At 63.4% G+C, this 55,898-nt stretch carries 54 protein-coding genes, 2 tRNA genes and 4 pseudogenes (1 of these 60 running past the window's edge); 21 read left to right on the top strand and 39 right to left on the bottom strand.

The window, feature by feature from the left end:
* Positions 1 to 845: the 3' portion of a GlxA family transcriptional regulator gene (locus DIE16_RS28905; RefSeq protein WP_185735530.1), read on the top strand. 136 nt of this gene lie to the left of the window's left edge; the window shows 845 of its 981 coding nt (coding positions 137-981); its start codon lies beyond the left edge, outside the window; the stop codon is at positions 843 to 845.
* A gap of 582 nt (positions 846 to 1,427) precedes the next feature.
* Here DIE16_RS28905 and DIE16_RS28895 read toward each other — a convergent pair.
* From DIE16_RS28895 to DIE16_RS28875, 5 genes are all read right to left on the bottom strand, one after another.
* On the bottom strand, positions 1,428 to 1,967 hold the full coding sequence (locus DIE16_RS28895; RefSeq protein ID WP_124893892.1) for a carboxymuconolactone decarboxylase family protein: 540 nt from the start codon (positions 1,965 to 1,967) through the stop codon (positions 1,428 to 1,430).
* 119 nt (positions 1,968 to 2,086) lie between these two features.
* Positions 2,087 to 3,286, bottom strand: a complete 1,200-nt coding sequence (locus DIE16_RS28890; RefSeq protein WP_011694847.1) for an MFS transporter — start codon at positions 3,284 to 3,286, stop codon at positions 2,087 to 2,089.
* Positions 3,287 to 3,347: 61 nt separating this feature from the next.
* Positions 3,348 to 4,106 carry an SDR family oxidoreductase gene (locus DIE16_RS28885; protein ID WP_124893891.1) on the bottom strand — a complete coding sequence of 253 codons (759 nt, stop codon included), beginning with the start codon at positions 4,104 to 4,106 and terminating at the stop codon, positions 3,348 to 3,350.
* Between the two features lie 189 nt (positions 4,107 to 4,295).
* The gene (locus DIE16_RS28880; protein WP_124893890.1) at positions 4,296 to 5,111 is read right to left on the bottom strand and encodes an alpha/beta fold hydrolase; all 816 of its coding nucleotides are present in this window, start codon (positions 5,109 to 5,111) and stop codon (positions 4,296 to 4,298) included.
* Between the two features lie 81 nt (positions 5,112 to 5,192).
* On the bottom strand, positions 5,193 to 6,143 hold the full coding sequence (locus DIE16_RS28875; protein WP_124893889.1) for a GlxA family transcriptional regulator: 951 nt from the start codon (positions 6,141 to 6,143) through the stop codon (positions 5,193 to 5,195).
* 368 nt (positions 6,144 to 6,511) lie between these two features.
* Here DIE16_RS28875 and DIE16_RS37310 point away from each other — a divergent pair, with 368 nt between their 5' ends.
* The 5 genes from DIE16_RS37310 (at position 6,512) to DIE16_RS28855 (ending at position 9,863) form a co-directional block, all read left to right on the top strand.
* Positions 6,512 to 6,919 carry a hypothetical protein gene (locus DIE16_RS37310; RefSeq protein WP_260434465.1) on the top strand — a complete coding sequence of 136 codons (408 nt, stop codon included), beginning with the start codon at positions 6,512 to 6,514 and terminating at the stop codon, positions 6,917 to 6,919.
* A gap of 109 nt (positions 6,920 to 7,028) precedes the next feature.
* On the top strand, positions 7,029 to 7,205 hold the full coding sequence (locus DIE16_RS37305; protein ID WP_260434464.1) for a hypothetical protein: 177 nt from the start codon (positions 7,029 to 7,031) through the stop codon (positions 7,203 to 7,205).
* A gap of 171 nt (positions 7,206 to 7,376) precedes the next feature.
* Complete coding sequence (locus DIE16_RS28865; RefSeq protein ID WP_124893888.1) at positions 7,377 to 8,579, top strand: MFS transporter; 1,203 nt, start codon at positions 7,377 to 7,379, stop codon at positions 8,577 to 8,579.
* 271 nt (positions 8,580 to 8,850) lie between these two features.
* A complete protein-coding gene (locus tag DIE16_RS28860; RefSeq protein ID WP_260434463.1) occupies positions 8,851 to 9,207 on the top strand; it encodes a CidA/LrgA family protein in 357 nt (118 codons plus the stop codon).
* 47 nt (positions 9,208 to 9,254) lie between these two features.
* On the top strand, positions 9,255 to 9,863 hold the full coding sequence (locus tag DIE16_RS28855) for an LrgB family protein (protein WP_260434462.1): 609 nt from the start codon (positions 9,255 to 9,257) through the stop codon (positions 9,861 to 9,863).
* Positions 9,864 to 10,015: 152 nt separating this feature from the next.
* Here DIE16_RS28855 and DIE16_RS28850 read toward each other — a convergent pair whose 3' ends face one another.
* The 4 genes and pseudogenes from DIE16_RS28850 to DIE16_RS28835 form a co-directional block, all read right to left on the bottom strand.
* Positions 10,016 to 10,306 carry a putative quinol monooxygenase gene (locus DIE16_RS28850; RefSeq protein ID WP_124893887.1) on the bottom strand — a complete coding sequence of 97 codons (291 nt, stop codon included), beginning with the start codon at positions 10,304 to 10,306 and terminating at the stop codon, positions 10,016 to 10,018.
* A gap of 196 nt (positions 10,307 to 10,502) precedes the next feature.
* Positions 10,503 to 11,039, bottom strand: a complete 537-nt coding sequence (locus DIE16_RS28845) for a carboxymuconolactone decarboxylase family protein (protein WP_124893886.1) — start codon at positions 11,037 to 11,039, stop codon at positions 10,503 to 10,505.
* Positions 11,040 to 11,388: 349 nt separating this feature from the next.
* The gene (locus tag DIE16_RS28840) at positions 11,389 to 11,757 is read right to left on the bottom strand and encodes a BON domain-containing protein (RefSeq protein ID WP_124893885.1); all 369 of its coding nucleotides are present in this window, start codon (positions 11,755 to 11,757) and stop codon (positions 11,389 to 11,391) included.
* Positions 11,758 to 12,240: 483 nt separating this feature from the next.
* Positions 12,241 to 12,885 (bottom strand): annotated as a pseudogene (locus DIE16_RS28835) (substrate binding domain-containing protein); the annotation flags it as partial.
* Here DIE16_RS28835 and DIE16_RS28830 point away from each other — a divergent pair.
* From DIE16_RS28830 to DIE16_RS28805, 6 genes are all read left to right on the top strand, one after another.
* Positions 12,869 to 13,384 (top strand): EamA family transporter, encoded by a 516-nt coding sequence (locus tag DIE16_RS28830; RefSeq protein ID WP_311769728.1) that lies wholly within the window; start codon positions 12,869 to 12,871, stop codon positions 13,382 to 13,384. The pseudogene DIE16_RS28835 and the gene DIE16_RS28830 overlap by 17 nt on opposite strands.
* Positions 13,385 to 13,411: 27 nt before the next feature.
* The gene (locus DIE16_RS28825) at positions 13,412 to 14,173 is read left to right on the top strand and encodes a glycine betaine ABC transporter substrate-binding protein (protein WP_124893884.1); all 762 of its coding nucleotides are present in this window, start codon (positions 13,412 to 13,414) and stop codon (positions 14,171 to 14,173) included.
* Positions 14,174 to 14,408: 235 nt separating this feature from the next.
* Positions 14,409 to 15,209: an SDR family oxidoreductase gene (locus DIE16_RS28820; protein ID WP_124893883.1), complete on the top strand. Its 801-nt coding sequence runs from the start codon at positions 14,409 to 14,411 to the stop codon at positions 15,207 to 15,209.
* Between the two features lie 56 nt (positions 15,210 to 15,265).
* Positions 15,266 to 16,027 carry an SDR family oxidoreductase gene (locus DIE16_RS28815; protein ID WP_124893882.1) on the top strand — a complete coding sequence of 254 codons (762 nt, stop codon included), beginning with the start codon at positions 15,266 to 15,268 and terminating at the stop codon, positions 16,025 to 16,027.
* A 44-nt stretch (positions 16,028 to 16,071) separates the two neighbouring features.
* Positions 16,072 to 17,436, top strand: a complete 1,365-nt coding sequence (locus tag DIE16_RS28810) for an FAD-dependent oxidoreductase (RefSeq protein ID WP_124893881.1) — start codon at positions 16,072 to 16,074, stop codon at positions 17,434 to 17,436.
* Positions 17,437 to 17,914: 478 nt separating this feature from the next.
* Positions 17,915 to 19,243, top strand: a complete 1,329-nt coding sequence (locus DIE16_RS28805; protein ID WP_124893880.1) for an MFS transporter — start codon at positions 17,915 to 17,917, stop codon at positions 19,241 to 19,243.
* A 55-nt stretch (positions 19,244 to 19,298) separates the two neighbouring features.
* Here the strand turns inward: DIE16_RS28805 and DIE16_RS28800 are convergent, their stop codons facing one another.
* The 8 genes and pseudogenes from DIE16_RS28800 to DIE16_RS36780 all read right to left on the bottom strand — a co-directional run bounded on the left by DIE16_RS28800 (position 19,299) and on the right by DIE16_RS36780 (position 26,351).
* Positions 19,299 to 19,943, bottom strand: a complete 645-nt coding sequence (locus DIE16_RS28800) for a response regulator transcription factor (protein ID WP_124893879.1) — start codon at positions 19,941 to 19,943, stop codon at positions 19,299 to 19,301.
* Positions 19,940 to 21,838 carry an ATP-binding protein gene (locus DIE16_RS28795; protein ID WP_124893878.1) on the bottom strand — a complete coding sequence of 633 codons (1,899 nt, stop codon included), beginning with the start codon at positions 21,836 to 21,838 and terminating at the stop codon, positions 19,940 to 19,942. The genes DIE16_RS28800 and DIE16_RS28795 overlap by 4 nt, the downstream gene beginning before the upstream one ends.
* Positions 21,839 to 21,870: 32 nt before the next feature.
* A complete protein-coding gene (locus DIE16_RS28790) occupies positions 21,871 to 22,251 on the bottom strand; it encodes a response regulator transcription factor (RefSeq protein ID WP_124893877.1) in 381 nt (126 codons plus the stop codon).
* A 158-nt stretch (positions 22,252 to 22,409) separates the two neighbouring features.
* A complete protein-coding gene (locus DIE16_RS28785; protein ID WP_124893876.1) occupies positions 22,410 to 23,426 on the bottom strand; it encodes a LysR family transcriptional regulator in 1,017 nt (338 codons plus the stop codon).
* A 245-nt stretch (positions 23,427 to 23,671) separates the two neighbouring features.
* Positions 23,672 to 24,526 (bottom strand): annotated as a pseudogene (locus DIE16_RS28780) (IS3 family transposase); the annotation flags it as partial.
* A gap of 283 nt (positions 24,527 to 24,809) precedes the next feature.
* Positions 24,810 to 25,583: pseudogene (locus DIE16_RS28775) on the bottom strand (IS110 family transposase); the annotation flags it as partial.
* Between the two features lie 118 nt (positions 25,584 to 25,701).
* Positions 25,702 to 26,130: pseudogene (locus tag DIE16_RS28770) on the bottom strand (transposase); the annotation flags it as partial.
* 74 nt (positions 26,131 to 26,204) lie between these two features.
* Positions 26,205 to 26,351, bottom strand: a complete 147-nt coding sequence (locus DIE16_RS36780; RefSeq protein ID WP_185735528.1) for a hypothetical protein — start codon at positions 26,349 to 26,351, stop codon at positions 26,205 to 26,207.
* 573 nt (positions 26,352 to 26,924) lie between these two features.
* On the opposite strand from DIE16_RS36780, the gene DIE16_RS28765 reads away from it, so the two are divergent.
* Positions 26,925 to 27,758, top strand: a complete 834-nt coding sequence (locus tag DIE16_RS28765; protein WP_091926168.1) for a DUF932 domain-containing protein — start codon at positions 26,925 to 26,927, stop codon at positions 27,756 to 27,758.
* 212 nt (positions 27,759 to 27,970) lie between these two features.
* Here the strand turns inward: DIE16_RS28765 and DIE16_RS28760 are convergent, their stop codons facing one another.
* From DIE16_RS28760 to DIE16_RS28750, 3 genes are all read right to left on the bottom strand, one after another.
* Positions 27,971 to 28,675, bottom strand: coding sequence for a protein mobD (locus tag DIE16_RS28760; protein WP_124893875.1), 705 nt, complete (start codon positions 28,673 to 28,675; stop codon positions 27,971 to 27,973).
* Between the two features lie 9 nt (positions 28,676 to 28,684).
* Positions 28,685 to 29,146: a hypothetical protein gene (locus DIE16_RS28755; RefSeq protein ID WP_081052430.1), complete on the bottom strand. Its 462-nt coding sequence runs from the start codon at positions 29,144 to 29,146 to the stop codon at positions 28,685 to 28,687.
* 958 nt (positions 29,147 to 30,104) lie between these two features.
* Entirely contained in the window at positions 30,105 to 30,446 is a 342-nt protein-coding gene (locus DIE16_RS28750) for a helix-turn-helix domain-containing protein (RefSeq protein WP_124893874.1), read from the bottom strand.
* Positions 30,447 to 30,587: 141 nt separating this feature from the next.
* Between DIE16_RS28750 and DIE16_RS28745 the strand changes: the two genes are divergently transcribed.
* Together DIE16_RS28745 and DIE16_RS28740 are read left to right on the top strand one after the other, a co-directional pair.
* On the top strand, positions 30,588 to 30,962 hold the full coding sequence (locus tag DIE16_RS28745) for a hypothetical protein (protein WP_124893873.1): 375 nt from the start codon (positions 30,588 to 30,590) through the stop codon (positions 30,960 to 30,962).
* Positions 30,963 to 31,085: 123 nt separating this feature from the next.
* Positions 31,086 to 31,571 carry a hypothetical protein gene (locus tag DIE16_RS28740; RefSeq protein WP_124893872.1) on the top strand — a complete coding sequence of 162 codons (486 nt, stop codon included), beginning with the start codon at positions 31,086 to 31,088 and terminating at the stop codon, positions 31,569 to 31,571.
* A gap of 231 nt (positions 31,572 to 31,802) precedes the next feature.
* Here the strand turns inward: DIE16_RS28740 and DIE16_RS28735 are convergent.
* Positions 31,803 to 31,879, bottom strand: a tRNA-Pro gene (locus DIE16_RS28735).
* Between the two features lie 172 nt (positions 31,880 to 32,051).
* The gene (locus DIE16_RS28730; protein ID WP_124488894.1) at positions 32,052 to 32,765 is read right to left on the bottom strand and encodes a methyltransferase domain-containing protein; all 714 of its coding nucleotides are present in this window, start codon (positions 32,763 to 32,765) and stop codon (positions 32,052 to 32,054) included.
* Positions 32,766 to 33,112: 347 nt separating this feature from the next.
* Here DIE16_RS28730 and DIE16_RS28725 point away from each other — a divergent pair, with 347 nt between their 5' ends.
* Both DIE16_RS28725 and DIE16_RS28720 read left to right on the top strand, forming a co-directional pair.
* On the top strand, positions 33,113 to 33,973 hold the full coding sequence (locus DIE16_RS28725; protein ID WP_311769729.1) for a tyrosine-protein phosphatase: 861 nt from the start codon (positions 33,113 to 33,115) through the stop codon (positions 33,971 to 33,973).
* 351 nt (positions 33,974 to 34,324) lie between these two features.
* Entirely contained in the window at positions 34,325 to 36,535 is a 2,211-nt protein-coding gene (locus tag DIE16_RS28720) for a hypothetical protein (RefSeq protein ID WP_124893870.1), read from the top strand.
* An 82-nt stretch (positions 36,536 to 36,617) separates the two neighbouring features.
* Here the strand turns inward: DIE16_RS28720 and DIE16_RS28715 are convergent, their stop codons facing one another.
* From DIE16_RS28715 to DIE16_RS28650, 13 genes are all read right to left on the bottom strand, one after another.
* Positions 36,618 to 37,031 carry a MerR family transcriptional regulator gene (locus tag DIE16_RS28715; RefSeq protein WP_124488891.1) on the bottom strand — a complete coding sequence of 138 codons (414 nt, stop codon included), beginning with the start codon at positions 37,029 to 37,031 and terminating at the stop codon, positions 36,618 to 36,620.
* 61 nt (positions 37,032 to 37,092) lie between these two features.
* Positions 37,093 to 37,479, bottom strand: a complete 387-nt coding sequence (locus DIE16_RS28710) for an integration host factor subunit alpha (protein ID WP_006486093.1) — start codon at positions 37,477 to 37,479, stop codon at positions 37,093 to 37,095.
* Positions 37,480 to 37,551: 72 nt separating this feature from the next.
* Entirely contained in the window at positions 37,552 to 39,981 is a 2,430-nt protein-coding gene (gene pheT, locus DIE16_RS28705; protein WP_124893869.1) for a phenylalanine--tRNA ligase subunit beta, read from the bottom strand.
* 96 nt (positions 39,982 to 40,077) lie between these two features.
* Positions 40,078 to 41,091 carry a phenylalanine--tRNA ligase subunit alpha gene (gene pheS / locus DIE16_RS28700; RefSeq protein WP_006753318.1) on the bottom strand — a complete coding sequence of 338 codons (1,014 nt, stop codon included), beginning with the start codon at positions 41,089 to 41,091 and terminating at the stop codon, positions 40,078 to 40,080.
* Between the two features lie 149 nt (positions 41,092 to 41,240).
* Positions 41,241 to 41,600 (bottom strand): 50S ribosomal protein L20, encoded by a 360-nt coding sequence (gene rplT / locus DIE16_RS28695; protein WP_004192938.1) that lies wholly within the window; start codon positions 41,598 to 41,600, stop codon positions 41,241 to 41,243.
* A 30-nt stretch (positions 41,601 to 41,630) separates the two neighbouring features.
* Positions 41,631 to 41,828, bottom strand: coding sequence for a 50S ribosomal protein L35 (rpmI, locus tag DIE16_RS28690; protein WP_004191477.1), 198 nt, complete (start codon positions 41,826 to 41,828; stop codon positions 41,631 to 41,633).
* Positions 41,829 to 42,018: 190 nt separating this feature from the next.
* The gene (infC, locus tag DIE16_RS28685) at positions 42,019 to 42,543 is read right to left on the bottom strand and encodes a translation initiation factor IF-3 (RefSeq protein ID WP_071734130.1); all 525 of its coding nucleotides are present in this window, start codon (positions 42,541 to 42,543) and stop codon (positions 42,019 to 42,021) included.
* Between the two features lie 49 nt (positions 42,544 to 42,592).
* Positions 42,593 to 44,500: a threonine--tRNA ligase gene (gene thrS / locus DIE16_RS28680; RefSeq protein ID WP_124522527.1), complete on the bottom strand. Its 1,908-nt coding sequence runs from the start codon at positions 44,498 to 44,500 to the stop codon at positions 42,593 to 42,595.
* 272 nt (positions 44,501 to 44,772) lie between these two features.
* Positions 44,773 to 44,849 (bottom strand) — tRNA-Val (locus DIE16_RS28670).
* A 95-nt stretch (positions 44,850 to 44,944) separates the two neighbouring features.
* On the bottom strand, positions 44,945 to 47,179 hold the full coding sequence (locus DIE16_RS28665; protein ID WP_044846048.1) for a bifunctional (p)ppGpp synthetase/guanosine-3',5'-bis(diphosphate) 3'-pyrophosphohydrolase: 2,235 nt from the start codon (positions 47,177 to 47,179) through the stop codon (positions 44,945 to 44,947).
* Positions 47,180 to 47,218: 39 nt separating this feature from the next.
* Entirely contained in the window at positions 47,219 to 47,572 is a 354-nt protein-coding gene (locus tag DIE16_RS28660; protein WP_006758848.1) for a RidA family protein, read from the bottom strand.
* An 81-nt stretch (positions 47,573 to 47,653) separates the two neighbouring features.
* Positions 47,654 to 48,550, bottom strand: coding sequence for an alpha/beta fold hydrolase (locus DIE16_RS28655; protein ID WP_124893868.1), 897 nt, complete (start codon positions 48,548 to 48,550; stop codon positions 47,654 to 47,656).
* 132 nt (positions 48,551 to 48,682) lie between these two features.
* Complete coding sequence (locus DIE16_RS28650; protein ID WP_124488887.1) at positions 48,683 to 49,588, bottom strand: LysR family transcriptional regulator; 906 nt, start codon at positions 49,586 to 49,588, stop codon at positions 48,683 to 48,685.
* 138 nt (positions 49,589 to 49,726) lie between these two features.
* Here DIE16_RS28650 and DIE16_RS28645 point away from each other — a divergent pair, with 138 nt between their 5' ends.
* The 3 genes from DIE16_RS28645 to DIE16_RS28635 are packed head-to-tail and all read left to right on the top strand — an operon-like array spanning position 49,727 to position 52,066.
* A complete protein-coding gene (locus tag DIE16_RS28645) occupies positions 49,727 to 50,281 on the top strand; it encodes an ester cyclase (RefSeq protein ID WP_124893867.1) in 555 nt (184 codons plus the stop codon).
* 11 nt (positions 50,282 to 50,292) lie between these two features.
* Positions 50,293 to 51,306: a polysaccharide deacetylase family protein gene (locus DIE16_RS28640; protein WP_124893866.1), complete on the top strand. Its 1,014-nt coding sequence runs from the start codon at positions 50,293 to 50,295 to the stop codon at positions 51,304 to 51,306.
* Between the two features lie 46 nt (positions 51,307 to 51,352).
* On the top strand, positions 51,353 to 52,066 hold the full coding sequence (locus DIE16_RS28635; RefSeq protein ID WP_124522521.1) for an SDR family oxidoreductase: 714 nt from the start codon (positions 51,353 to 51,355) through the stop codon (positions 52,064 to 52,066).
* 96 nt (positions 52,067 to 52,162) lie between these two features.
* On the opposite strand, the gene DIE16_RS28630 is transcribed toward DIE16_RS28635, so the two are convergent.
* Entirely contained in the window at positions 52,163 to 52,804 is a 642-nt protein-coding gene (locus tag DIE16_RS28630) for a CoA transferase subunit B (protein WP_124488883.1), read from the bottom strand.
* Position 52,805: 1 nt separating this feature from the next.
* The gene (locus DIE16_RS28625; RefSeq protein ID WP_044846055.1) at positions 52,806 to 53,510 is read right to left on the bottom strand and encodes a CoA transferase subunit A; all 705 of its coding nucleotides are present in this window, start codon (positions 53,508 to 53,510) and stop codon (positions 52,806 to 52,808) included.
* Positions 53,511 to 53,733: 223 nt separating this feature from the next.
* On the opposite strand from DIE16_RS28625, the gene DIE16_RS28620 reads away from it, so the two are divergent.
* Entirely contained in the window at positions 53,734 to 54,279 is a 546-nt protein-coding gene (locus DIE16_RS28620; RefSeq protein ID WP_044846056.1) for a LuxR C-terminal-related transcriptional regulator, read from the top strand.
* Positions 54,280 to 54,378: 99 nt separating this feature from the next.
* Here DIE16_RS28620 and DIE16_RS28615 read toward each other — a convergent pair whose 3' ends face one another.
* A complete protein-coding gene (locus DIE16_RS28615; RefSeq protein ID WP_044846057.1) occupies positions 54,379 to 54,810 on the bottom strand; it encodes a thioesterase family protein in 432 nt (143 codons plus the stop codon).
* Positions 54,811 to 54,842: 32 nt separating this feature from the next.
* The gene (locus DIE16_RS28610; RefSeq protein ID WP_044846058.1) at positions 54,843 to 55,619 is read right to left on the bottom strand and encodes an SDR family oxidoreductase; all 777 of its coding nucleotides are present in this window, start codon (positions 55,617 to 55,619) and stop codon (positions 54,843 to 54,845) included.
* Positions 55,620 to 55,898: the final 279 nt, after the last annotated feature.

Raw genomic sequence — 55,898 nt, 5'->3', positions numbered from 1 at the left:
CGGTTCGTTCGTCGCTCGGTCTTTCGGTTCTGACTGAACCCGCAAACACGGCCGCTGCAGCCGATACATGGATGATCGGAGGTGTGATTAATCCGGGCACCCGGACCTCATCGGCCGCCGAACTTCAATTCATCAAAGAGATTAGCAGCAGTGCCCGGCGCGTGGCCGGGCTATGTACAGGTGCATTCATCCTCGGCGAGGCGGGCCTGCTCAATGGAAGACGTGCCACAACCCACTGGGCCTATGCAGACGAACTGCAACGGCGCTTGCCGCTTGCCCAAGTCGTGCGCGACTGGATCTTTATTACCGATGGCCCGATTTGGACGTCCGCCGGGCTGACTGCAGCCATGGATCTCGCGCTCGGTATGGTGGAAGAAGATATCGGCCCCGAGTTTGCGAACTCGGTTGCGCGTGCACTCGTGATGAATCAACGACGTTCGGGCCGGCAATCGCAACAATCCGAGTTGCTGGCACTAGCTCCCAAGTCCGACCGGATACAACTCGCGCTCGAATACGCTCGCGCCAATCTGGCAGGGCCCTTGCGCGTCAGCGATCTCGCACGAGCCGCACATATCAGCACTCGGCAATTCGCGCGCATCTTCCTCGCGGAGACTGGCGAGTCTCCTGCCAACGCGATCAAGCGGCTGCGACTCGAAGCGGCAAGGGTCCTGATCGAGCGCGGCCGGCATACGCTCGATACCATTGCACGCGAAACGGGATTTCGCGACCGCAATCACCTCCGCGAAGCGTTCGTTCGCAGTTACGGCCTGACTCCTCAGGCGGTGAGAAGATCCGTTCGCAATTCGATCGAAGATCAGCCCGAGGAACTAAGCGAAGCTGCCTGACGAACTGGCACGCGCGGGACGAGTAATTGATCTCGCGTTCTCGGCCGATCAACCACCATGAGCGGCGTTGATCCTGTCCTCACCACGCCCAATCGAGTCGCCAATCTGGCAACGTCAAGCCGCCCTCGACGAACGACACGCAATAGCCCGGTGCCACGCTTGTGTCGCGCGGAGATATGACGACATTGCCGATCACGATTTCCGTCGCGGACATCGGTCTTCGACCGACAAATGACCGCGAACGCCGAGCGTCAAGGTGGACACACCCACTGATCGGAAAAGTCGACGCCACCTGAACCTGCATCGCGATGCCAATCATTAGCATCACCTGATAGTTCAAGGGCGCCGCCTCAGACATCAAACGAAAGAAGCTGTCGATATCATCATTCGATTCGATCGTCAGCGATTCGGCTTCGGCATGTGCTCGCCAATTGCACAGTCCAGCAGCTCAAACATCAGCCGCACATGCCGCAGGCACCGGAACGTCGATTGCGTGGTCGCGCCCGGCACACTGTCGACAGTCCGATCGACGACGAATGACATTCCTGCGGAGCATCGAGTTCCTGTCCAGTAGCGGATGCCCTACTTCAACGCGGGGAAATCCACGACCGTGTCATTCACTCGATTGAATACGTTCGTGAACGTGATGAGCGCGATGGCCAGAGCAACATCAACGACGGACTCGTCCGAGTATCCTGCTGACCGGAAAGCCTCCAATTCCTCTGAAGCAATTGTTCCGCGGCTTTCCTGAAGAACCCGAATGAACCGAATCAGCGCATCGCGACGTGCGTCACCAGTGGGCTCCAGGGCCCTAATCGCGCGCACGGAATCGACCGCGATACCGGATGCCTTGCTGGCCAGGCTATGTGCTGCCACGCAGTAGTCGCAACCGGAAATGGCGCTGACCACGAGTTTGATCGTTTCGCAATCCTGTGCGGACAGCGAGCCCTTCGAGAGCACCGCGTCGGCGGAAAGAATCGCCTGCAGCGCAGGCGTATTCAGAGCACCGATGGCCGCATAAGCGTTCGGAACCATGCCCACCGCCTTGCGGATGGTGGCAAAAACGTCGGCGGTCGCGCCAGTGGCCGCAGCAGCGGCAGGCGTATTGATCCGGGCAGTCATTTGGTCAGCTCCATTTGAGGTTGTCTTCGCGGGCGAGCCATTCGCCATCGAAATTTGATAGAAGTCTTGTTGATTGAATCGGTCAGGCACCGAGGGCACCGTACAAGCATCGTCCAGTTTCAGGCACGGGCGTTTCTGCTAAGGACCGCGTTGAGAGCCAAGGCGATCAGTTCGGCCAGCGCCGCCACGGCTCCGATGCCCCAGACAGCGCCTGAGCTCAACACTGCGGCGCCCAAGGTACTGCCGACAGAAAAACCGAAGTACATGGTGGACGTATTGAGCGCGAGGGCAACCGGCGCTTGCGCCGGCGCGCCGGCCGCGATGAGCCGCGACATCTGGGCCGGGAAGTACGACCAGACAGTAAAGCCCCAGACAGCGACTGCAACAAGCACCGGAACCAGGGCAACCTGCGGCGGCAGACGCGAGGCGATAGCCAGCGCCAGGAACGACAGGCCCAGCAGCATCAGCGATCCGTGCACCACCCGATTGGCCCCGAAGCGGTCATTGAACACACCTCCAGTCATCACCCCTGCTGCCGCAGAAAGCCCCCATAGAGAAACCGTCGCCGTGATTGCATTCGGGCCGAAAGCAAGGACGGCATCCAGGTATTCCGCGATGTACGGATAGGCAGCAAAGGCGCCGATCGACCAGAACAGGCTGACTCCAAGCAAGCGCTGAATCGGAGCCTGGCGGATCACGGACACACGTTCGCGCAGGCTCGCCACGGCAACTCCCTCTCCGGCGTCGCGGGCAATACCCGCGAAGATGCCCGCAATGGCGATGACGCTCATTGCGCCGACCAGCAGAAAGGTCGCACGCCAACCGAAAGCGTGACCGATCATCCCGCCTAGCGGCAGTCCGAGTGCGATGGCCAATGTCTGGCCCGCGCTGACGATGGCGAGTGCGCGGCCTCGCATGCTCGGCGGCACGATGACACCGGCGAGCCCATTGGCCGCTGGTACATACAGGCCTGCAGCGATAGCCATCAATACCCGTGCTCCGATCAGCAAGGCGAACGATGCGGACACCGCCGCCGTCACGTTGCCGATGGCGAACAGCGACATGGCTGCGAGCAAGACCCACTTGCGCGCCATCCGGCCGGTGGCAACCGTGGAGATCGGTGATGACAGCGCCAACACAAGGGTGAAGACGATGACGAGCACCGCAACGGTCGGGACCGGCAAACCGAAGTCCTTGGCCATGACCGGCAGCAGCGGCGCAATCATAAAGCCCTCGGTGCCGATGGCGAACGTTCCGAGGGCAAGGAACCCGGCCGGCATGAGCGCGGCTCGGGAGTTCACGGCGAGCGACACGTTCATGACGCGAGTCTCGTTGATGTGGGTCCGCACCCGTGCGGACTCAATGGTATGGCCGGATGCGTCAGACCGGGATAGGGTTCGCGGCGATCTCGGCGTTGAAGCCATCGATCAGCGCGTGTTCGCCCAGGCCGGGATTGTCGCGCAGCGCGCGAATCGCCTCGACAAAGACTTCGGGCTCTTCGGTCGCCAGGCCCTTCATCGTTTCTGCGATGAATGCATCGAGCGGCATGGCGCGCGGGTCGCCACTCTTCTTGATGAGGTCGGTGTCGACCCACGGAGGCGCGATTTCCTGCACGGACACGCTCGTGCCCTTGAGCATGAAGCGTTGCGACAATGCATACGAATGCAGCGCCGCCTTCGAGGCTGAATAGACCGCGTTGGTCGCGATCGGCACATAGGCCAACACCGAGGTGTTGTAGATGATCGTCGCGCGAGGCTGCGCCTTGAGGTGCTCGATCAACGCCGAGGTCAGACGAATCGGACCCAGCAGATTCGTGTCGAGGATTTGGCGGGAGACGGTATCATCGATCCGGCCGGAAGGATCATCAAACGGCATGATCCCGGCATTGTTGATCAACACGTTCAGCGACGGATAGTCGCGAATCACCTGCGCTGCGACGCGGTCGATGTCGGCCGCATCCGAAATGTCCAGCGCCACACCTTCCATGCCCGGATTGGCTGTCGTGACCTCATCGAGCAGAGCCTTGCGGCGCCCGGCGATGATGACCTTGTTGCCTAGTGCGTGAAACTGCTCGGCCAGCGCGCGACCAATGCCGGAAGTGCCGCCCGTGATGAAAATGGTATTGCCCGTCATCTGCATGATTCTTCATTTCCCTTGCGCCACCATGGCGCTTTCGATGTATGAACTATGCGCGAGTTGGGTTGCACCTCAAATGACATATAAACGGCGATAACAGTCATGCAAGACTCGTGACGGGAACGAATACCCGGTCGTCAGCTGGTTCCCATGAGAATCCTGCGCTCTCCCCAGGCAGCGGCCGAAGGACCATTACTCCAGAAACAGATCGATCTGCGCCGCGAAGTCGTCGATTTCCTGGAACAGGAAAGCATGGCCCGCGTCTGGGTAGAGAATCAGCTTGGCGTCCGGCGCTTGCTGCGACAGGACATAGGACCGATAGGCCGGCAACATGACGTCATGCGCGCCGTTGGCGACCAGGACCGGCATGCGCAATTCTTTTGCGCGGTGCAAGACGCCCGGCCAAGTCGAAATGGCCTTGATCTGCGCCATGAAAGCCTCGGCCGTGACCGCTGGCCCCACATGCGACTGCTCGGCAATGCGATTCAGCGAAGCTTTGCCCGCAGCGACACTTGTTTCGGATTCGGGGTAGAACAGGAACAGGAAATCGGCGGCGTCGTTTACGCTGTGCGACATGACTTGCGGCACACGGGGGTGAGGCTGAGGGCCTTCCGTGATGCCGCCCGGACTGGACCCCGCGACAATCAGGCGACGGATGAGATGTGGAGCGTCCAGCGCAAGCTGTTGAGCGACAACGCCGCCGAGAGACCAACCGAGGACGTCGACCTGCCCTAGCCCCAGTTCCTCGACGACCTCGGCAACGACTACCGCCATTTCGGCAATCGTTTCCGGCACCCGACCTTCGGATCGACCGATGCCGGCACTGTCGAACCGAATCACCCGCCTGTCGGCCGACAAGACCTTGATGAACGCCGGATCCCAGTCGTCCATGGTGCCACGGAAACGCTGAAGCAAAACCAGAGGTACGCCACCGTCCGGTCCGTCCTGCATGGTGGCGAGTTTGCCACGGCGAGTGTTCAGCCAGCCGATGCGCGAGGTGTCGCCCATGTCATTCCCCCATCCCGTTGTGATGCCGGCAGGTTATCTCGAGACAGGGAAGCTTGAATGACGTAAAGGCGTCTAATCAGGTCATGTGACTGTGCCGTCTTCCATTGGCTTCGGGTCGCGCTTCAGGCTTGTGGGCGCTTGCCCATAGTTGCGCAGGAAGGCGCGCCGCATCCGGTCGCGGTCAACAAAGCCGGTGTCGCGTGCAACGATGTCTAGCGGATGGCGCCCATCCTCCAGCATCACACGCGCGGCCTCCAGGCGCAGCCGCTCGACCGCTTTGGCTGGAGACTGCCCCGTCTCTTCGCGAAACACGCGACTGAACTGGCGCGGCGACAGGCTGGCTGCTTCGGCCAGTTCCTCGATCGACAGCGGATTGCGCAGGTTTTCGCGCGCATAGGTCAGGGCGCGCTTAATTCGGTCGGAGCGCGGTTCCAGCTCCAACATCGCCGAGAACTGAGACTGCCCGCCCGGGCGGCGATGATAGACGACCAGTTTGCGGGCGATGGACCGGGACAGAGCTGAGCCGTGATCATCTTCAAGCAATGCCAACGTCAGGTCGATCGCCGAGGACATGCCCGCCGAGGTCCAGATATTGCCGTCACGGATGAAGATACGGTCGTCATCCACCCGCACCTTCGGAAAGCGCAATTGCAGATCGCGCGCATGCGCCCAATGGGTCGTTGCCGTGCGCCCATCCAAAAGACCCGCCTGTGCCAGCACAAAGGCACCTGTGCAAACCCCTGCCACCCGTCTGGCTTCGCTACCGGCGCGGGCAACATAGGTGCACAGTCCGGCCGAAACGCTCTTGGGAACCAGTTCGCCAGCCACCATAAGCGTATCGGGCACGATGTCCACCGGCACGGTTTCAATGCCTGCGTTCATCGAGGAGTGAACCGTGCCGCCATGTTCGGACAGTAAAGTCAGCCGGTAGCCATCGTCGCCAAGCTCAGCATTGGCGAGCTCAAAGGCCGCCAGCGCAGCCAGCCCCATCAGTTGGAACCCGTCTTCAAGAATCAAGCCGACCTGTCGCATCAAGTCTTCGTCCCAAAAAAATGCAGGATCATAATAATTTTGCCGCGATCTTGCAGGGAACACCAGAATTCGTGGTGCTTGACACCCATCCGATCACGATGGCGTAAACGAGAATATAGTTATCGCAATTTGACAAGTAAAAGTATCACTTCGCCGGTCATTGTCAGCCCGGAAATGCGAAATGCTCGTGAATTCATGAAGTCGTACGTAGCGCACCAATGTCGTCACCGGAGGCGAGCCACGAAGGTCGAGTGGTGTTCAGGTGCAACTGCAACAGGCTCGCAGCCCTTTCCGTCGCCACCGCGGTCCGATGAGTGCGCCGTCGTGCTCTGAAGAATCGCAACTGCCATGCCAGATTCCTGGCGGCCTTGCTCGATCACATTGCAATCATGGGTGCTCAAGTTGCACTCGTGGGGGTCTTTGCGCCGATGTCTGGTTCGACACGGGAAAGGGCTGGCGGCAACACGCAGGGTATCCGCCACATCGTGCGCACGCATGCGCATATCGATCACGTCGGCATGACCGACCGGTTTCCGATGACGGCCACCGTCGCGATCTCGCGCCGCGAGCTCGAATTCACCGCCTCGGGGATCATGGGCCCGCTGATGTACACCGCCGCCGATACGAAACATCTGATCGACCGCCTGCACACGCGCGGCGCGATCCGTCTGCTCGACGTCGACGGTACCTTCGAGGAAGAGATCGTTCCGGGCGTCGCGGTCCGCCTGTCCGGCGGTCGCACGCCGGGTTCGCTTTCGGTTCGTCGAAACCGATGAAGGCATCGCGAACATCTACGACGATATCGCATACAACCTGCAGGACCAACTGATCGACCCGATCCTCGATCAGGCCGCGCACGAACCCACGATCACCGCGAACCGCGCAATGTCGACGCTCGACGAAAAGCGCGCGCTCGCAACGAGCCGGTTTCTGCTGCCGAGCCACGATGCGCCTGCGCTGATCAGCGGCGGAAAGGTCGTCGGCGTGATGCAAAACGCGATCTCCAATCCGCAGGCCGATGTCACGAAGGCGGCCAGTTACACGTCGTTGACCGCCGGTTGATGCCGATGTCCTACCCGCTACGTCGAGCGCTCGGGCTGCTGATCTGCGCGGTGGGCGCATGGCACGTCGCGGCCGAGCTGGTTGTCCACGCACTCGGCGGTTGGCCGGCCGCCCCCGCGCGCGTCCACCCGGCTTTCCGGAGCGCGCTTCCCAGGCTCGAAAGGACCCACCATGACTACGCCCATTTCAGCGCGCACGACCCGCGCGCTTCGCGTCTTGAGTCTCGCATACTTCGTCCAGGCGACGGGCGCGCTCTCCGTCGTCGGCAGCCTCGATTCGATCTCGCATCAGTGGGGGCTCGCGGATTCGCCAAGCGTGTACCTCGTGACCGTGTTCGGCGTCAGGTTTGCGCTTGCAGCGCCGCTGCTGCAGGTCGGCTTCGGCCATCTGCGCCGCCGCCAGGTATTGCTCGGCCTGACGCTGTTCAGCGCGGCCGCCCTGCTGCTCGCAGCCGCGCCGAATTGTCCGGTGCCGCTGCTGTCGCGCGTGCTGATGGGCCTCGGCGCAGAATTCATCGGCCCGGTGCTCGGCGCGTTGGGCTCGAGCCTCGTCGAACGCGATCAACAGGGCAACGCGATCGCCGTCGTGCTGCTCGGCCTGAGCGTCGCCGGTTTGGTAGGAATGCCGCTGTCCGCGTGGATCGCACGCGCATGGGGCGCTCGCGTGCTCTTTCTCGTCATTGGACTCGCAGGCGCGGTGACCGCCGCGGTGATCGTTCGCGCCGTTCCGGACACGAGCCGAGGGGAAACCCTCAAATTCGCGACGATTGCGTCGCTGCTGACGCCCACCGATACGCTCAGCGCGTTTCTGGTGGTCTTCTTCATCGCGGCCGGCGTCTATTCGACCTATGCGTTCATCGCGCCGATCATTCGCGACGTGTTCCACGCCAGCGCCGATACGGTGTCGACCGCGCTGATCGTGTTGGACGTCGCGGGCATCGTGGGCAACCTGTTCGTGATGCCCGCCGCGCGCCGCTACCGCGCCGAAGCGATGCTGTTTGCCGGCCTCGCATTGCTCGCGCTCGACCTCGTGTTTCTCCGCTTCACGCCGCCGAGCCTGCGTCTGCCGTTCGTCGCGCTCCCCGCGTGGGCGTTCGCGAGCGACCTGCTGTGGCCGTCGCAGCAACGGCGCATCGTCGAACTGATGCCCCAATGGCGAGGTATTGCGCTGGCGTTGACCGCGTCGTACGTGTTTTGCGGCATCGGCGTCGGCTCGGCCATCGCCGGCTGGGTCTATCCCGCCTTCGGCCTGACAGGCTCGGTCGGCAATTCGCTCGCGTTTCTCGCGCAGGCGACCGGCAGCCTGCTCGTGTCGCGCGCCGCGGTCAACGGGAGACTCAGTGCCGCCACGTGCAGTGCATCGCTTCAATCCTGAACCCGGCGACGCACTCCATGCAGCCGCGTCGCGTGCGGGCCGTGCGCATCCGCGTGCGCGTCGCGGTGACCGAATGTCAGGCCCGCCGCACCGCGTGGCGCCCGTTCCGTTGCGCTCGTCAACCGCTTTTTCCGTCTATTGCCGAAACTGTTTCTCGCCATTTCGCGCTACTCGAGAGCCGAGCGAAGGTCGACAATCCCGACGACTGCTCAGTCCGCGCGAACGCGCGTTCACGTGTCCTTCTCGAGGCATAGCCATCATGTTGAGTGCGTTGTCGACCCTTCTCGCCAACCAGTTCGTCGGCGAGCTGCTCGCGCAGCTAACGGGCGCACCGATCCCCGGCCCGCTGATCGGGATGCTGCTCCTGCTCGGCATCCTGATCTGGAAGAGCGGGCCATCGCCGGACCTCGAGAAATTCGGCGACGACCTGCTGTCGTGGCTCGCGATGCTGTTCGCGCCACCCGCCACCGGCCTGATGACCGCATTCGACCAGTTGACGGCGGACTGGTGGCGCATCGCGGCCGCCATCTTGCTCTCGACGTTGCTTGGTCTCGCGACCACCGGATGGATCATGGAGCGACTCAGCAAAACGCCCGCTGCCGAAACGGAGACCGAACATAACACCTGATCTCGCGTCCGCATGGGCCATATTGCAACACCAACCGCTTTTGGGGGTTGCTCGCAACGCTGGTCGCCTATCAGATCGGACTGTTCGCGAACCGAACCGCGCACGGACACGTGCTCGCGCGTCCCGTTCTCGTCGCGGTGCTGCTGCTCGTCGGATTGCTGTCGATCAGGCACGTGCAATACCGCGACTACCTGGCGGCTACGCAGTATGTGCACTTTCTGCTCGCGCCGGCGACCGTCGCGCTCGCAATCCCGATGTTCCGCAGTTTTCACCACATCCCCAGAACCGCTCGTGCGCTCGTCCCGGCGCTTGCGATCGGCTCGATCGTGTCGGCCGGCAGCGCCGCATTCGTCAGCAAAGGGCTCGGCGCCGCGCGGGTGGTCACGGCATCGCTGATCGTGCATTCGGCGACCACGCCCATCGCGATGAGCATCTCGCGTCGCATCGGCGGCGACCCCTCGCTGACCGCGACCTTCACGCTGCTTGCCGGCATCGCGGCCGTGATGCAGATCGGCGTGGCGATTAAGGTGATGCGCGTCGTCGATTCCCGCGCACACGGCTTGGCTGCCGGAACTACGGGCCACGGGCTGGCCACCGCGCGAATGCTGAGTATCAGCGAACAGCCAGCGCGTTCGGTGGGCTGGCGATCGGAATGAGCGGCGTGCTAACCACACTTGTCGCGCCGGTGCTCGCCGCGCTGGTCCGATGAACGACGCTGCGAGGCGATCGCCATCGCGACCGGGGAACGAAACAGCGGCGGCCGGGAATGCCGCGCGCCGCCGCTGCTTGACAGCCACAGTCGGCAGACTCAGATCAGCTTCTCGAGCAGCACGACGTCGAGCGTCGCCTTGCCTTCGAGCGCAGCTAGCGACAGCGTCTGGAACGCGGGCGTCATGCCGTGCACATTCAGCGCGTGCTCGTCACGCCATCGTTCGACCATCGTGAAGCGATGAAACGCGGCGCGGTGCCGATGCAGTTCGTACTTCTCGCATCCATCCTCGGCGCGGACAGCCGGAACCGCGGCCACCAGCGCCGCTTCCACCGTCGCGGCGTGCTGCGGATCTGCCGTAATCGTGGCAACCACATACTGCGTGGACATTGATACCTCCATTTTTGACTGAACCGATCGGACGCGAGCGGGCGCGTTGCCCGAATCGCGACCGCCCTTGGTTGCGCGACTTCAAACGGTATCCGCCGCCTGCCGTCCGCCCGACATGCACGTACGACCACCCGCGCGACCGCACCGGCTCACGCGCGGCGTCACGCAATGAAACGTGCGCCGGATATGGCCATCCTCAGTCGACAGCCGGAAAGTCGAGCGTCGTGTCGTTCACGCGATTCACAAGATTGGTGAACGCAATCGACGTGACGACGAGGATCGTCTCGATCACCTGGCGCTCCGTCAGCCCGGCTTCAAGCACCGCGTCGAGAACGGCGGCAGGCACCGTATCGCGGCTGGTCACGATCGCGCGCACGAACGCGAGCAACGCATCGCGGCGCGCATCGCCGGACGGCAGGCCGGCGCGGATGTGCTTCATCGCGTCAGGCGCGAGGCCGGCCATCCTGCCGATCATCGTGTGCGCCGCGACGCAGTAATCGCAGCCCGACAGCGCGCTGACCGCGAGGCGCACCGCTTCGACGTCGGCCTGCTCAAGCGAGCTCGCGGCGATAGCGGCGTCGACGTTCAGCATGGCCGCCAGACCGGCAGGACTATGCGTACCGATGGTCGCATAAGCATTCGGAACTTTGCCGATCGCGGCCCTGATCTGGTTGAAGACGACAGCGGTTTCCCCGGTCGCTTCCGACGGTTTCAAAGTGGTCAGGCGTGTCATATATATATCTCACTGAGCTGGATAATCGGGCGCCGGCCGACAATGGCCGACGTGATTAAGGAGCGCGGATCGATGTCCGCATTCCGGGGCTTGGCTAATGGTCAAACGCGGCAAGGAGCAAATGCGCGCAGTCGCGCAACGAATGCGATCAGCGGCGACATTTTTCTCCATTCTTTATCGACGAAATGAATTTCGATTTCGGCACCATGGGCGCACCGAAAACGGCATTCGAATTCCGACGCTTTGAGGAAAATGCTCTACACGGCTCTCACGGCTCGCCGCGGAGCCGTCAATGGTTCCAGTGCGCTTCGCACAGCAGCGCCCGCATGGCATCGACGCGCGCGCGAAATCACCGGCCCTGCTCGCCTGGCACCAGATTGTTGACGACCGACGTTACGCCCGCGACGCGCGCTGAGCTGTCGCCGGCGAGCTGGACCTGCTCGCTGTCGGGCACGTAGCCGGTCAGCGTCACCACGCCATGGCGCACGAGTACCCGCGCATTGACCGCGTTCAGCCCTTTCGTTTTCGACAGCGCCCAGACGATTTTGCGCGACAGTGCCCGATCGGCGGTGCGTTCGGCCCGCCTGTCGGCCTTGTTCACTTCTTTCTGGCTGACGACCGCGTCAGAAGGTGCAGCGGCATCCTGTTCTGCCGCATGGGCGGAAACGCCAAAAGCCAAATACGTTACGTACAGTACAGACGCAATAATCTTTTTCATCACAAGCTCCTCAAAATACATCGATGGAAATTCGACAAGGGCTGAAACCCGATCGAATGGTAGACAACCGCCTCCCCGCGCTCAATGGCGCATTTCCGAAAACAGCTTTAAAGCCGCGCAGATGATCATGTCCCGCGGCGGCGCCCGCGGTACCCGCTATACCTGCGTACAGGTGAATTGAATATTTCCGACTAGTCGAATACCCGGCGAGACGATTTTCCGGAGGACGCCGCAGCGGCACAGTACCGGCACGTGTTGCACGGTGTCCGGCCGACGCTCATCCGCGTACGAGACGCATGCAACACGGTGCATTGCGCGAGCGGGCAATTCGGTGAAGTGACGAAGACGCTTCCGCAAGCGGAACTCGACGACACTCGCGGGCACACGTGGTCCCGCACTGGTGCCAGAACGATGCGTGCCACGATGCACGAGCTTCGGCGTTCGCCGTCAAGCGCGAACGCCTGCACGACGGAGCGCCGCGCGTTACTCGGCCGCGTCGCCGACGTAGTCGCGCACCGCCGCGATCATTGGCGCGATCCGCTCGCGCAGATGCGCATGGAGATATCGGACGGCGGGCGAGAACTGACGACGATGCGGGCACACGAGGCTAAGCGGAGCTGCCTCACCGCGCTGTTCGGGCAGCAACACGACCAGCCGGCCGGCCAGCACATCGTCGTGGACATCGAGCCACGACTTGTACGCGATCTCTCGACCCTCGACGGCCCAGCGTCTCGCAATCTCGGCATCGTCGCAAAGCAGTACGCCCTTCACCGTAACTTGACGCCGCACGCCGCTGGCGGGGAACACCCAGCGATCGTATACACGTCCACCCAGCACGAACGGCAGGCACTCGTGCAACACCAGCTCGTCGAGCGACGCAGGCGCGCCGTGCCGCTTCACGTAGTCGGGCGACGCGACGAGCACGCGTCGATTGCTTTCCGCGAGCGGCAGCGCGACGTAACTCGCGGCTTCAGGTGCGCCGTAACGAATCGCCACATCGACGGGGTCGCGAAACACGTCGGTTACGTAGTCCGACAACGACAACCGCAGCACGAGCTTCGGATGCGCGTCGCGGAACACGCCGAGCCAAGACAGCAAAGCGTTGCGTCCGATGTCCGACGGCGCCGCCTTCGGCACGGCGCTCGGTGCGGCCGGCGTGCTGCTGTTCAATCCACTCGACGTCGACTGGCACGACCATCGCGCCGTGCTCGCGAACCTCATGCTGCTCGCGGCCTCGCTGTGCTGGGCCGTGTGCATCCTGCACCTGCGGCACTTCCGCAGCGCATCGATCGCCTACACGCTCGCACCGTGGCAGATGCTCGTCGCCGCCGCGCCGCTGGTCGCGCTCGCCACGATCTTCGAAGGGCCGTACACCGGCGACGGCAGCGTCGTGCTGACGTCGGTGCTGGTCTACATCGGCCCGATCGCGACGGCGTTCTGCTTCTGCGCGGTGAATGCGGCGAACACGCGAATGTCGAGCATGAGCATGGCGACGGCGATGCTCGGCGTTCCGGTCGTCGGGCCCGTCACGTCGGTGCTCTGGCTTCACGAGCATCTCACCACGGGTCTCGCGACCAGCGTCGTCCTCATCGTCGCCGGCATCGCGCTTTCCATTACATCGCGCTGAACGCGTTCGTCTACCCAGGAGCATCCCATGATCGATCCCATCCCGACGCCATCCAGACTCACGCTGATTACCATCGACCTGTCGTTTCATCGTGCGGCGTCCGCCGTCGTGCGGCGCATCCTGAACGCGCACGGCATCGCGGTCGACGAGCGCTTTGCGCCGCATGAACAGGCGCTCCAGATGCTGCGCGAAGGCCAGGCCGACATGCTCACCAGCGCGTGGCTGCCGAGCAGCCACAGCGTCTATCTCGCACCGTTCGAGCACGACGTCGAGAAGATCACCGTCCTGTATCGGCCCTACGCGCTGTGGGGCGTGCCGGACTACGTGCCGGCCAGCGCGGTGCGCGCGATTCCCGATCTGAGGCGGCCCGATGTCGCCGCCCGGATGGTCAAGCGGATTCAGGGCATCAATCCCGGCGCGGGCATCAGTCGCTTCTCGCGCGAAATCATCACGCAGTACGGTCTGGCGCACGCGGGCTATCACTTCGAGAACGGCCCGCTCGACGATTGCGTTCGCACATTCGAAGAGGCGGTCGCCGAGCGTCGCTGGTTCGTCGTTCCGCTGTGGACGCCGCAGTATCTGCACGAGCAATACAGAATTCGCGAACTCGACGATCCGAAGGGGCTGCTGGGCGGCACGGACGACGCCACGTTGATCGTCAGAAAGACGTCGCTGTACGCGATTGCGCCCGCCGCGCTGGTCGAACTGCGCGCGCTGAACCTCGGCAACCGCGAGACGAGTCGGCTCGATTACGTGCCGTCACGCATCGGTGCGACGCAGCCGAACTGACGCGCGACGCTCGCCGCCGCCGGTACCGGTTCGCCGATCCAGTATTCATGCTGGATGAATTGAGTTTATGGGCGGGGCTCGTTGATCGACCCGTCGTGCGACTCATACACTGCATCGCACTACCTCGACACGAACGAGGAAGCGCATGCAGCACCGAGCCACCGGCATCACGCAGCGGCTCATGCGCTTCGCCGGCCCGTGTCGAGCACTTCGACACCCTCACCGGAGCAACAGCATGACGCAAGCACATCAAGGCACCGCACTCATCACCGGCGCATCGTCGGGCATCGGCGCGATCTATGCGCAACGGCTCGCACGCCGCGGCTTCGATCTCGTCCTCGTCGCCCGCAATCGCGACCGGCTCAACGACTTCGCCAAGCGCATCACCGACGACACGCAGCGCAACGTCGAAGTGATCGCCGCCGACCTCGGCGATCCTCGAGCGCTCGCCGAGATCGAAGCGAAGCTGCGCACCGACGCGAGCCTCACGATGCTGGTGAACAACGCCGGTGTCGGCACGCACAAGCCGCTGCTCGAAAGCGACGTCGACGCCATGACGCGCATGATCGATCTCAACGTCACCGCGCTGACGCGTCTGACCTATGCCGCGGCACCGGGCTTCGTCGAGCGCGGTCACGGCGCGATCATCAACATCTCGTCGATCGTCGCGATCGGCCCCGAGCTGCTGAACGGCGTGTACGGCGGCAGCAAGGCGTTCACGCTCGCGTTCACGCAGTCGCTGCATCACGAGCTCGCCGACAAAGGCGTGCAGGTGCAGGCCGTTCTGCCCGGCGCGACGGCCACCGAGTTCTGGGACAACGGCGGCCTGCCTCTCGACAACCTGCCGAAGGAGATCGTGATGTCGGCGTCCGACCTCGTCGACGCCGCGCTGACCGGCTTCGATCGTCACGAGCTCGTCACGATTCCGTCGCTGCACGCAGCGGAAGAATGGGATGCCTACGACGCCGCCCGTCGCGTCATGACGCCCCATCTGTCGAACAGCACCGTCGCCGCACGTTACGCCGTCACGCACTGACCCGGTTCATCCAACTTCGCAACCGCTCAACTCATTCATTCAAAGGAACCACGATCATGAAACTCACCGGAAACACCATCTTCATTACCGGCGGTACCTCGGGCATCGGCCGCGCACTCGCTGAAAACCTTCATCGGCGCGGCAACAAGGTGATCGTCGCCGGGCGTCGCCGCACACTGCTCGACGAGATCGCCGACGCGAATCCGGGCATCGACACGGTGGAGCTGGACGTCGGCGACGCGCAGCAGATCGAGCGCGTCGCGCGCCAGCTAATCGCCGACTATCCGACCTTGAACGTCCTCGTCAACAACGCGGGCATCATGCCGTTCGACGATGCCGCCGGTGCGCTCGACGATACCCAGGCTGTGCGGCTCGTGAACACCAACCTGCTCGGCCCGGTGCGCCTGAGCGCCGCGCTCGTCGAGCATCTGAAGGCGCAACCGGAGTCGTACATCATCAACAACAGCTCCGTTCTCGCCTACGTTCCGCTTGCGTCCACCGCGCTCTACTCGGCCACCAAGGCGGCGATTCACTCGTACACGCTGTCGCAGCGCTTCGCATTGCGCGACACGAGCGTGCGGGTGCTCGAAATCGCGCCGCCGTGGGTCGATACGGACCTCGTCCACAAGAGCGGCGATCCGCGCGCGATGCCGCTCGACGCGTTCATCGCGGAGACGATACAGCGTCTCGGAACCGCGACGACGGAAGTCGTGGTCGAGATCGCACAGCCGCTGCGCAACAACGTCGGCCCGAACGAACATGCATTCGTCGATCAGTTCAATCAGGCGCTCGCGGAAAACCCCATTCCGGTCGCGTGAGTCCTCGCCGATTCGATCTTTTGGATAACCTGAGGAGTTGCGTCATGGAAAGCCCCAAACAATACGAGTATCTGTTCCTCGGCGGCGGCAAGGGCGGCAAGTCGCTGGCGATGGATCTTGCGCGTAGCGGCAAGCGCGTGGCCGTCATCGAGCGCGGGATGATTGGCGGTTCGTGCATCAACGTCGCCTGCATTCCGAGCAAGACGCTGATCCAGAATGCCCGCAACATGCATGCGTGGCGCTCGGCCGACGCGACGGCTCATCCGGTGGCCGACATGGCGCGAGTCCACGCGAACGTACGCGCCGTGGTCGACGGGATGGTCGACGTCAACCGCCGCGCGTTCGAGCAGTCCGGCCTCGATCTGGTGATCGGCTCCGGCCGCTTCGTCGAGCCGCGGCGCATCGCCGTGCTCGCCGCCGACGGCAGCGAGCAGCTGTTGGAAGGCGAGAACGTCTACATCAACACCGGCACGGTGGCGACGATCCCCGACGTGCCGGGGCTGCGCGACGCCGCTCCGCTTACCCACGTCGAGGCGCTCGGCCTCGACGTGCTTCCGGAACGGCTGATCGTCATCGGCGGCGGCTACATCGGCCTCGAGATGGCGCAGGCGTTCCGGCGTCTCGGCAGCGAAGTCGTCGTGATTCACGACGCGCCGCGCGTCGCGGTTCGCGAGGACGAGGACGTCAGCATCGAGATCCAGAACGCGTTCGAAGCCGACGGGATCGCGTTGCAGCTGTCTGCACGCATTGCCCGCGTGGAGGGCCGATCGGGCACCGGCGTCACGGTCGCGCTCGCCGACGGCACGACCGTCAAAGGCAGCCATCTGCTGGTGGCGACGGGCCGGCGCCCGGTCACCGACGACCTTGGCCTCGATCTGGCCGGCGTCGAGCGCGACGCGCGCGGCTTCATCAAGGTCGACGACACGCTGGCGACCACCGCGGAACGCACCTGGGCGATCGGCGAAGTGGCCGGCACGCCGATGTTCACGCATGCATCGTTCGACGACTATCGCGTGCTGAAAGCCGGCATCGACGGGCGCGCCGGCAGCACGGCGTCGCGTGTGATTCCGTACGCGTTGTTCACCGATCCGGAGCTGGCGCGCATCGGTCTGAACGAAACGGACGCCAAAGCGCACAACACGCCGGTCATCGTCGCGAAACTGCCGATGGCAGCCGTGCCGCGCGCGCGCACCAACGGCACCACGCGCGGCTTCATGAAGGCGCTCGTCGCGCCGGACACCGGCCAGATCCTGGGCTTCACGATGGTCGGCGCGGGTGCAGGCGAAGTGATGTCGGCCGTGCAGATCGCGATGATCGGCAAGTTACCCTACACATCGGTGCGCGACGCGATCCTTGCCCACCCGCTTCTCGCCGAAGGCCTCAACCTGCTTTTCGCAACGATCAAGTAAGCCGCCGCTCGCGCCGATGGCCGGGTTTTCCCGGCCGCTCGCGCCGTCGTGACGCCTGATGCGCCGCGACGGCGTCGGCACGTCCGCACGCCTGTCGCAGCCAACATAAAAATGACTGCACTTAGCGTACTCGCGTCGCCACTATCCGGTAAAATCCGCGGGCAAGTTCGAATGGCTCGCTGCGTCCCGTCAACGGACACACGGGCTGCGCGGTAGTTTCGAGCCTCGAACAAAACATGCGTTCGTCGACACTGGCGCCCGCTCCGGGCCCGTGGGCGTCGACCGTGGGTAAAGTCGCCGTTCTTCCACTTGCATCCAGCAACCCGCTGCGCTTCGTTACCGAGCGAACGACGTGCACGTGTAGGTGTGCGTCGCGGCGTGGAAACATGAATTGCTGTTGGCATTCGATATCGACGATCACTGGCGTTGCCATGGACGAATCCGTGCGGCCTGGCTCGCCAAGCAACGAGGGAGCCTCTTGGATCTGAACGCGACGCGCTCATCCGGTCATCCGGCCGGCAGCGACGACCCCAACGACGAAACGCGCGAAAATCGCATTTCGCGGCATCTTGCGCTGCGCATCCTGCCGATTTTCATGTTTGCGTACGTGGCCGCCTACGTCGACCGCATCAACGTCAGCTTTGCCAAACTGCAGATGGTGGTCGATCTGGGTTTCAGCGATGCGGTGTTCGGCTTCGGCGCCGGTACGTTCGCGCTGGGCTACGTCGTGTTCGAGGTGCCGAGCAACATGATCCTGCAGCGGGTCGGCGCGAAGCGCTGGCTCACGCGCATCATCCTGTCATGGGCGATCGTTTCGGCGTTGACCACGTTCATCGCGACGCCCAAGCAGTTCTACGTGATGCGCTATCTGCTCGGCGTCGCGGAGGCCGGGCTCGTACCGGGCATCGTCTACTACATCTCGCAGTCGTTCCCGCGATACCACCGTGCGCGGGTGCTGTCGACCTTCTACGCGGCGCTTCCGCTGTCCGGGCTGATCGGCTCGCCGTTGAGCGGCTTCATCATGGAATACTTCGACGGCATCGCCGGGCTGTCCGGATGGAAATGGATGCTGGTCGTCGAGGCGTTGCCGGCGTTCGTCGCGGCGCTGCTCTGCTGGAAGTATCTCGAGGACGACGTCACCCAGAGCCGGCACGAGAGCGAGGCCGACCGCGCGTACCTCAGCCGCACGCTCGCCCAGGATCGGGCACTGGCCGCATCGGCGTCCAACGACCAGATGTTCGGCAGCTGGATTTTCTGGACCTTCGGCGTGGTCTACTTCCTTGACGTGTTCGGCATTTACGGCTACACGCTATGGGCGCCGACTATGATCAAGTCGCTCGGCGTCGGAAGGGATTTCGTTATCGGGCTGATCGCAGCGCTGCCGAATGCGGTCGCAATGATCGTGATGATCATGGTCGGACAAAGCGCGGATCGTCACCGCGAACGGCGCCTGCATACGGCCGCGCTGTTCCTGCTCGCTGCGGCGGGGCTCACGCTCGCGCTGGTCTGGCACGGCAACCTATGGCTGACCGTGCTCGCGCTGTGCATCGCCAATGCCGGGTTGCTGTCCGTGCCGCCCGTGTTCTGGGGAATGCCGACGGCGGTGCTCGGCCCCAGCAATGCGGCCAGCGGCATCGCCTGGATCAGTGCGATCGGCAACATCGGCGGCTTTTTCGGTCCGTATGTGGTCGGCGTGCTGAAGCAATCATCGGGCAGCTTTGCGCTTCCCGTGTGGTGCATGATTGCGTGCCTGCTGGCGGGCCTGTGTCTCACACTGGTGCTGCCCAAACATATCGTGAACCGATAAGCCGGCAGCACTCGCGCCGCCGCTCCGCCTCGTGCAGGCGCGGCGGCCGACAGCGTTACTCCGCCGCGGGATCGAGCCCTAGCGCTTGCGCGCCGAGCACGAATTCGGGCAGCGTTCGCGCGCCCATCTTGCGCATCGCATGGCCGCGATGGATCTTCACGGTGATTTCACTGAGCCCCATCTCCGCGGCAATCTGCTTGTTCAGCAGACCACTCACCACGTACTTCATCACTTCGCGCTCGCGCGGCGTCAACGTGCCGTAGCGGCGGCGAACGTCGGCGAGACGGCCGTCCGACTTGCGGCGCCTCTCGTCCTTCAGCAATGCATTCTGGACGACGTCCAGCATGTCCTGATCGCGGAACGGCTTGGACATGAAGTCCAATGCGCCGTTCTTCATCGCCTTCACCGACATGGCGACGTCGCCGTGCGCCGTGATGAAGATGATCGGCAACTGAAGATCGCCGGCGACGATCTGTTCCTGCAAGGCGAGGCCGCTTTGGCCTTTGAGCCGGACGTCGAGAATCAGGCAGCTCGGCACATCACGCTTGTCGACATCGAGAAACTCCTGGGCCGAACCGAAGAGCTCCACGCCGAGGCCGACGGAGCGAAACAGCCGGCCAAGCGCGTTGCGCATCGAGTCGTCGTCGTCGACGACATACACGACGGAGTTCGTTGCGATGAGATCGGGACCGTTGCTCATGGCTGCGTGATTCCTTCGACTGGTAGAACGAACTGCATTGATGTCCCCTCGTTTTCTTGTGATTCGGCCCAGATGCGGCCACCATGCCCTTCGACGATCGAACGGCAAATCGACAGGCCCATTCCCATGCCCTCCTTCTTAGTCGTGAAGAATGGCGTAAACAGCGAATCGGCGTCCTGCGTTTTGATTCCGTGACCGGAGTCTTCCACCGTGATCTGCGCGTTCGCGCCGTCGACGAGCCGCGTCGACACGGCCAGCGTGCGCGTGCGGTCGGTGACGCCGCTCATCGCCTGCACGGCGTTCATCAGCAGATTGATGACCACCTGCTGCAACTGCACACGATCGCCACGCACCCACAGCGACGGCTGGCAGTTCTGCGCGACTTCGACGCCGTGGCTCTGCAGCTCGCGGCGCATCAGGTCCATCGATTGCTCGACAATCGACGTCACGTCGACGAGCGCGTCGTCCCTATCGTTGCGCTTCGCCATCGCGCGAATCTGACGAATGATATCGGTGGCACGCCTTGCGTCGTCGGTCATTTGTTCGATCGAATCGCGCACTTCGTCGAGATCCGGCACGTCGTGGTTCAGCCAGCGAAGCCCGGCCTCACCGGACGTCACGATCGCGGCCAAGGGCTGCGTGACCTCGTGGGCGATCGACGCCGCGAGTTCGCCGAGCATCGTGATGCGCGTGACATGGGCCAGTTCCGCGCGCGAGCGCTCCAGCGCCTGCTCGGCCTGCCGGCGCGCCTCGATGTCCGTATTGACGCCGTACCAGCGGCGAATCCGGCCATCTGCATCGCGCAACGGTGCGGCACCGATGATCATGCAGCGATACTCGCCGCTGCCGAGCTGGACGCGCGCCGTCACCTCGAACGGGCTGCCGGACGCAATCGCATCATGCCAGGCCGCCTCGAGCGTCGCGATGTCGTCGGGATGGACGATGTCGCGCCACACGTCCGCGCCGTCGCGGGTTCTGACGTCGTAATCGGTCCAGCGACGATTGAGGTACAGCAGGCGTCCGTCTTCCGCCGTGCTCCACACCATCGCGGGGATCGCATCGATCGTGGCCACCAGTTCTTCCTTCTGGCGGCGCAGCTCGGCTTCCAGCGACTTTGCTTGCGTGATGTCGCTGTCGGTCGACAGAATCGCCACGGGCTGCCCCGACTTGTCGCGCGACACGATCCAGCGGCTGGAGATCAGCACCGTCTCGCCGCTCTTGCGCGTGCGCGTCAGCTCCCCTTGCCAGCAACCTTCGCGCATCGTCGTGTCGATCAGCTCGGCGATCGGCGCTGCGGCGGCCGTCCGCGTCAGCTCATGGAACGCCGCGCCGAACGCTTCCGGCGCGCGCCATCCGTACAGACGCTCCGCGCCCTTGCTCCAGAAGCGGACGCGCCCGTCGAGGCCGTACACGACGATTGCGTCGTGCGTGAGGTTGAGCAGATCGACCTGGTTCTGCAGCATGGCGCGGCTGCTCTGATTGCGCAACGCGAGCGCCGACACCGTCACGATCGCAATGACGCTGACGATGCAACGCGCGAGCGAACTGACCGCGATCTGATCGCTTTGCGCGAGCAGGAAGCCGAGCACGGTCAGCGACACGCAAGCCCACGCCGTGCCGACAGTGACCGTCGTGGACGCCACCGATGCAACCAGCAGCACCACCACGACGTACAGCACGGCGACCGCGACGTCGACCGGCGCGAACGCGTCGACGAGGAACACCGCGAGACCCAGCGCAATCGCGACCGCGTACACCGCGCGCGGGCTGGTGCGCAGCTGCGCGTCGACATTGGGGCCGAGCGCGGACGCAGGCACCGCCGCGAGCTCGGGCGGCGCAATGATGTGGTCCACACGTACGCCGCGACCCTCGCTCATCTGGCGATTGCTATCCATATCTCGTGACTCGGTAAAAACGGATCTCCGGATTACTGGAGGCCGCTGTTCGCGCCGACGTCCTCCAGGCGCTTCTGGATCTGCGCCGGATCGACCGGTTTGCTGAACACGCAGATCGCGCCGAGCTTCATCGCCTGCTCACGCGTTGCGTCGGATGGGAAAGCCGTGATGAAGATCACGGGAGGAGCCGGTCCGCGCTCGAGAAGAGCTTCATACATCTCCAACCCGGTGATGCCCTTCATATGCACGTCGGAGATGATACACGCGACGTCGCCGATTAGATCTGCGTCGAGGAACGCCTCGCCGGACTCGTAGACGCGCACGTCCCAGCCCAGCGAGCGCACGAGACTGCGCGTTGCCCGACGGATGGACCGGTCATCATCGACGATGGAAACTATACCTCGGTTCGGCATACCAGCGGGTCCTTGACCTTCAATTCAAAAAAATGGCGAGATCGCGCATTCGAGGTCCGCGGGCTCGACCGCATCCTATGCCGCCGGCATCGGCTCGCAAACTATACTTCGGTATAACGCCGCGCCCGACATGCATGCTGCCACCTCGTCTGTACGGCTCACGCCGTGGCCGACAGCTGCTGGAAGCCCGCTGTAATGAACGGCCGCTCGCCGTTCGGCGTCCAGTACGGTGCCGCGTCGCGCCCGCCGTTCGGCACCGACGTGTGGTCGAAGCTGGCGATTTCCAGATCGCGAAGCTCGGTCTGCATCCAGTCGATGAACGCGCGTATCGACATCGGCACCTGGCGTCGATCCGGATACAGCACCGAAATCGGCAGCGGCGGCGGGCCGTACTCACCGAGAATGCTGACGAGCGTGCCCTTCGCCAACTCTTCCGCGACCATCCGTTCGCTCACCTGCGCGATGCCGACGCCTTCGACCGCATATCGAACGGCCGAACGCACGTCATTGACGGAAATGCGCTCCGCCAGCTTGAGCCGCGTCTCGGCGCCGTCCACGGTGTAACGGAACTCGCGGACCGGACCAAAGCGCCGCGGCGTGTAATGGATCACGTCGTGGCAATGGAGGCTGTCGGGGTCAACCGGCGTGCCGCGCGCTTTCAGATAGTCGGGGCTCGCCACCGTCACCGCATGGAAGTGCCCGACGCGCCGGCTGCGCAGCGACGAGTCCGCCAACTGGCCGACCACGACCGCGCAGTCCACGCCGTTCGCGATCAGGCCGTCCGCGTCGCCGCCGACGTCGACCCGCAAGCCCACTTCCGGATGGTTCGCACGGAACACCGGCAAGAACGGCAACACCGAATGCGCGACTTCCTGATCGAGATCCACCGCCAACCGGCCGCGCGCGATCTTTCCGGCGCCGCTCAGTTGCTGCTGCATCAGTTCGATCTCGCCGAGAATGCGCTGGCAGTGCTCCTGATACTGCTCGCCCTCCGTAGTGAGCCTGACACAGCGGGTCGATCGCTGAAGCAACGTTGCGCCGAGATATTCTTCCAGTCTCCGGACCAACGTACTGGCCGACGCTGCACTGATACCTAGCATATCAGCCGCTGCGGTGAAACTGCCCAGGCGGGCGACGTGACTAAACACTGACATCGCGTGCAGGGTACGGTCCATGCTGTTCTCCGGAAATCGTTGCGGTGGAAGGATTAACCAGAAGTCTAGAGAACAGTCGGTCTCCGCAATATCACCTCATGGGAGTTCGTACCTTATACGATAGTGTTAGCCGTCACACCGTCGACCCGGCGCAATTGCCCGCCGGTACATGGAATTGAACGGGTGATCGCTGTTGGTCACGCGCAACCCAGCGCAGCTGTAGGAGTTCACAATCTGGTGTTGCCCCCGTAATCCCGGACACGGCATCACACTAAGGTTGCTGAATCCATCGAGCGCCGGAACTCGCGAGGCGAGCGGTATTTCAGCGCGCTATGGGGATGCTTCTCGTTGTAATGCTCGAACGCGATGGCCAAGTTGCGTGCAGCAGTCGCTACGTCCGGCTTCGGTATGAAGGCGACGTAGTCGCGTTTCATCGTCTTCACGAAGCTCTCTGCCATCCCATTACTTTGTGGGCTGCACACCGGTGTAGTCAATGGCTTCAGGTCGATGGCCACTGCGAACCGGCGCGTGTCGTCGGCCGTGTAGCCCGAACCGTTGTCGCTCAGCCACTCGATTTCGGACGGGGTATGCAGTTCGTTGCCAAACCGATTCTCCACTGCAGCCAGCATCACGTCGCGCACGATGTCGCCGCTGTGACCTGCTGTCGTGGCTGCCCAGCTCATCGCCTCTCGGTCGCAGCAATCCAGCGCAAACGTCACCCGCAGCGGCTCGCCGTTGTCACAGCGGAACTCGAAGCCGTCCGAGCACCATCGCTGATTGCTGCGCGCGACGGTCACCTTGCCATCGTGCCGACGTTGCGGCCGAGGCGGGGCTGGACGCCGTTGCATCAGCAGACCGTGAGTGCGCATGATGCGATAGATGCGCTTCGCATTGAACGGCACCTGTCCGGCAGCAATGCGTTCATTGCGCAGCGAGCCCCACACCCGCCGATAGCCATAGCTGGGCAAATCGCCGACGACTCGGCGGATTTCCTCGACCACGCTCGCATCGTCCGTCTGCCGCGATTGACGGCCATCGCGCCACGTCGCCGGACGCGACAGTCGTGCCGATACGTTCGAGCGCGACACGCCGAGAACTTCACAAACCAGTTTCACTGGTCGTCTATATGAACGTCTCCCGTTTGTGCAGGTTTTCTTGTGCGTTGACGGACAGGATGGGTTGCAGCTCTATATCCGGCCTTCTTGCAGCCGGTTCTCCCGCTGCGGGCCCCGATGAAATCCGCTGGCTCGTGCCTCATTCCTCCGGCGAGCTCGAGACTCTACGACCAGTTCAGGCTTGGCGAGTCACGGTCTTACCTGGTTCGTCATCACACGCAAAACGCCTGCGCAACCTTTCGACAATTCTTCCTCTGCAAAACATTGAGCTTCTACGCGGCAAAGCCCATCATGCCGGCTTCACACTCACGTAGGCCTTCTCGTACTGCTTCTCGTGTGCAAGAACAGCCCAAACCGTTCGCGCCATCTTGTTGGCCAACGCAACGATTACGACATTCGGCGGCCGACGCTTTCTGATTTGCTCAATCCACGGGCCGGGATCTTTTGCGTTTGCCAACACACTGCGCGCACCGTGTATCAGCAACGTGCGCAGATACGTGTCGCCGCGTTTGCTGATGCCCTGCAGATTGACCTTGCCTCCCGACCCTGACTGCTTCGGTACCAAACCGATGTATGCCGCGAATTCCCGCCCAGATCTGAACACCTTCGCGTCCCCCATCGTTGCTACCGCCGCGGTGGCCGTAAGAAATCCGATTCCCGGTATCGCAGCGATAGTCGCGCATGCCCGATCTTGCTTCATCTATGCTTTCAGCCGCCTCTCGATTGTCGCGATCTGTTCGTCCAGCTTCGCTAGACCATTCCACTGCTCGCGTAGCGTGTCGATCAGCATCGCCGGCAGGCGCTCGGCAAGCCGTTCCAGCAGGCCAGATATCCCTTTATCGAGTGACGCACGGCTCGTGCCCATCACTTCACCGTATTCGGTCAACAAGCCGCGCAGCGCGTTGATCTGCATGGTCCTGACCTTTACCAGTTGCTGACGGGTTCGGTGCATCGCCAGTACAGCTTGTTGGTCCTCGGGCTTTACCGCGACTGCTTTGCATGGCTGCTGCACTGCGAGCCATATTGCTCTCGCACCTGCTGCGTCGTTCTTGTTGCCGATGTTGACGAACCTTGTGATCGCCTGGAACACGCAGCGCATATGGCTACAGCCCTGGTCGAGCACCAGACAGGCGGCTTGCTGTTTGAACTCCGGGGAAAACGTACGTCGTTGCTTGCTCATCAGACACCTCTTCATGGCGACCATTCTCGCCTAAATCAGTGTCCGAATTCATTAGACAACTACACACCGAGCGCGATATGGCCGCCAGGCGGCAAGCACGCCGCTCTGCTATTCCATAGGCAGACTTCAGATAATCCACGACGTGGCGCCTTGGCGAGGACATCACCACTTTTTTTTTCAATACGTCGGTCAGCATCGCCTTGTCCAACGTCAGCTCCGCGACCACCTTCTTCAGTTGGGCGTTCTCGTCTTGAAGCTGCTTGAGCTGCCGCACCTGGTCCGTCTGCAAACCGGCATATACCTTCTTCCAGCGATAGAAGGTTTGCTCCGAAATGCCCACGTGACGAATCAGTTCCGCTACCGGCATGCCTGCTTCGGCCTGTTTCAACACCGCCACAATCTGCTCGACACTGAAGCGCTTGCGTTTCATCGTACGGCTCCTTTCATACTGAAAAAGTCCGCCGAAAACTCGCTTACATCATGGCACTGTTTACTGGGGGCCGCTCAATTGCTTTCCAACGACAGCGCGACCGTCAACGCGACATGCCGTGCTTTGCGCCTGCTGACCCTGGCCTCCCGCAATTCATTCCAACCCAGCGTGACGACCGAGCTCACAACGCCGGCGACGCCGCCAACTTTTAGCAGATCCATCCAGCCGCTCTGCTTCAGATACTCGATCCACTAAAGCCCCATACCCACCCCCATGTCCTTACGTCGGCCCCAGTATACGGGGCGGCTAACTTCCGATGCCTATGTGATTCCGAGCGAAAGTGAACTTGGGCGATCGAATTCCCGAATCCTGACCCGATTCACGCTTACTGCACCGTTCGCCCCGAGATCCAAGACACCTCAATCACTTACGCTCCGGCCGCGAAAGTTGTTCACAGCGTTGCCCCCAGAGACTGTGAATAACCGGGGCTTCGTCATTCTTCCCGTGAAACTCCTGCCTTGGCCTGCGCCTGGCACCCTATTTCCTGCCCTGTCCCGCGACCGTAGCCAAGCCCTGGACGGCATCAAGGGGCGAGGGACCGGGTTGCCCGCACCATCCCTCGCCTCCTTCCTTGACACCGTCCAGCGCTCGGCTCCTTGGATCGCACGGGCAGGAAACAGGGTGTCAGGCAAAAGCAAAAGCCAACCCCGAGTTCCACCGGGAGAGTTTTTCCGCGTAAGCGGCAAGGTCATCCCACAGCCCGCCGCTCAACCCTTTTTGCTGTGGAGATTGCCATGCAACTCGCTTCTTCTTTCCATTACAGTTCCCCGATGCTTCGGGCCGACTCACCCCTCTCAGACGACCAGATTCGCCGCGTTGCACCGTCCATCTTCGGCGACGGCAAGCACGAAAGTCGCTCGGAGCGCTACACCTACATTCCGACCATCGACGTATTGCGAGGCCTGCGTAATGAAGGATTCCAGCCATTCATGATCTGCCAAACGCGCGTGCGCGATCAGGGCAAGCGCGACTACACGAAGCACATGCTTCGCCTTCGCCACGCCGAGCAGATCAACGGCGACGAAGCCAACGAAATCGTGTTGCTGAACTCGCATGACGGCACGAGTAGCTATCAGATGCTCGCCGGCTTGCTGCGCTTTGTCTGCCAGAATGGCATGGTTGCGGGCGACAACGTCGCCGATATTCGCGTGCCGCACAAAGGAAACATCATTCAGAACGTCATCAATGGTGCGTTCGACGTGCTCGACGGTTTCGAGCTGATTCGCGAACAAAAGGAAGGCATGCGCGACGTTTCGCTGAACCGTGACGAACAGCAGGCGTTCGCTCGCTCCGCGCTTGCGCTGCGCTACGATCCAACCGATGCCGAGATTCCTGCCCCGATCACCGAAAGTCAGTTGCTCGCTCCCCGCCGTTTCGAGGATCGTCGTGACGACCTCTGGACGGTGTTTAACCGCGTGCAGGAGAACCTCACGAAAGGCGGGCTGCATGGCCGCTCGCGCACCGGGCGTGCAATGTCCACACGCCCCATCACCGGAATCGACCAAAACGTAAAGCTCAATCGCGCCCTGTGGATGCTGGCCGACGCCATGCGCCAAATGAAGGTGTAAGTGCCGTAGGGCGGCATCGCGTCGCCCTACTCAAATCAATCCCATCAGGATAACTATTCATTTTGTCATGACAGGATCTCCTTGGGTCCGTCATATAATTCATATCACTGCTGCCAAGCGGCAGTTTGCAAAGTCTGCGTGGCTCCCGAATATCCTCCTCGACCGGGACGTTCCGACCTCGAGTAACAGACGCGTGAGCGCACCGGACAACCTCACCGCGCCAATTGCGCATGAGCTGTCAGCTTGGCGAACATCGTGCCGTATATCGCACGCCAGCGCAGCAGTTCCGCCCGCTCACCGATATGCATCGTTTGCGCCGCCCTCCCGACCGACAGACGCTGGCTACGCAACTCGTCCGCGACGCGATCCGCAAGATCGGGAAAATCCAACGATTGGCCTTGTGCTTCAACGGCGTTGCGCAATTGCGAGTCCCGATAAAGGGTGAATTTATCTGGCGAACCAAAGTAGCCGTTGCGCACAACATGCGTGATTGCGTTCGGGAACGTCGCGCCGAACTTGAGCAGCAATTCGAGACTATCGCGTTGCCGGTTGATGACCCACAACACGACCAGACGCCGGGCGAGCTCATCGAGCGCGCTAGCGAGTGTTCCACCGTACTGCTCGACACCCGCCTGACTCCGGGCTGCCGTGTTGACGACAACGATCGCATCCCGGTGCGTATCGCAGAAGTTAACAAAGTCGATCCATCCGCTGACGTCGTCCAAATTACATGACGCGCACTCGATTTCGGCATGGACCGCTTTCATGACATCAGGATTGGACGTGTCCGTCTCCACCAGCACGACGTTGATGTCCGCGCGTTGCAGATAGTCGACCAGCGCCAGCGTCACAAAACTCTTGCCGACACCACCCTTGCTACCACCAACCAAATAGATGGGGGGATTTTGCCTTGCCATGTGAGACCTCTACAAGTTCTCGGTGTCCGGGCTGATCGGAAATCCAAGACAGCCCTGTACCTGTTGCCCCGGCCTGGTTGTCCCCGTGTTCTCTTTCTGCTGCAATCCCGTGCGCGGCGGGTTATCGCGTGACACATTGGCCCGCGCTGACTTCCTGCCTCGAGCAGGCGCTGTCGCCTGCTCTCGTGCCGTGTCTCGATTGCCTCGCCGAACCCTTCCTTTTCCGTCCGCACGGCGCATCGCATATCTCAGCGAATTGAGATTCACGTCGATGCCGTCTTGCGCGGCCTGCTCTATCAGTTCATACAACGTATATCCCTTCTCCCGCGCCGCCACGATCTGTGGCTGTATAGATTTGACACCGTCCCCCACCTTGATAGGTTGCGCGTCTTTCGGTTTTTCCGGCAGCGCATCCAGCCTGCGACCGAACGCTTCCCACTGCCCTCGAGTGAATCTTCTGGCAACCGACATGACGACCTCCGACGCACACCCTTCACTGCATCTTGCGCACGCGTTTACGCTCCGTCAACCCTCGTTCTATGTCGATTTCGGAGCAAACTGAATGTAGAGGAATACATAGGAATATGACGGAACAAGAAATATTTTTTGTCGTCAGACGCCTCATCTGGCTTCTCATTCGCGTGCGTATGGACACAAATTGCAGTGAACACTGCTGCCCATCCATTCGCGCTGAAGCGCAATCCAGAACGCATTCGATGCCACCGGCTTGCACTCGGCATTCACCTCTTCTGCCCGGCCCTTTCAACGCCAGCGCTACACGCGCGCACCGGCGTTACGCAGACATTCACCGTCGCGCCACTGCGGACCAAACTCGAGTACCACCGGCACGACGCGACGCAGTGCTTCGGACGCACCAATCACTCAAGACATGCTTTCCGGCATTCTCCACCCGATTACACGTGATGCGCTCGGGATCATGCGATCGTGTATGCGGGGCTCACTTCTTCACACCGCTGCATCAAACGCGCCGCACACGGCAATTACACGGACGCGATTTCAGAATGCGCATGGCTTGCACATAGCGCATACGGAAGTCACGCTCGGCTGAGAAAACAAGATGAAAAATGAGTGACGGCAGGATAGGCTTGCGCCGGTTTTGGGCGCCATGCACCTCTGCACTGCGCGGAATAACAGTTCGAGCGATGGAAAGCCGTTTCGCGTCCTGTGGAAGGTCGGTTACTGTCCGGCTGTGGCTCGGCCCTGTAATAGCCCGCATTACCCTCCCGACAACATAGGTCAATGGTGAGCGGCACACATTAGGAAGTACAGGTCGTCGTTCCTAGGCAGGGATGTTGACGGGACTTCTTCTAGCCAAAGAGACATTGGCCTTACACGGCGCCCCGAATTCGTCTACAGATCACGATCGTCAGATCGTGCGATCCGCGAACGTGCCGACCTTTTAGTCCCCCTACGAATCACCATTCTTTTTCGCACGGTGCGTTGATCCACCCATGGTGTCCATAAGCGCCAGCATTGCAACGCGCTGATCTGCGTCGAGGGCCCTGTATCTGGACAGGATCTGCTGCTCCTCAACAGTCGATGCAAGCGTCGCGACGCGCCCAGTAAGCAGGTAGTACACGTCCACGCCGGCAGACGCCAACCCGACGAGGTAATCGGAATTCGGACGGCGCGTCCCTCGCTCGTAATGAAACTGAGCCTGCTTATGAACCCCGCCCAGCTCTGCAAATTCGGGCTGGGTCAAGCGCATGCGCTTGCGTTCCTGCTTGAGGCGTGTCGGAAAATCATCCATTTGTCATGTTTTGTTAGTTGACAATGGTACAAACGAGTACTAATCTCGTCATACCATTTGACTTCTCGATGTTACCGCACGTTGTCGAGCGGGCGCCGCCATGCCGGCTCGCACGAGCGGCGAATCGGTCCGGAGGAAACCATGGCCAACTACACACTCCGCGGCGCGCTACCCGTCGGTACCCAATTTCGTCGTGCACACGCCGAAAACCTCGCCAACAGATTGACCGAACAGGTCGATGTCGACGCTTATTTTGCCACCGACCCTGTGGCGCACTGTTTGGCAATCTGCCTCACAGGCGCGCTATTACCGAACGCATGGCTCGCGGTGGAGAAAGTGCTTGCCGACTTTGCGCAGAAACACGCGAGCGCCGCTGCAATTTTCACAAGGAATTGGGCCGGCGACGTTTCATTCTTGCCGCTCGGCCTTGATCGCCACATCGACCTCTCCCGAGATTCCATCATCTGGACCCGCAGACTGGAACGCTGCGCGTCGACGGTGTATGGCGGCTCCTGACTTTTCTCATGAACGCCCAGCACGGCAGCCCGCCGTCGCATGGCCGCTGGCCGCCTGTCCCACGCCGGAGCATCCAGTCAGTCGCCCGACCTGTCCGGCGAAACATCAGCGGATGTGATGATCATGGATATCGAAGATGCCCTAGACAAGGGTGAATATGTATTGTGTGGCGCGATGCCAGTGGATGCAGATATGGAACTCGAGCATCTCGAAAGCGTTCGTCGGCACTTGAGCGGCATTGCGGAGGTATATCTCGCGCGTGACGATGCGGCGAACACTGTCGCGATCCGCCTATCTGGATCCATTTCGCGCGACGATGCGAAGGTGATCGACCGACGGATCCAGAAGTTTGCACACGATCATTGCAGCGCCGGCGCCATCCTGTGGCGCGGGTGGAACAATTCGTGGAAATGGTTCGTGGTGGGGTTGGATTGGCAAGCTCAATGCCTGCTGAAGCTTGCCGCAGCTGAGGAGCAGTTCGAGCGCCTCGAGGACCGGGGCTTCGATTTCATTTTCTGGGTCCATCTAGATGCGACCGCCGACGTCGATCACAATCAACGTGACAACCCGGTGGGTCGCCTTTCAATCGAGGCCGAAAGGCGGGAGTGACTTGTGATCAGCTTTACGCCAGCGGTGCGGCGACGTCAGCAGTGGCGCGCAAGTTGTGCGGGGGCGGCGAAGTCGCTACAACCGGAATTCCGATCCGGACGCCGCATAGCTCGATGGAAGTTCCGCGCCGTTCCCGTGAGAACCACTCAACGCGTGGGGGCAAATGTGGGGGCAAAATCCGCCCCAAATGGAAAAGGACTTACGGCTTTCACCGTAAGTCCTTGATTTTCCTGGTCGGGGCGAGAGGATTTGAACCTCCGACCACCTGCACCCCATGCAGGTACGCTACCAGGCTGCGCTACGCCCCGAAAGAAAAAAATTATAACAGAGAGTTGGCCGGTTTAGAACGGGTCGCATGCATTTTGTGCATGTTCCTGCCGAAATTTTTTGTGGCGCACGTGGCGTGACCGATTCGACACGAACGGCGACGCACATGACGCCCCGCCGGTCCGTCGTCCGTCCACGCGATCCGCCGGACGCTCACGCGCTGCGCGCGACACAGATCACCGTGAGCCCCGCCAACCGGTTGAACCGGAACATCGGCAACTCGGCGCGGCAGATCAGCTTGAGCAAACCATTGACTACCGGATTGTGTCGACGCAGTTGCGACGCGGGTTCGCGTGGCTGGCGACGCGCTCGCTCGCTCAGTCGCAATGCCGCCGCGAGCGGAAACGTGAAGCCGAAGTAGTAAGCGCCGCGCTCGACCTCGAGCCCCGCACGGCGCACGACGTCTTCGAGGCCGTCGAGCGTATACCTGCGCTTGTGTTCGAGAAAGTCGTCGTGCGCGCTCCAGAGGAACTGAAACGCGGGAACGGTGATCAGGAAGCGGCTGCCCTTCGGCACGCCGGCCACATATTGTGCAAGCAGCCCGACATCGTCATCGACGTGCTCGAGCACGTCCATCAGCAACACGAGATCGGCATCGAGCCGATTGACGGCGCGGCGAAAATGGACGGGCTTGCCTGCCGCCTCGCCGTCGGTATCGTCGGCGTAGCTCGTGTCGACACACCACGCTTCCGTCGCCTGCGTGCGCTCGAGCAAATGTTTCGAAAAGAAACCCGAGCCCGCGCCGACATCGAGTATCCGGTTTGCATCCGCCGCGCCCAGGAACCGGCGAATCGCGCTCGCCTTCGACGCGTAGTACCAGTGATCGCCGACGTCCGCTCCCAATACGTCGAGTTCCTTCAGATCCATGACGCCTCCCCCGTGTCGGCCACCATGCTTCGATCATCAAGCTACTGACGCCGATCTTACCGCGCCGCAGCCGTCGCACGCATCGCAAGTTGCGCGAATTGCACCGCGCCCGCATCGCCTCCTAGTCGAAAAGGACGATGGCCGTTTCGCCGCGGATCGCTACCGTGCGCTTACCCGGCGCGAGATCGACGCGCCCGGCGCATCGTCCGACTGCAGGCCGATCGAGATCGCAGATCTGCGCGTAGCCGCGCGGCGCGCCGGGCCGGCAGCGACTTCGATCGCAACGGCGGTCGCAACTTCCCGTGACAGTCTCCGACAAAGGTCAGTGAATGCATCAGAAAAACGAAATTTCCCGACGACACTTTCTCCGGCTGGGCGCCGGCACGTTCGGCATCGCGCTGGGAAGCGCGTCGCTTCTGTCCGCGTGCGGCGGCGATTCGATCGCGATTGCCCCCGTCACGACGCCCAGGCTCGCCTCGGTAGCGAACTTTCGTGATACCGCAGGACCGGACGGAACGGGCTATGCCACCCCGAGCGGCGCAGCGATGAAAAAAGGCGTGATCTACCGGTCGTCCGCGCTCACGTTGTCCGCGGCCGACGTCGCAACGGTCGATACGCTCGGCATCACGCAGGTGTGCGACCTGCGCACGACCTCCGAGATCCAAGCGCAGCCGGATGTACCGTTGGCTGGCGCCATTTGGCAGAACCTCAACGTGCTCGGCGCCGCCAATCTCGGCCCGCTGCCGACCAGCGGCGCGACGGCCACGGCCTTCATGATGAGCATGTATCGGGCGTTCGTGACGTCGGAAACCGCACGCACGAGCTACCACGCGTTGTTTGCCGGCTTCGCGTCGTCCGGCGGCAATCTGGTCTTCCACTGCACGGCCGGCAAGGATCGCACCGGCTGGGCGACGGCCATCCTGCACACGATCCTCGGTGTCCGCCCACAGACGATTCTCGCCGACTATCTGCTGACCAACGTCTACAGCGCGTCGGAAATCGCCGCCTATGTCGCGCAGGCGCAGAAGCGCGGCGGGCAGGATGCGGCCGACATGATGGCCGCGCTGCAAGGCGCGCAAGCCGCCTATCTGCAGGCGGCGTTCGATCAGGTCGTCGCGTCGTATGGCTCGATGACGTCATACATCGAGAACGGCCTGCAGCTCGACGCGTCGACGCAGAATGCGATCCGGCAGCGCATGCTGGTCTGACCGATCACGCAGGCGGCGCTGGCGACAGCGCGGCTGTCATCGCACTGCCGCCGCGCCCGGACCGGACACGGCCTTCATCCGGCACGAAACCCGGCGTCAACCCACGCCGCCGGGTTTGCCGATCCGGCGCAATGCGCGCCGCCCCTCGACCGCAAAACCAAACGACCGTTTGATATTGCCGCCCCGACGCCGCGAATCCTTTGCCCTGTCGTGCGCCGACCGGTGTTGCCCGCACGCCCGCTGTTTGGTAACGCCGCTCTAGCGCGCTATGCCACACTGCACGGCATCGACGACTGCGCCGCGCATCGATCGCGCGCCCTCGCCGGTCACGACAAGACATGGAGACAGACGATGCGGAATTCGGTCCGGCGCGGCCATCGCACGCCCTTGGCAAGTTTCGACTGGATGGCCGGCCTGCGACGCGCGGCCGCCCCGGTTTCACACGGCACCGCTCGCGCATTCGGCTGCGGTGCGCTTGCGCTCGCGCTGCTCTGCACCGGCTGCGCGGAACCGGCCGCGCAGCGCGACGGCAACGCGTCGGTCGCATCGACGAAGATCGAGCGCGCCAAAGCCGAACGCCTCGCTCACGAACAGCAGGTCGCCCGCACGGTGCCGTCGCTCGCGTCGATCAACCTCACGCAGCCGCGCCCGTTCACGCTGCGCGACTCGGGCCAGAACGGCGCGATGACGTTCCTGCGCGACGTCGATTTCCGCATCGTCAACAACCTCGGCTTCTTCATCCATCAACTGTCCGCGACGCTCGTGCCGACGCAGGCCGGCGCCCCCATCGTGTTCGACGACCCGACGAGCTTCGAGATCGACGTACACGAAGGCGCGGTCACGCTCGACAACGCAAAGCTGACCGCGCTCTTCGACACTTACATCTTCGGTTACCGCAACGCGCCGCTGCGCAAGCTCGCCGTATCGGCCGGCGACGGCGTGATCCATCTGCAAGGCGAGATGCAGCGCGACGGCTGGGTGCCGTTCTCGCTGACCGGCACGCTCGCGATCCGCGACGGCAGCCAGCTCGTATTCCATCCGACCGGCGTGCGCGTGTCGGGCATCAACGCGCAGCCGGTCATGCGCGCGGCCAACGTGAAGATGGCCGATCTGCTGAAGGTGGAAACACCGATCGCGCGGCTCGCCGGCGACGACCTCGTGATGTCGGTCGACAAGCTGATGCCGCCGCCTCGGCTGAAGATCCGGATCGCCGCGCTGCGCGTAACACCGGCCGGCCTCGACCTGACGCTCGACGACGGCTCGCACGCCGGCTTCGCGCTCCCCGCGAACGCGCCGCAACAGGCGATGTACATCCGCGGCGGCGACGTGAAATTCATGCGCTCGATGCCGATGAACGCCGACATCCTGATCGGCCCGGTCGATCCGACGAAGCGCGACCAGCACTTCGTGTTCGACCTGTACCACTATCGCGACCAGGTTTCGGCCGGCTATTTCAATTTCGACGAAAGCGGCGCGATGGCGATCCGGATGCCGTCGTACGCGGGCCCCGCGAGCGGCGCCGCGCTCGGCAATGCGGCCGCTCGCCTGAACGACAGCTTCCTCGCCGCGCAGCAGAACGCATTGCGCGACTCGCGCCAGCACTGGGAAGCGTTTGCACTCGCGGCCAGCGCACCGCAACCCGGCATGCAGAAAGTCGCGATGCGGCGCTCGTCGACCGCCCCGTTCAACGAACGGCACGTGTCGAACCGCAACCCGACGATCCACCTGCACAACGTCGACTTCAACCTGTCCGGCGACATCGGCTTCCATGTCGAGGATCTCGACGTGCAGCTGATCGCGAAACGCCCGGGCGAACCGGTCGATCTCGACGATCCGAACCAGTACGACATCCGCATTCTCGGCGGGACGGTCGTCGAATCGTGGAAGGCGATGTCGGCGCTCTTCAACAACTACCTGCTCGACTACTCGCCGCGCTCGCTGAACGACCTGCAGTTGAGTGCGGATGGCCAGGAATTGCGCGTCGAGGGCGGCATCAAGCTCTGGAATCACGTGCCCGGCGTGTGGCTGCCGACCGACATGAAGGGCACGCTGTCGGTGCTCGACGACCGGCACCTCGCGTTCAAGCCGGCGCAGGTATCGGTGCTCGGCATCCCGCAGGCGAAGCTGCTGCGCTCGCTCGGCATCGAGCTCGCGTCGCTGACGCCGCTGCAGCGCCGCGGCGCGGAGCTGCGCGGCGACACGCTCGTGCTCGACCAGTACACCGTGTTTCCGCCGCCGGTGCTGAACGGCAAGCTCGGCCAGGCGACGGTCGAACGCGACGGGCTGCGCCTCACTTTCCGGCGTGCCGCCGACGCGCCCGCGACGAAGCGGCCGCAGATCGACGCGCCGAGCTACATGTGGATGGAAGGCGGCGACATGAAGATGTTCAACGTGCTCGAACTGAACGTGCGCGCGCTGATCCGGAACTCGGCCGAGGCCGGCCCGATGCGTTTCGACCTGTACGGCTACCGCAGCCAGGTCGCGCAGGGCTCGGTGCGGATGCTGCCGGACGGCACGCTGGTCGTCGACATGGGCAAGCCGAACCCGCTCGCATCGCGCTGACCCGCCGAGCACGAGCCCGCGTGCATGAAAAAACCCGGCGGCGCATCACCGACCGGGTTTCCTGTTGATTCGAGCGTTGCGCTCAGTCGTGCTTGAGTCCGTCGATCACATCGAGGAGCGCCTGCCGCAACGCGATCACGTCGACCGTTGCACCCGGCTTGCCCGATACTCGCACGTCGCCGGCCGGCACATCGGGCTCGGCCGGCGCCGCGGCAGCGCGCTCGCCGCCCGGCGAATCGAGCCGGTTGCGCGCCCCGTTGATCGTGAATCCCTGTTCGTACAGCAACTCGCGAATCCGCCGGATCAGCAGCACTTCGTGGTGCTGATAGTATCGGCGATTGCCACGCCGCTTCACCGGCCGCAACTGCGTGAATTCCTGTTCCCAATAACGCAGCACGTGCGGCTTGACCCCGCACAGTTCGCTGACTTCACCGATCGTGAAATAGCGCTTCGCGGGAATCGGAGGCAAGACGACTTTCTCAACCGTAGTGGTCATCGTCGGTTAACCGTCGGTAAAGAATGCGCGGCGGCCGCGCGGAGACTTCGACGCGCGGGCGTTACTCCGCGCCGTTTTCGACCAGCGCCTTCAGCTTCTGGCTCGCGTGGAAGGTTACCACCCGGCGGGCCGCGATCGGAATCGCCTCGCCCGTCTTCGGGTTGCGGCCCGGACGCTGCGGCTTGTCGCGCAGCTGGAAGTTGCCGAACCCCGACAGCTTGACGCTTTCGCCGTTTTCGAGCGCGTCGCGGATCACTTCGAAAAACGCCTCGACCATGTCCTTCGCTTCACGCTTGTTCAGCCCGACGCTGTCGAACAGCAGCTCCGCCAGCTCCGCTTTCGTCAGCGTCGGCGTCTCGGTGGACGCCGGCGCCGAAGCGTCGCGGTTCATGGCGCTGCGTTGCGCCGTCAGGAGGGCTTCGAATTCACTCGAGGTCATGTCGTTCATATCTGCCATACAGCGCGTTAAACCAAAACTCACGATGGGGAAGCGCCACCCGCGAACGGGCGGCCCCTCTCCTTAGCCGCGCAGGCGGGCACCCGCACGAGCCATCCGCTCGACCAGCGTCTGAATCGCCTGATCGACGACCTCGTCCTGTAGCGTGCCAGCCGCATCCTGCAGCGTCACGCGGAAGGCAAGGCTCTTCTCGTGCGCGGCAAGACCACCGGAAGTATTTGATTTTGCACGAAATTCGTCGAAGAGTACAACCTTCTGAACGAATCGGCAGGCGTCTTCGGCCAGCGCCTTCTTCATTTCGTCGAAAAGTGCCTGAACCTCGACCGCCTGATCGACGACAACGGCGATATCGCGCCGTACCGGCGGGAATTTCGACACGTCGGTCGGCGCCGGCAGTGCACGCGCGATCAGCGCATCCGCGTCGATTTCGAACATCACCGGCGCGTGCGGCAGCTCGTACTTCTGCATCAGGCGCGGATGCAGCTCGCCGATCCAGCCGACCGCGCGGCCATCCACTTCGATGCGTGCGCTGCGGCCCGGATGGAGGGCCGGATGCTCGGCCTTCACGAAGCGCGCGGCGGCCGGCGCGAGCAGTGCCTCGAGGTCACCCTTCACGTCGAAGAAATCGACCGCGCGGGTCGCGACGCCCCACTGCTCGTCGACTGCCGGGCCGTACGCGAGCGCGCCGACACGCTTCGGCTGCGTGTAGCCTTCGACGGTCAACTCGCCGGCCTTCACCGACGGATCGGTGAGGAACACGCGCCCCGTCTCGAACACGCGCACGCGATCCGCGCGACGGTTCAGGTTGTTGCGCAGCACGGAGATCAGGCTGCCGAACAGCGTCGTGCGCATCACCGACAGCTGGCTCGCGATCGGGTTCAGCAGGCGGATCGGATTGTCGTTGCCGGCGAAGTCGTGCTCCCACTCCGCATCGACGAAGCTGAAGTTGACCGTTTCCGCATAGTCGCGCGCCGCGAGCGCATGACGGATATCGTGGATCGAGCGCCGCGTCTCGTTGGTCGCGCGCATCTCGCTCGTCGCGACCGGCGGACGCGCGGGAATCTTCTCGAAACCGTAAATGCGCGCCACTTCCTCGATCAGGTCTTCCTCGATCTCGATGTCGAAGCGGTGCGACGGCGGCGTGACCAGGAACGCGTCGTCGTCACGCTCGAACGGCAGGCGCAGGCGCGTGAAGATGTTCGCGATCTCGTCGGCGTCGATCTTCACGCCGATGATGCGGTTCGCGCGCGATACGCGCATCTTCACCGGCGCACGCTGCGGCAGGTTCACTGCCTGGTCGTCGACCGGGCCGGCCTTGCCGCCGCAGATCTCGAGAATCAGCTGCGTGATGCGCTCGACGTGTTCGACGGTCGTCGCGTAGTCGACGCCGCGCTCGAACCGATGGGCCGCATCGGTCGAGAAGTTGTACTTGCGCGCGCGGCCACGGATGCTGTCCGGCCACCAGAACGCGGCTTCCAGGTAGATGTTGGTCGTATCGAGCGTGACGGCCGTGCTGTCGCCGCCCATGATGCCCGCGAGGCTTTCGACCTGACGGTCGTCCGCAATCACGCCGACCGTTTCGTCGAGCTCGACCGTGTTGCCGTTCAGCAGCTTCAGCGACTCGCCGCGCTTGCCCCAGCGCACTTCGATGCCGCCGTGGATCTTGTCCAGATCGAACACGTGCGACGGACGGCCGAGCTCGAACATCACGTAGTTCGAGATGTCGACGAGCGCCGACACGCTGCGCTGGCCCGAACGCTCGAGGCGCTCGACCATCCATTGCGGCGTCTTCGCATGCGCGTTCACGCCGCGGATCACGCGACCCGAGAAGCGGCCGCACAGATCGGGCGCAGCGATGCGCACGGGCAGCGTTTCGTCGAGCTCGACGCGCACCGGACGGATATCGACCGGTGTCAGCGGCGCGCCGGTGATCGCGGCCGTCTCGCGCGCGATGCCGAACACCGACAGGCAATCGGCCTTGTTCGGCGTCAGCTTGATTTCGAAGATCGTGTCGTCGAGATTGAGCGTATCGCGGATGTCCTGGCCGACCGGCGTGTCTTCCGGCAGGATCAGCAGGCCGCTGTGGTCCTCGGACAGCTTCAGCTCGCGCGCCGAGCACAGCATCCCCTGGCTCTCCACGCCGCGCAGCTTCGACAGCTTGATCGCGAACGGCTTGCCGCCCTCTTCTGCCGGTGGCAGTTCCGCGCCGACCAGCGCGACCGGCACCTTGATGCCGGGCGCCACGTTCGGTGCGCCGCACACGATATTCAGCGTCGCGCCGGTGCCGGCGTCGACCTGGCAGACATTGAGCTTGTCCGCATCCGGATGCTTGACGACTTCGAGCACGCGGCCGACGACGATCTTCGATGTCGGCGGCGCAGCCTTGCTCAGCGATTCGACTTCGAGCCCCGCCATCGTCAGCGCGTGCGACAGTTCGTCGGTCGTCAGCTGCGGGTCGACAAAGGTTCTCAACCAGGATTCAGGGAATTGCATGGATGTCTACGTTCGAAACAGGTTAGATCGGCGCCCGGCCCCCGTCGGAAACGTCCGGCGGGGCATGCGCGGGCACATGTCGGCGCGGCGCGTGCGTTATGCGAACTGGCGCAGGAAACGCAGGTCGTTCTCGAAGAACAGCCGGAGATCCTGCACGCCGTAGCGCAGCATCGTCAGGCGCTCGAGGCCGCTGCCGAACGCAAAGCCGATGTAGCGCTCGGGATCGAGGCCCATGTTGCGGATCACGGTCGGATGCACCTGCCCCGAGCCCGAGATCTCGAGCCATTTGCCGGCGTTCTTGCCGTGCTCGAACATCATGTCGATCTCGGCCGACGGTTCCGTGAACGGGAAATACGACGGGCGGAAGCGCACGAGGATGTCGTCGCGCTCGAAGAATTTCTTCAGGAAGTCGGTATAGACGCCCTTGAGGTCGGCGAAGCTGATGTTCTCGTCGATCCACAGCCCCTCGACCTGATTGAACATCGGCGAGTGGGTCGCATCGCTGTCGACGCGATACGTGCGGCCCGGCGCGATCACCTTGATCGGCGGGCGGTTCATGCGCGCGTAACGCACCTGCATCGGGCTCGTGTGCGTGCGCAGCAGCAGCTGGCGGCCGTCGGCATCCTTGCCTTCGACGTAGAAGGTGTCCTGCATCGAACGCGCCGGATGGTTCTCCGGGCTGTTCAGCGACGTGAAGTTGTACCAGTCGGTCTCGATTTCGGGACCGTCGGCCACGTCGAAGCCGATCGAGCGGAAAATCTGTTCGACGCGCTCCCACGTGCGCATCACGGGGTGCAGGCTGCCTGCGCCGGCGCCGCGGCCCGGCAGCGTCACGTCGATCGCCTCGGCGGCGAGGCGCTGGTTCAACAGCGCGTCGGCGAGCGCCTGGCGGCGTGCGGTCAGCGCGGCTTCAACCTGCTGCTTCGCGACGTTGATGCGTGCGCCTTCGGTCTTGCGTGCTTCGGGATCGAGCTTGCCGAGGCCCTTGAGCAACTCGGTCAGCGCACCCGACTTGCCGAGAAAGCGGGCTTTCTCGTTTTCGAGCGTGGTGATGTCGGCAGCCTGTTCGAAGGACTGCTGCGCGTCGGCGACAATCTGGTCCAGATCCATAGATCCCATCATTTCCAACGTCATTCGGTCTTGGCGAGCGAAACTGCTCCACCAAACAAAAAAGGGGCTCGGAAGAGCCCCGTTTTCGCTGCAGCGGCCGAGACTACCGGAACGTCGCTGCAACTAACCACGCAGTGCTAATTTCGCAATTAGGCTGCAACGGCGGCTTTCACCTGCTTGACGATCGCAGCAAAAGCAGCCTTGTCGAACACCGCCATGTCGGCCAGGACCTTACGGTCGAGTTCGATCGACGCCTTCTTCAGGCCGTTGATGAACACGCTGTAGGTCATGTCGTGCTGGCGAACCGCCGCGTTGATACGCGTGATCCACAGTGCGCGGAACACACGCTTCTTGTTGCGGCGATCGCGGTACGCGTACTGACCAGCGCGCATCACCGCCTGCTTGGCGATGCGGTAGACGTTATTGCGACGGCCGCGATAACCCTTGGCCAGGTTGATGATCTTCTTGTGGCGGGCCCGTGCGGTTACCCCACGTTTGACTCGAGGCATGTTTCTCTCCTTGGAGTATCAGTTGAGGGGTTACGCGAACGGCAGCATTGCGCGGACGGAGTTCAGATCGGAATCATGAACTGCCGTTGCGCCGCGCAGGTGACGCTTGTTCTTCGTGGTTTTCTTGGTCAGGATGTGACGCTTGAAGGCTTGACCGCGCTTGACGGTACCGCCCGGACGCACCACGAAGCGCTTTGCAGCACTCTTCTTGGTCTTCATCTTAGGCATGACGAACAACTCCAGTTTATTTGATGGCGATGGGTGTGCGGTTGGCTTGCGCCCTTGACCCGCCCTTCGAAACCCAGTCCACTTGTGTACGGCGAACCGCTTGCGCAGCCGCCGTCATTGTTGGTGCGCCGCCCTGACCGGGCCACGCACCGAACCACTTTCGAACCTGCGCGCGTGGCGCGCGGGCCCGTTACTTCTTTTTCTTCGGCGAGAGCACCATGATCATCTGGCGCCCTTCCATCTTCGGCATCTGCTCGACCTGGCCGACTTCCTCGAGATCCGTGCGCAGACGCTCAAGCATCCGCATGCCGATCTCCTGGTGAGCCATTTCGCGGCCGCGGAAACGCAACGTGATCTTCGTCTTGTCGCCCTCTTCGAGGAAGCGCACGAGATTGCGAAGCTTGACGTTGTAGTCACCGTCATCGGTACCCGGGCGGAATTTGACTTCCTTCACCTGGATGACCTTTTGCTTCAGCTTCGCTTCGTGCTGCTTCTTCGATTCCTGGTACTTGAACTTGCCGTAATCCATCAGACGGCAAACCGGCGGAACCGCTTGCGGCGCGATTTCCACCAGGTCAACATCCAGTTCTTCCGATTTACGGAAAGCATCAGCGAGTTTTACGATACCGAGCGGTTCGTTCTCGATCCCGACCAGACGCACTTCCGGCGCAGTGATTTCACCGTTGATGCGGTGCGACGACTTATCAGTAGCGATGTTACGTTTCCTCTAAAAATTAAAAAAACGAGCCGCGCTGCCAGGGCGGTTACTTGAACGAGCGCAGGTCTTCCTGCAGACGCTCAACGAAGGCTTCGATCGGCATAACGCCAAGATCGACGCCGCCACGGGCACGCACGGCTACCGTTTGCGCATCACGCTCCTTATCGCCCACGACGAGGAGATAAGGCACCTTTTCCAGCGTGTGCTCGCGTATTTTATAGCTAATCTTCTCGTTGCGCAAATCGGCCGCCACTCTAACCCCTTGTTTTTGCAACGATTGGGCCAGGGACTGCGCATATTCGGCCTGACTTTCGGCGATATTGAGCACAATTGCCTGGAACGGCGCGAGCCAGACGGGCATTGCACCAGCATGGTGCTCGATCAAAATGCCGAGGAAACGCTCCATCGAACCGACGATCGCGCGGTGCAACATCACCGGCCGGCGGCGGCTGTTGTCTTCCGCAACGTACTCGGCGCCGAGGCGCTCCGGCAGGACCATGTCGAGCTGCAGCGTGCCGCACTGCCACGAACGGCCGAGTGCATCCTTGATGTGGTACTCGATCTTCGGGCCGTAGAACGCACCTTCACCCGGCAACTCTTCCCACGTGAGGCCGCAGGCCGTCAGCGCGTCGCGCAGACCCTGCTCCGCGCGATCCCACGTCTCGTCCGTGCCCGCACGCTGCTCGGGACGCAGCGACAGCTTGATGTCGATGTGATCGAAACCGAAGTCCTTGTACACGCTCATGGCCAGCGTGTTGAACGCGATCGATTCCGAGATGAACTGGTCTTCCGTACAGAAGATGTGCGCATCGTCCTGCACGAAGCCGCGCACGCGCATCAGGCCATGCAGCGCGCCCGACGCCTCGTTGCGATGGCACGAACCGAATTCCGCGTAGCGCAGCGGCAGGTCGCGGTACGAGCGCAGGCCGTGCTTGAACACCTGGACGTGCCCCGGACAGTTCATCGGCTTGATCGCGTAGTCGCGCTTCTCCGACTCCGTCGTGAACATGTTCTCGCGGTAGTTCTGCCAGTGACCCGACGCTTCCCACAGCGAGCGGTCCATGATCATCGGCGTCTTGATCTCGAGGTAGCCGGCTTCGTTCACGCGGCGGCGCATGTACTGCTCGACCTGCTGCCACAGCGCCCAGCCCTTCGGATGCCAGAACACCATGCCCGGCGACTCTTCCTGCATGTGGAACAGGTCGAGTTGCTTGCCGAGCTTGCGGTGGTCGCGCTTTTCCGCTTCCTCGAGCATGTGCAGGTATTGATCCTGGTCTTCCTTCTTCGTCCAGGCCGTCCCGTAGATGCGCTGCAACTGCTCGTTCTTCGAGTCGCCGCGCCAGTACGCGCCCGCGACCTTCATCAGCTTGAAGACCTTCAGCTTGCCGGTCGACGGCACGTGCGGGCCGCGGCAGAGGTCGGTGAAGCCGCCGTGCGAGTACAGCTTGATTTCGTCACTTTGCGGAATCGATTCGATGATCTCGGCCTTGTACTTCTCGCCGAGGCTGCGGAAATAGCCGGCCGCCTCGTCGCGCGACACGACGCGGCGCGTCACCGGCTCGTCCTTCTTCGCGAGTTCCTGCATGCGCTTTTCGATCTTTTCCAGATCTTCAGGCGTAAACGGGCGGTTGTACGAGAAGTCGTAATAGAAGCCGTTGTCGATCACCGGACCGATCGTCACCTGCGCATCCGGATACAGATCCTTCACCGCATAGGCGAGCAAGTGCGCGGTCGAGTGACGAATGATGTCGAGACCGTCGGCATCCTTGTCCGTGACGATCGCGAGCGATGCGTCGCGATCGATGACCGTGGACGTATCGACCAGCTCGCCATCGAGCTTGCCACCAAGCGCAGCCTTCGCAAGGCCGGGACCGATCGAGGCCGCAACCTCGGCAACTGTCACCGGATGCTCGTATTGTCGAACTGAGCCGTCAGGCAAGCGTATCGAAACCATAGCAATCTCCGTGATGCCGACAGTGGGCGGCAAACCAAGCACGCGATATCAAAGTCACGCGCGAAAATTTCGCGACAAAAAAAATGCGGCCCCGCTTTCGAGGGGCCGCATTCGATACTTCACTCAAACTGAAAGGGCGAAAACGTTCCTCGACTAGCGTCGCTCCGAAAAGGTTTCGGTCAACGTTCGCGGTGTCATAACCGTATTCGCCTTGTTCGCGTTGAGTTATTTACTGCATCGAACACCCGAAAAACCGGGCATTCTCAATTCGTTGGTAGGCTCGATTGGACTCGAACCAACGACCCCCACCATGTCAAGGTGGTGCTCTAACCAGCTGAGCTACGAGCCTAGAGAAGCTAAGATTATATGGAGCCAACGCAGACTTGGCAAGTGTTTTATGCGGCCGCAGCAAAATGATCGGGCTCCAACCCCATTACAGGGACATCAAGCCTTGCGCCCCGCCCGCACGACGCCCGGCACTTCGCCGAGCAGCGTGCACGCCCGCTGCACCTGCGCGGAATTCGACACCTCGACCGTGAACTGCATGAATGCCGCGTTGCGGCGGCTCTGCGTCTTCACGCCCACCACGTTCATCTTCTCGCGCGCGAACACTTCAGAGATATCGCGCAGCAGGCCTTGCCTGTCGCTCGCCTCGATCATCAGGTCGACCGGATAGACGGACACGCCACGGCCGCCCAGCACGTCGGCCGACCAGGTCGTCTGCAGTACGCGCTCCGGCGCCCGCTCGGCCATCCGCCGGAACGTCGGGCAGTCGCTGCGGTGGATCGACATCCCCTTGCCGCGCGTCACGAAACCACTGATCGGGTCAGGCGGCGCCGGACGGCAGCAGCGCGCAAGCTGCGTCAGCAACGCATCGACACCGACCACCAGCACGCCGGTCGACGCGCCGTGCGCGACGCTCGCCCCGCTGCTGCGCTTCTCGAAATCGGCGGGCGCCTCGGGCGCATGGTCGGGCGGCGGCGCATCGGACAGCGCGTGCTCGACGTTGCGCAGGCTGAATTCCTCCTTGCCGACGACCGAGAACAACTCATCGGGCGACTTGAAGCCGAGCTTCGCGGCCAGATTGTCGAGGTTGACCGACGTCTTGCCTTCGCGCTGCAGCGTCTTTTCGACGAGCGCGCGACCATGCGCGATGTTTTCTTCCTGCTCGATCGAGTTGAACCACGCGCGCACCTTCTGTCGCGCGCGCGGGCTCTTCAGGTAGCCGAGCTGCAGGTTCAGCCAGTCGCGCGACGGCCCGCCCTCCTTCACCGCGACGATCTCGACCGTCTGGCCGTTCGCGAGCGACGTGTTCAGCGGCACCATCACGCCGTCGACGCGCGCGCCGCGGCAGCGATGGCCAAGCTCGCTGTGCAGGTGATACGCGAAATCGACCGGCGTCGCGCCCTGCGGCAGCGCGATCACGCGCGCCTGCGGCGTCAGCACGTAGATATGGTCGTCGTCGAGCGACGTCTCGCGCAGCTGCGCCCACGCCTTGTCGCCCGAGACTTCGGTGCCGTCCTCGACGTCGTCCTTCCATGCGAGCAGCTGGCGCAGCCACGCGATCTTCTCGTCGTACTTGTCGCTCGCCGAGAACTGGCCGCCATAGCCGCGCGCGCCCGCTTCCTTGTAGCGCCAGTGCGCGGCGACGCCGTACTCCGCAAAGCGGTGCATTTCCTGCGTGCGGATCTGTACTTCGAACGCGCGACCGTCGTCGCCGATCACGACCGTATGCAGCGACTTGTAGCCGTTCGGCTTGGGGCGCGAGATGTAATCGTCGAATTCCTTCGGCACCGGCTGCCACAGGTGATGCACGATGCCGAGCACCGCGTAGCAATCCTTGATGTCCGGCACGATCACGCGGAATGCGCGCACGTCGTACAGCTCGGAGAAGTCGAGCTCCTTGCCGCGCATCTTGCGCCAGATGCTGTAGATGTGCTTCGGCCGACCGCTCACGTCGGCCGGGATGTGCGCTTCCGCCAGTTCGTGCTGCAGCCGCTCGATCGCCTGCGCGACGTACGCCTCGCGTTCGATGCGCTTTTCGTCGAGCAGCTTGGCGATGCGCTTGTAGGTGACCGGATCCTCGAAGCGGAACGCGAGGTCCTCGAGCTCCCACTTCAGTTGCCAGATACCGAGACGGTTCGCGAGCGGCGCATAGATCTCGAGCGTCTCGCGCGCGACGTCGGGCGGCGGGTCGATCTTCGCCGCCGCGTAGTAGCGCAGCGACTGCAGCCGCGACGCCAGCCGGATCAGCACCACGCGGATGTCCTGCGCGAACGCGAGCAGCATCTTGCGCAGCGCCTCGATCTGCGTGCGCCGCTCTTCCGCGGCGTCGCGCCCGGCGTCGGGCATCGCGTTCTGCGCGGCGCGCAGGCTCACGGTGCCGAGCCGCAGCAGCTTGCGCACGTCGGATACGAGCCGCGCAACCTCTTCGCCGAAGCGTTCGGTCAACTCCCGCTCCGGGTCGTTCAGGTGCGGCGTCAGCACGAACAGCGCAGCCGCCTGCATCGCGTGCGGGTCGACGTTCAGCGTGCGCATGATCGACGCCGTGCCCGCCGAATGATCGGCGAGCAACTCGCCCGTCGACAGGCGCGCGTCGCCGGCCCGCTCGCGCACGAACGCGAGCACGTCGTCGAACGACGGCGCCGCGACGGAAGAAGCGGAAACGGACTCGGTCATTGCACGGCCTGGCGTATTGCGGTCATCGTGATGCTTCGCTCAGCTCCGCTGCGCGGCGACGACGACGATCTCGACGAGCAGCGCCGGATCCGCGAGCTTCGCCTCGACGGTCGCGCGCGGCGGCGTATTGCCGGGCGCGACCCACGCGTCCCACTCCGCATTCATGCCTTCGAAGTTCGCGAGATCCGAAATGTAGATCTGCACCGACAGCAGATGCGCCTTGTCGCTGTTCGCTTCGGCGAGCAGGCGGTCGATGTGGCCGAGCACTTCGCGCGTCTGGCCCTTGATGTCCTGGGTGGTGTCTTCGGCAATCTGGCCGGCCAGATACACGGTACCGTTGTGGATCGCGGTTTCGGAGAGACGGGCCCCGACGTGGTGACGAATGACTGCCATGGAATGTTCCGGTCGTGTGAGTGGGTGAAGTATCGGCGACGACACGGCCCGCGTGCCGCCGAACCGCATATTATGACGCGTTTATGCGCCGCCTTCGACGAAAAACCGGCGGGCGAGCGCAATCTGGTCGGCGCTGATGAACGCCGGCGCATGGCCCGCGTCCTGGATCTCGGCTTGCGTCACGTGCCGGCCGCGCCGCACCATCTCGGCCGCCGTGTCGCGCGACAGCAGGTCGGAACGCTCGCCGCGCACGACCAGCAGCGACGCATCGGTGGTCTCGATCGCGCGCCACAGCGCGGCCTCGCCGAGCGCGGCCAGTTCGGGCGTCGTCGCCTTGAACGGCTCCGCGATGCGCGGATCGTAGCGCATCGTCCAGCCGCCGTCGGGCAACTCGCGCAGCAACGGCCCATTGATCTCGCGCCACTCGTCGCCGCTCAACGCGCCGAACGGCAGCGACAGCGACGTCAGATAGTCGATGCCCTCCTGCTCCGTCGCGAAGCGCGGCTGCACGCCGAGGTATTCGCCGATGCGCGTCAGCGAATCGGGCTCGATGCGCGGGCCGACGTCGTTGACGATCATCCGGCGCAGCGGCGAACCGGGCAGGCCCGCGAGCGCCATGCCAATCAGCCCGCCCATCGACGTGCCGAACCAGTCGACCGACTCGACGTCGAGCCGCGCGATCAGCGTCACCATGTCGGCCACGTATTGCGGAATCGCATAAAGCAGCGGATCGGCGAGCCAGTCGGAGCGCCCGCGCCCGACGACGTCGGGGCAGACGACGCGATACGTATCGGACAGCGCGGCGGCGAGCCGGTCGAAGTCGCGCCCCGAACGGGTCAGGCCGTGCACGCAGAGCAGCACGCGCGGATTGGCGGGGTCGCCCCATTCGGTATAGGCGACGTGGTGAAGGCCTGCGGCGCTCGCACACTGCACGCGTCGCTGACGGGGAACCGGAGGATTCGCTGAGGTTGTTGGCATCGTTGGCATCCTGTCGAACGTGGACGGTGCGGCGGGCAATGCTTGCACCACCCGATGCAAACGATTGTAAACCGCTTCTTAACGGCGGGTCGTCACGCGCCTGCGGTCATCCGGCGCATCGTTCGCACCGGCTCACGCGCCGCGGCGCCACGAGGCGCGCAACTGCTCGCGCAGGAAGTCGATGAATGCCCGTACGCGCAACGGCACGTGACGCCCGCCGGGATAGACCGCATGAAGCGGTGCCGCGGGTGCGGCGAATGCCGGCAGCACGCGGACGAGCCGGCCCGCGTCGAGGTCGGCACCGACGTCCCAGATCGACTTCAGCGCGATGCCCGCGCCCTCCAGCGCCAACGTACGAGCCGCACCGCCGTCGTTCGTCAGCAGCGCGGCCGTCACTTCGACCGCAACCGCGCCCTGTACACCGTCGAACCGCCACTCCGCACGCGGCTGGTCGCCCATCACGATGCATCGGTGCATGCGAAGCTCGGCGGGATGGGCCGGCAGCCCGTGCACGGCGAGATAGCTCGACGACGCGCACAGCACGCGATGATTCGGCGCCAGCTCGCGCGCGATCATCGTCGAATCGGCGAGGCTGCCGATCCGCACGGCAACGTCGATGTCCTGCGCGAGCAGATCCACGATCGCGTCGGTCAGCATCAGGTGCACAGTCAACTCCGGATGTTGCCGTTGAAACGCGGCGACGAGCGGCGCGATCCGCAGCCGGCCGAGTTCGCCGGGCGCCGTCAGGCGCAGCACGCCGCTGACCGTGCCGCGACGATCGCTCATCAGCGTTTCGGCGCGATCGACCTCGGCCAGGATGCGCAGCACCTGCGCATGGAACTGCGCACCGTCGTCGGTCAGCGTCTGCTGTCGCGTCGTCCGGTGCAGCAGACGCACGCCGAGCTGCGACTCGAGATGCGCGAGCCGCTTGCTGACGACGGACAGCGACAAGTCCAGCTCGCGCGCCGCCGCGGACAGGCTACCGGCCGACACGATTCTCGCGAAGGTATCGAGCGCCGGGAGATCGTCGATCAGCATCGCGGCACCCGCTTCGCCTCGCCCTTTCCTTTTTTCGAATAATCCATTCGCTTTTAGACCGTATTTGTGTTCAGAACGGAAACCTACCATACCTGTTCCGCGTCGTCCCGCGACGCCATTCACAGGACATCCGAAACCATGTCGATCCTTCCTTCGATCGTGCGCCCGATCACCCGCGTCATCGCCGCGGCGGCCTGCGTCGCCGCGCTGTCGCCTGTCGCGGCCCGCGCCGCCGACCTTCTCGACCCACACGGCCTGACCGTCGCGACCGACGTGCCGGCTACGCAGGCGCGCGCGCAGATCCTCGCCGCGCGTCGTTACGGCACGTTCTGGGATACCGGTGATGCGACCCTCGCCCGCGCTGCACTCGCGGCCGATTTCGTCGACCGGACGTTGCCGGCCGGCCGTCAACAAGGCGTAGCGGGGCCACTCGCGGCGTCCAGGACGATGCGCACGGCCATCCCGGACCTGCATTGCGACATCGAACAGATGATCGTGGCGGGCGACCGTGTCGTCGTGCACCTGCACTTTCGCGGCCATTTCACCGGCACGTTCAACGGAACGACCGGAAGCGGACAGGCGATCGACTTCATCGCGACCGACATCTACCGCATCGTCCAAGGCCGGATAGCGGAAAACTGGCACATCGAGGACAACCTGACGCTGATGCGTCAGCTCGGGCTCGTCGGCTGACGGAGGGGACGATGACTGACAGCGACTACGATTCTTCGGCGATGCGTCCGGCGCGCCGCAAGTTTCTTGCACAAGCAGGCGCCGGGGCGGCCGCCGGCATCGCGATGGCCGCGGGCGCCTCCCGGTCGGCAACTGCCGCGCCGATATCGGATGCTGCCGGGACGAACGCCAGCGGGTTCTGGCCGGACAAGACGCGGCTCGTCATCTCGATCTCGATGCAGTTCGAGGCCGGCGGACAACCGCCCAAGGGCGCGGACAGCCCGTTCCCGTCCGTCGAGTTTCCACCGTCGGTCCCGGTCGACCTCGCGTCGGCCACGTGGTTCGCATATGGCTACCGTGAAGGGATCCCGCGTCTTCTCGACCTGTGGGACCGGCATGGCGTGAAGGTCACGTCGCACATGATCGGGGAAGCCGTGCGCCGGCATCCCGAACTGGCACGCGAGATCGTGTCGCGCGGCCACGAAGCGGCCGCGCACGGCCCGACCTGGCGGTCGCAATTCGCGATGAGCCGCGACGACGAGCGCCGCTTCCTCACCGAAGCCCGCGACATGGTCGAAGCGGCGACGGGACGGCGCCCGATCGGCTACAACTGCAACTGGCTGCGGCGCGGACCGCACACGCTGCCGCTGCTGCAGGAACTCGGCTACGTGTATCACATCGACGACGTCAGCCGCGACGAGCCCTTCATCGAAACCGTCGACGGCCGCGATTTCGCGGTCGTTCCATACACGTTGCGCAACAACGACATCCTGCTGATCGAAGGCCGCAATTACTCGCCGACGATGTTTCTCGAGCAGATCAAGCTCGATTTCGACCAGTTGTACGCGGAAGCCGGCCAGCGGCGACGATTGATGTCGATCAGCGCGCACGACCGGATCAGCGGCACGCCGCAGATGGTCCGCGCCTGGGACGCGTTCCTGCACTACGCTCGATCGCATCCGGGCGTTGCCTTCATGCGCAAGGACGACATCGCCCGCTTTGCCCTGCGCAGCCCGTCGACGTTGCGCGAAGCCGAAACGATCTGACCGGATTGCGCTCACCTGCTCACCTCCTCACCTCGGAAGGACCACCATGAACGATTCACTCCACGGAAAGAAGGTACTCGTCGTCGGCGGCAGCTCCGGCATCGGTGCCGCCGCCGCGACCGCATTCGCACGACTCGGCGCTGTCGTGACGATCGCATCGCGCAACCCGGACAGGGTCGATGCAGATGCCGCGCCGGGCGCGCAAGTACGCACCGAAGCGCTCGACATCACGGATACGGCGGCCGTCGATGCGTTCTGCGCGCGCGCCGGCCAGTTCGACCACGTCGTGATTTCGGCCGCGAAGACAGCGACAGGCCCGATCCGCGCGCTGCCGCTTGCCGACGCGCAGGCCGCGATGGACAGCAAGTTCTGGGGCGCATACCGCGTCGCACGCTCGATCGATATCGCACCCGGCGGTTCGCTGACGTTCGTGTCGGGCTACCTAAGCGTGCGACCGAACGCGTCGTCGGTACTGCAGGGGGCCATCAACGCGGCACTCGAGGCGCTCGCCCGCGGCCTTGCGCTCGAGCTGTCGCCCGTGCGGGTGAATACCGTATCACCGGGCCTGATCGCGACGCCGCTGTGGGACAAGCTCGCCCCCGATGCGCGCGACGCGATGTACGCGGGCGCCGCGCAGCGCCTCCCGGCACGCCGCGTGGGCCAGCCGGAGGACGTCGCGAATGCGATCGTGTATCTGGCGGCAACACCTTATGCAACCGGCTCGACGGTGCTGATCGACGGCGGCGGCGCGATCGCGTGATTAGCGTGATTCAGGTGACGTATGCGGTCATGACAAAACGCCCCGCGTTCCACAGGGGAACGCGGGGCGTCGAGCGTCGAGACGCAAGGCCGGCGCTTACGCGACCGCGCTCACGTCGAGCGGCGCGCCCGTCTTTGCCTGGATCTCTTCCGCGCTTACGCCGTCGGCGAGTTCGAGCACCTTCAGGCCGGCCGGCGTCACTTCGATCACGCCGAGATCGGTGATGATCAGGTCGACCACGCCGACACCCGTCAGCGGCAGGTTGCATTCGTCGAGGATCTTGTGCTGGTCGCCCTTCGCGACATGCTCCATCAGCACGACGACGCGCTTCACGCCCGCGACGAGGTCCATCGCGCCGCCCATCCCCTTGATCATCTTGCCCGGGATCATCCAGTTCGCGAGGTCACCCTTCTTGCTGACCTGCATCGCGCCGAGGATCGCGAGGTTGATGTGGCCGCCGCGAATCATCGCGAACGAATCGGCCGACGAGAAGATCGACGAGCCCGGCAGCGTCGTGACGGTCTGCTTGCCGGCGTTGATCAGGTCGGCGTCGACCTCGTCCTCGGTCGGCGACGGGCCGATGCCGAGCAGCCCGTTCTCCGACTGCAGCCACACTTCGACGCCTTCCGGCACGTGGTTCGCGACGAGCGTCGGCAGGCCGATGCCGAGGTTCACATAGAAGCCGTCCTGCAGTTCCTTCGCCGCGCGCGCGGCCATCTGGTCACGATTCCAGGCCATGTCAGTCTCCTTTCGCGCGTACGACGCGTTGTTCGATGCGTTTTTCGGGCGTCGCGTTCAGCACGATGCGCTGCACGAAGATCCCCGGCGTGTGGACATGGTCCGGATCGAGTTCGCCGTTCTCGACGATCTCCTCGACTTCCGCCACGGTGATCTTGCCCGCCATCGCGCACATCGGATTGAAGTTGCGCGCGGTGCGGCGATAGATCAGGTTGCCGGACTTGTCGGCCTTCCATGCCTTCACCAGCGCGACGTCGGCCGTCAGCGACGGCTCGAGCACGTAGTGGCGATCGCCGAACTGGCGCGTTTCCTTGCCTTCCGCGATCACGGTGCCGTAGCCGGTGTTCGTGAAAAAGGCGGGGATGCCGGCGCCGCCCGCGCGCAGCTTCTCGGCGAGCGTGCCCTGCGGCGTGAATTCGAGCTCGAGTTCGCCGGCCAGGTACTGGCGCTCGAACTCCTTGTTCTCGCCGACGTACGACGAGATCATCTTCCGGATCTGGCGCGTTTCCAGCAACAGGCCGAGACCGAAGCCGTCGACGCCTGCGTTGTTGCTGATGCAGGTGATGCCCTTCACGCCGGAATCGCGCAGCGCCGCGATCAGCGCCTCGGGAATCCCGCACAGGCCGAAGCCGCCCACCGCGAAGGTCTGTCCGTCGCGGACGATCCCTTCCAGCGCGGCGGCCGCGCTTGGATAGACTTTGTTCATCTGTATGTCCCTTCCTCTATGGAAACCAGCAAAACCGGTTCACGCGCCCACTGGGCCGCAAGCCCGCCGCATCATTCTATGCATGCACGGCGATACCTGCGTCGAGGCGCGCTGTTTTTATATCGCGGCAAACCGCCGCGAGATGCCTGAAAGGGTACGATGTGACGCCGATACGGCACAATACGCAAAAATACATAAGCATTTGCCTCCGCTTGCCCGCGCCATGCCCGCTCTCGATTACCAGACTGCCTTTCACCTCGCGCCGCTCGGCCTCGTGATGTCGCGCGACCGCGTGATCGAGGACTGCAACGACGCGCTCGCGGCGATCTTCCGCTGCGCACGGGCCGATCTGATCGGCAAGTCGTACGAGGTGCTGTATCCGTCGCCGGACGAATTCCAGCGCATCGGCGAGCGCATCTCGCGCGTGATGATCGCGAACGGCACCTACGCCGATGACAGAATCATGAAACGGGCCGACGGCGAGCTGTTCTGGTGCCACGTGACGGGCCGCGCGCTCGACCGCACCGCGCCGCTCGCGGCGGGCGTCTGGACCTTCGAGGACCTGAGCGCGACGCGCCGGGTCGCCGTCGAGCTGACGCCGCGCGAACGCGAGATCGCCGCGCAGCTCGCGACCGGCAAGACCAGCAAGCAGATCGGGCGCGTGCTCGACATCAGTTCGCGCACGGTCGACATCTATCGGGCGCGGCTGATGCGCAAGTACGGCACGAACAATACGCCGGAGCTGCTGCAGCGCCTGCTCGGCCAGTAAGACGCGCCCCGGAATGGCAATCGGCCGCGTGAAGCGGCCGATTCGGGAGATCATCGGGAAATGGCGACACACCGGGCGCCGGCTTCGGCGCCGCCGCGCTCAGCCGACCTGCGCCGCGAGCGCGCGCTCGATCGTATCGCGCAGCAGTTGCGGCAGCGGCACCGACTTGCCGAGCGCGTAGTCGACCCACACGCAGCGCGCGTTGCCGCGCGCATACACGTGCTGCGGATCGTCCGCGCGCGTCAGCTCGAAACCGGTGTCGAAGCTGCTGCGGCCCGGCTTCGCGGCCGACATCTTCGCGATCACGTCGCCCGGATAGTGCAGTTGCTTCAGGAACTCCATCGACGCCGTGACGATCACGGGCCCCTGCCCCTCGCCGTTGCCGCCCGCGATGCCGAGTTCCTCGAACCACGAGATCCGCGCCTGTTCCATGTAGCGGAAATAGACCGTGTTGTTCACGTGGCCGAACGCATCCATGTCGCCCCAGCGGATCGGCATCGACATTTCAAATACGGGGGAATATTCGCTCATTGCAGTCTTCTTTGTTGCTGAATGTCATCCACTCAGGCGAGGCCGAAGCCATCGTCGGCGGAGATAATCGAGCCATTGATGAACTGCGACTCGTCGGCCGCGAGCAACAACAACAGCCCGTCGAGATCCTGCGGCTTGCCGACGCGCCGGCGCGGCAGCATCGACTGCAGCTTCTGGCCCTGCTCGGTTTCCCACAGGTAATGATTGATTTCGGTATCGATATAGCCCGGACAGATCGCGTTGACGTTGATCCCGTGGCGGCCCCATTCGAGCGCCATCGCGCGCGTCATCTGCACGACCGCCGACTTGCTCATCGCATACAGCCCGATCTGCGGAAACACGCGCAGCCCCGCCACCGACGCGATGTTGATGATCCGGTAAGGCGGTTTGCCGTTGCCGTTCGCGCGCATGATCATCCGCTTCGCGACTTCCTGCGCGACGAAAAACGCGCCGCGCGTATTGGTGTCGAACACGAACTCGAAATCGGACGGCGTGACGTCGACGAGCTTCTGCATCGTCGAGACGCCCGAATTGTTCACGAGGATGTCGATCGTGCCGGCTTCCGTCTCCGCGTGCGCGATGGCCGCCTTGATGCTCTGCACGTCGGTGACGTCGAGCGACACCACGTGCGCGGCACCGCCCGCCGCCTCGATCTCCGCGCGCAGTTCCTTCAGGCGCTCGACGCGGCGGCTCGCGAGCACGACCTTCGCGCCGGCCTGCGACAGCACCTGCGCAAAGCGTTGCCCGAGGCCGCTCGATGCGCCCGTGACCAACGCGACCTTGCCTTCCAGATTGATCGATCGACCCATTGCACATCCCCTTTCGATGTCGTTTCGCCGCCGCGGGCGCCCTGTCCCACGCAGCATAACCCTAGCACATAAAATAGAACGATCGTGCTAATGTATTCGCATGCTGTTGCGGCAAGCGTTTCGTTTCGCAGACAATACGCTCCCGAATAAAAGCATTCTAACGGTTAGAGGAACGCCAATGACCCCCGCAAGCCTCATCGAGCAATACGGCCCGCGCGAATCGATGGAATACGACGTCGTGATCGTCGGCGGCGGCCCGGCCGGGCTGTCGGCCGCGAT

Origin of the sequence: Burkholderia sp. Bp9090, from assembly GCF_003857985.1 — a bacterium.
Taxonomy (GTDB): Bacteria; Pseudomonadota; Gammaproteobacteria; order Burkholderiales; family Burkholderiaceae; genus Burkholderia.
The sequence above is the reverse complement of the archived record's forward strand: the minus strand, read 5'-3'. Positions and strand labels throughout refer to the sequence as shown.

Excerpts from the sequence above, each read along its gene's own strand:
- DIE16_RS28895 (WP_124893892.1), bottom strand. The coding sequence starts at position 1,967 with ATGACTGCCCGGATCAATACGCCTGCCGCTGCTGCGGCCACTGGCGCG.
- DIE16_RS28890 (WP_011694847.1), bottom strand. The coding sequence starts at position 3,286 with ATGAACGTGTCGCTCGCCGTGAACTCCCGAGCCGCGCTCATGCCGGCC.
- DIE16_RS28885 (WP_124893891.1), bottom strand. The coding sequence starts at position 4,106 with ATGCAGATGACGGGCAATACCATTTTCATCACGGGCGGCACTTCCGGC.
- DIE16_RS28880 (WP_124893890.1), bottom strand. The coding sequence starts at position 5,111 with ATGGGCGACACCTCGCGCATCGGCTGGCTGAACACTCGCCGTGGCAAA.
- DIE16_RS28875 (WP_124893889.1), bottom strand. The coding sequence starts at position 6,143 with ATGCGACAGGTCGGCTTGATTCTTGAAGACGGGTTCCAACTGATGGGG.
- DIE16_RS37305 (WP_260434464.1), top strand. The coding sequence starts at position 7,029 with ATGTCGACGCTCGACGAAAAGCGCGCGCTCGCAACGAGCCGGTTTCTG.
- DIE16_RS28865 (WP_124893888.1), top strand. The coding sequence starts at position 7,377 with ATGACTACGCCCATTTCAGCGCGCACGACCCGCGCGCTTCGCGTCTTG.
- DIE16_RS28850 (WP_124893887.1), bottom strand. The coding sequence starts at position 10,306 with ATGTCCACGCAGTATGTGGTTGCCACGATTACGGCAGATCCGCAGCAC.
- DIE16_RS28845 (WP_124893886.1), bottom strand. The coding sequence starts at position 11,039 with ATGACACGCCTGACCACTTTGAAACCGTCGGAAGCGACCGGGGAAACC.
- DIE16_RS28840 (WP_124893885.1), bottom strand. The coding sequence starts at position 11,757 with ATGAAAAAGATTATTGCGTCTGTACTGTACGTAACGTATTTGGCTTTT.
- DIE16_RS28830 (WP_311769728.1), top strand. The coding sequence starts at position 12,869 with ATGTCCGACGGCGCCGCCTTCGGCACGGCGCTCGGTGCGGCCGGCGTG.
- DIE16_RS28825 (WP_124893884.1), top strand. The coding sequence starts at position 13,412 with ATGATCGATCCCATCCCGACGCCATCCAGACTCACGCTGATTACCATC.
- DIE16_RS28820 (WP_124893883.1), top strand. The coding sequence starts at position 14,409 with ATGACGCAAGCACATCAAGGCACCGCACTCATCACCGGCGCATCGTCG.
- DIE16_RS28815 (WP_124893882.1), top strand. The coding sequence starts at position 15,266 with ATGAAACTCACCGGAAACACCATCTTCATTACCGGCGGTACCTCGGGC.
- DIE16_RS28810 (WP_124893881.1), top strand. The coding sequence starts at position 16,072 with ATGGAAAGCCCCAAACAATACGAGTATCTGTTCCTCGGCGGCGGCAAG.
- DIE16_RS28800 (WP_124893879.1), bottom strand. The coding sequence starts at position 19,943 with ATGAGCAACGGTCCCGATCTCATCGCAACGAACTCCGTCGTGTATGTC.
- DIE16_RS28795 (WP_124893878.1), bottom strand. The coding sequence starts at position 21,838 with ATGGATAGCAATCGCCAGATGAGCGAGGGTCGCGGCGTACGTGTGGAC.
- DIE16_RS28790 (WP_124893877.1), bottom strand. The coding sequence starts at position 22,251 with ATGCCGAACCGAGGTATAGTTTCCATCGTCGATGATGACCGGTCCATC.
- DIE16_RS28785 (WP_124893876.1), bottom strand. The coding sequence starts at position 23,426 with ATGGACCGTACCCTGCACGCGATGTCAGTGTTTAGTCACGTCGCCCGC.
- DIE16_RS36780 (WP_185735528.1), bottom strand. The coding sequence starts at position 26,351 with ATGGATCTGCTAAAAGTTGGCGGCGTCGCCGGCGTTGTGAGCTCGGTC.
- DIE16_RS28765 (WP_091926168.1), top strand. The coding sequence starts at position 26,925 with ATGCAACTCGCTTCTTCTTTCCATTACAGTTCCCCGATGCTTCGGGCC.
- DIE16_RS28760 (WP_124893875.1), bottom strand. The coding sequence starts at position 28,675 with ATGGCAAGGCAAAATCCCCCCATCTATTTGGTTGGTGGTAGCAAGGGT.
- DIE16_RS28755 (WP_081052430.1), bottom strand. The coding sequence starts at position 29,146 with ATGTCGGTTGCCAGAAGATTCACTCGAGGGCAGTGGGAAGCGTTCGGT.
- DIE16_RS28750 (WP_124893874.1), bottom strand. The coding sequence starts at position 30,446 with ATGGATGATTTTCCGACACGCCTCAAGCAGGAACGCAAGCGCATGCGC.
- DIE16_RS28745 (WP_124893873.1), top strand. The coding sequence starts at position 30,588 with ATGGCCAACTACACACTCCGCGGCGCGCTACCCGTCGGTACCCAATTT.
- DIE16_RS28740 (WP_124893872.1), top strand. The coding sequence starts at position 31,086 with ATGGATATCGAAGATGCCCTAGACAAGGGTGAATATGTATTGTGTGGC.
- DIE16_RS28730 (WP_124488894.1), bottom strand. The coding sequence starts at position 32,765 with ATGGATCTGAAGGAACTCGACGTATTGGGAGCGGACGTCGGCGATCAC.
- DIE16_RS28720 (WP_124893870.1), top strand. The coding sequence starts at position 34,325 with ATGCGGAATTCGGTCCGGCGCGGCCATCGCACGCCCTTGGCAAGTTTC.
- DIE16_RS28715 (WP_124488891.1), bottom strand. The coding sequence starts at position 37,031 with ATGACCACTACGGTTGAGAAAGTCGTCTTGCCTCCGATTCCCGCGAAG.
- DIE16_RS28710 (WP_006486093.1), bottom strand. The coding sequence starts at position 37,479 with ATGAACGACATGACCTCGAGTGAATTCGAAGCCCTCCTGACGGCGCAA.
- pheT (WP_124893869.1), bottom strand. The coding sequence starts at position 39,981 with ATGCAATTCCCTGAATCCTGGTTGAGAACCTTTGTCGACCCGCAGCTG.
- pheS (WP_006753318.1), bottom strand. The coding sequence starts at position 41,091 with ATGGATCTGGACCAGATTGTCGCCGACGCGCAGCAGTCCTTCGAACAG.
- rplT (WP_004192938.1), bottom strand. The coding sequence starts at position 41,600 with ATGCCTCGAGTCAAACGTGGGGTAACCGCACGGGCCCGCCACAAGAAG.
- rpmI (WP_004191477.1), bottom strand. The coding sequence starts at position 41,828 with ATGCCTAAGATGAAGACCAAGAAGAGTGCTGCAAAGCGCTTCGTGGTG.
- thrS (WP_124522527.1), bottom strand. The coding sequence starts at position 44,500 with ATGGTTTCGATACGCTTGCCTGACGGCTCAGTTCGACAATACGAGCAT.
- DIE16_RS28665 (WP_044846048.1), bottom strand. The coding sequence starts at position 47,179 with ATGACCGAGTCCGTTTCCGCTTCTTCCGTCGCGGCGCCGTCGTTCGAC.
- DIE16_RS28660 (WP_006758848.1), bottom strand. The coding sequence starts at position 47,572 with ATGGCAGTCATTCGTCACCACGTCGGGGCCCGTCTCTCCGAAACCGCG.
- DIE16_RS28655 (WP_124893868.1), bottom strand. The coding sequence starts at position 48,550 with ATGCCAACAACCTCAGCGAATCCTCCGGTTCCCCGTCAGCGACGCGTG.
- DIE16_RS28650 (WP_124488887.1), bottom strand. The coding sequence starts at position 49,588 with ATGCTGATCGACGATCTCCCGGCGCTCGATACCTTCGCGAGAATCGTG.
- DIE16_RS28645 (WP_124893867.1), top strand. The coding sequence starts at position 49,727 with ATGTCGATCCTTCCTTCGATCGTGCGCCCGATCACCCGCGTCATCGCC.
- DIE16_RS28640 (WP_124893866.1), top strand. The coding sequence starts at position 50,293 with ATGACTGACAGCGACTACGATTCTTCGGCGATGCGTCCGGCGCGCCGC.
- DIE16_RS28635 (WP_124522521.1), top strand. The coding sequence starts at position 51,353 with ATGAACGATTCACTCCACGGAAAGAAGGTACTCGTCGTCGGCGGCAGC.
- DIE16_RS28630 (WP_124488883.1), bottom strand. The coding sequence starts at position 52,804 with ATGGCCTGGAATCGTGACCAGATGGCCGCGCGCGCGGCGAAGGAACTG.
- DIE16_RS28625 (WP_044846055.1), bottom strand. The coding sequence starts at position 53,510 with ATGAACAAAGTCTATCCAAGCGCGGCCGCCGCGCTGGAAGGGATCGTC.
- DIE16_RS28620 (WP_044846056.1), top strand. The coding sequence starts at position 53,734 with ATGCCCGCTCTCGATTACCAGACTGCCTTTCACCTCGCGCCGCTCGGC.
- DIE16_RS28615 (WP_044846057.1), bottom strand. The coding sequence starts at position 54,810 with ATGAGCGAATATTCCCCCGTATTTGAAATGTCGATGCCGATCCGCTGG.
- DIE16_RS28610 (WP_044846058.1), bottom strand. The coding sequence starts at position 55,619 with ATGGGTCGATCGATCAATCTGGAAGGCAAGGTCGCGTTGGTCACGGGC.